At 35.0% G+C, this 57671-nt stretch carries 49 protein-coding genes, 2 pseudogenes and 4 other annotated features (1 of these 55 running past the window's edge); of the genes and pseudogenes, 12 read left to right on the forward strand and 39 right to left on the reverse strand.

What is annotated here, in order from left to right; translation table 11 throughout:
- Window positions 1-169: 169 nt before the first annotated feature.
- From AC1DKZ_RS25490 to aspS, 3 genes are all read right to left on the reverse strand, one after another.
- The gene (locus AC1DKZ_RS25490) at window positions 170-1084 is read right to left on the reverse strand and encodes an alpha/beta fold hydrolase (RefSeq protein ID WP_476997305.1); all 915 of its coding nucleotides are present in this window, start codon (window positions 1082-1084) and stop codon (window positions 170-172) included.
- A 37-nt stretch (window positions 1085-1121) separates the two neighbouring features.
- Window positions 1122-2462: a sodium-dependent transporter gene (locus AC1DKZ_RS25495; protein ID WP_113937764.1), complete on the reverse strand. Its 1341-nt coding sequence runs from the start codon at window positions 2460-2462 to the stop codon at window positions 1122-1124.
- 120 nt (window positions 2463-2582) lie between these two features.
- Window positions 2583-2831, reverse strand: a binding site (T-box leader).
- A gap of 168 nt (window positions 2832-2999) precedes the next feature.
- Window positions 3000-4298, reverse strand: a complete 1299-nt coding sequence (gene aspS / locus AC1DKZ_RS25500) for an aspartate--tRNA(Asn) ligase (RefSeq protein WP_476997306.1) — start codon at window positions 4296-4298, stop codon at window positions 3000-3002.
- A gap of 105 nt (window positions 4299-4403) precedes the next feature.
- Window positions 4404-4615: a binding site (T-box leader), on the reverse strand.
- A gap of 252 nt (window positions 4616-4867) precedes the next feature.
- Between aspS and AC1DKZ_RS25505 the strand changes: the two genes are divergently transcribed.
- Window positions 4868-5347, forward strand: coding sequence for a hypothetical protein (locus AC1DKZ_RS25505; RefSeq protein ID WP_113937762.1), 480 nt, complete (start codon window positions 4868-4870; stop codon window positions 5345-5347).
- A gap of 105 nt (window positions 5348-5452) precedes the next feature.
- Here the strand turns inward: AC1DKZ_RS25505 and AC1DKZ_RS25510 are convergent, their stop codons facing one another.
- On the reverse strand, window positions 5453-6964 hold the full coding sequence (locus AC1DKZ_RS25510; RefSeq protein ID WP_113937761.1) for a M36 family metallopeptidase: 1512 nt from the start codon (window positions 6962-6964) through the stop codon (window positions 5453-5455).
- Between the two features lie 328 nt (window positions 6965-7292).
- Between AC1DKZ_RS25510 and AC1DKZ_RS25515 the strand changes: the two genes are divergently transcribed.
- Together AC1DKZ_RS25515 and AC1DKZ_RS25520 are read left to right on the forward strand one after the other, a co-directional pair.
- A complete protein-coding gene (locus AC1DKZ_RS25515) occupies window positions 7293-7877 on the forward strand; it encodes a TetR/AcrR family transcriptional regulator (protein ID WP_002136053.1) in 585 nt (194 codons plus the stop codon).
- Window position 7878: 1 nt separating this feature from the next.
- Entirely contained in the window at window positions 7879-8964 is a 1086-nt protein-coding gene (locus tag AC1DKZ_RS25520) for a DUF418 domain-containing protein (protein ID WP_476997307.1), read from the forward strand.
- Between the two features lie 52 nt (window positions 8965-9016).
- On the opposite strand, the gene ileS is transcribed toward AC1DKZ_RS25520, so the two are convergent.
- The 10 genes from ileS to AC1DKZ_RS25570 all read right to left on the reverse strand — a co-directional run bounded on the left by ileS (window position 9017) and on the right by AC1DKZ_RS25570 (window position 23756).
- Window positions 9017-12118 carry an isoleucine--tRNA ligase gene (gene ileS / locus AC1DKZ_RS25525; protein ID WP_476997308.1) on the reverse strand — a complete coding sequence of 1034 codons (3102 nt, stop codon included), beginning with the start codon at window positions 12116-12118 and terminating at the stop codon, window positions 9017-9019.
- A gap of 55 nt (window positions 12119-12173) precedes the next feature.
- Window positions 12174-12412 (reverse strand) — a binding site (T-box leader).
- A 98-nt stretch (window positions 12413-12510) separates the two neighbouring features.
- Entirely contained in the window at window positions 12511-16713 is a 4203-nt protein-coding gene (locus tag AC1DKZ_RS25530; RefSeq protein ID WP_476997309.1) for a C39 family peptidase, read from the reverse strand.
- Window positions 16714-17092: 379 nt separating this feature from the next.
- A complete protein-coding gene (locus AC1DKZ_RS25535; protein ID WP_431182195.1) occupies window positions 17093-17971 on the reverse strand; it encodes a methyltransferase domain-containing protein in 879 nt (292 codons plus the stop codon).
- 121 nt (window positions 17972-18092) lie between these two features.
- The gene (locus tag AC1DKZ_RS25540; RefSeq protein ID WP_033709025.1) at window positions 18093-18305 is read right to left on the reverse strand and encodes a hypothetical protein; all 213 of its coding nucleotides are present in this window, start codon (window positions 18303-18305) and stop codon (window positions 18093-18095) included.
- Window positions 18306-18322: 17 nt separating this feature from the next.
- Window positions 18323-18664: a DUF2085 domain-containing protein gene (locus AC1DKZ_RS25545; protein WP_431182143.1), complete on the reverse strand. Its 342-nt coding sequence runs from the start codon at window positions 18662-18664 to the stop codon at window positions 18323-18325.
- A gap of 245 nt (window positions 18665-18909) precedes the next feature.
- On the reverse strand, window positions 18910-20598 hold the full coding sequence (argS, locus tag AC1DKZ_RS25550; protein ID WP_476997310.1) for an arginine--tRNA ligase: 1689 nt from the start codon (window positions 20596-20598) through the stop codon (window positions 18910-18912).
- Window positions 20599-20643: 45 nt separating this feature from the next.
- Window positions 20644-20858, reverse strand: a binding site (T-box leader).
- Between the two features lie 40 nt (window positions 20859-20898).
- Window positions 20899-21675: a class I SAM-dependent methyltransferase gene (locus tag AC1DKZ_RS25555; RefSeq protein ID WP_476997311.1), complete on the reverse strand. Its 777-nt coding sequence runs from the start codon at window positions 21673-21675 to the stop codon at window positions 20899-20901.
- 49 nt (window positions 21676-21724) lie between these two features.
- On the reverse strand, window positions 21725-22159 hold the full coding sequence (locus tag AC1DKZ_RS25560) for a BrxA/BrxB family bacilliredoxin (protein ID WP_002012568.1): 435 nt from the start codon (window positions 22157-22159) through the stop codon (window positions 21725-21727).
- Between the two features lie 82 nt (window positions 22160-22241).
- A complete protein-coding gene (locus AC1DKZ_RS25565) occupies window positions 22242-22625 on the reverse strand; it encodes a thiol-disulfide oxidoreductase DCC family protein (protein WP_219302141.1) in 384 nt (127 codons plus the stop codon).
- Window positions 22626-22628: 3 nt separating this feature from the next.
- Window positions 22629-23756 (reverse strand): conserved virulence factor C family protein, encoded by a 1128-nt coding sequence (locus AC1DKZ_RS25570; protein ID WP_476997312.1) that lies wholly within the window; start codon window positions 23754-23756, stop codon window positions 22629-22631.
- 257 nt (window positions 23757-24013) lie between these two features.
- Between AC1DKZ_RS25570 and AC1DKZ_RS25575 the strand changes: the two genes are divergently transcribed.
- Complete coding sequence (locus AC1DKZ_RS25575) at window positions 24014-25147, forward strand: FAD-dependent oxidoreductase (protein WP_476997313.1); 1134 nt, start codon at window positions 24014-24016, stop codon at window positions 25145-25147.
- Window positions 25148-25291: 144 nt separating this feature from the next.
- A complete protein-coding gene (locus tag AC1DKZ_RS25580; protein ID WP_219302138.1) occupies window positions 25292-25882 on the forward strand; it encodes a TetR/AcrR family transcriptional regulator in 591 nt (196 codons plus the stop codon).
- A 49-nt stretch (window positions 25883-25931) separates the two neighbouring features.
- Here AC1DKZ_RS25580 and AC1DKZ_RS25585 read toward each other — a convergent pair whose 3' ends face one another.
- The 5 genes from AC1DKZ_RS25585 to AC1DKZ_RS25605 all read right to left on the reverse strand — a co-directional run bounded on the left by AC1DKZ_RS25585 (window position 25932) and on the right by AC1DKZ_RS25605 (window position 30128).
- Entirely contained in the window at window positions 25932-26270 is a 339-nt protein-coding gene (locus AC1DKZ_RS25585; protein ID WP_476997314.1) for a single-stranded DNA-binding protein, read from the reverse strand.
- A 161-nt stretch (window positions 26271-26431) separates the two neighbouring features.
- The gene (locus tag AC1DKZ_RS25590) at window positions 26432-26686 is read right to left on the reverse strand and encodes a DUF4318 domain-containing protein (protein ID WP_061688393.1); all 255 of its coding nucleotides are present in this window, start codon (window positions 26684-26686) and stop codon (window positions 26432-26434) included.
- 95 nt (window positions 26687-26781) lie between these two features.
- Complete coding sequence (locus tag AC1DKZ_RS25595; RefSeq protein ID WP_002085937.1) at window positions 26782-27513, reverse strand: Bax inhibitor-1/YccA family protein; 732 nt, start codon at window positions 27511-27513, stop codon at window positions 26782-26784.
- Window positions 27514-27588: 75 nt separating this feature from the next.
- A complete protein-coding gene (locus AC1DKZ_RS25600) occupies window positions 27589-29484 on the reverse strand; it encodes an ABC-F family ATP-binding cassette domain-containing protein (protein WP_002127139.1) in 1896 nt (631 codons plus the stop codon).
- The gene (locus AC1DKZ_RS25605; protein WP_002012557.1) at window positions 29481-30128 is read right to left on the reverse strand and encodes an HD domain-containing protein; all 648 of its coding nucleotides are present in this window, start codon (window positions 30126-30128) and stop codon (window positions 29481-29483) included. The genes AC1DKZ_RS25600 and AC1DKZ_RS25605 overlap by 4 nt, the downstream gene beginning before the upstream one ends.
- A 109-nt stretch (window positions 30129-30237) precedes the next feature.
- Between AC1DKZ_RS25605 and AC1DKZ_RS25610 the strand changes: the two genes are divergently transcribed.
- From AC1DKZ_RS25610 to AC1DKZ_RS25620, 3 genes and pseudogenes are all read left to right on the forward strand, one after another.
- On the forward strand, window positions 30238-30915 hold the full coding sequence (locus AC1DKZ_RS25610) for a hypothetical protein (protein WP_431182138.1): 678 nt from the start codon (window positions 30238-30240) through the stop codon (window positions 30913-30915).
- Between the two features lie 641 nt (window positions 30916-31556).
- Window positions 31557-32390 (forward strand): helix-turn-helix domain-containing protein, encoded by an 834-nt coding sequence (locus tag AC1DKZ_RS25615; RefSeq protein WP_476997355.1) that lies wholly within the window; start codon window positions 31557-31559, stop codon window positions 32388-32390.
- 102 nt (window positions 32391-32492) lie between these two features.
- A pseudogene (locus AC1DKZ_RS25620) lies at window positions 32493-32690 on the forward strand (LexA family protein); the annotation flags it as partial.
- 236 nt (window positions 32691-32926) lie between these two features.
- Here AC1DKZ_RS25620 and AC1DKZ_RS25625 read toward each other — a convergent pair.
- Window positions 32927-33571 carry a hypothetical protein gene (locus tag AC1DKZ_RS25625; protein ID WP_476997315.1) on the reverse strand — a complete coding sequence of 215 codons (645 nt, stop codon included), beginning with the start codon at window positions 33569-33571 and terminating at the stop codon, window positions 32927-32929.
- A gap of 373 nt (window positions 33572-33944) precedes the next feature.
- The gene (locus AC1DKZ_RS25630; protein ID WP_476997316.1) at window positions 33945-36020 is read right to left on the reverse strand and encodes a hypothetical protein; all 2076 of its coding nucleotides are present in this window, start codon (window positions 36018-36020) and stop codon (window positions 33945-33947) included.
- A gap of 114 nt (window positions 36021-36134) precedes the next feature.
- Between AC1DKZ_RS25630 and AC1DKZ_RS25635 the strand changes: the two genes are divergently transcribed.
- The 4 genes from AC1DKZ_RS25635 to AC1DKZ_RS25650 all read left to right on the forward strand — a co-directional run bounded on the left by AC1DKZ_RS25635 (window position 36135) and on the right by AC1DKZ_RS25650 (window position 39170).
- Window positions 36135-37400, forward strand: a complete 1266-nt coding sequence (locus AC1DKZ_RS25635; protein WP_476997317.1) for a Y-family DNA polymerase — start codon at window positions 36135-36137, stop codon at window positions 37398-37400.
- Window positions 37397-37738, forward strand: coding sequence for a YolD-like family protein (locus AC1DKZ_RS25640; RefSeq protein ID WP_476997318.1), 342 nt, complete (start codon window positions 37397-37399; stop codon window positions 37736-37738). Before AC1DKZ_RS25635 ends, AC1DKZ_RS25640 begins: the two co-directional genes overlap by 4 nt.
- 164 nt (window positions 37739-37902) lie before the next feature.
- On the forward strand, window positions 37903-38436 hold the full coding sequence (locus AC1DKZ_RS25645; RefSeq protein WP_476997319.1) for a hypothetical protein: 534 nt from the start codon (window positions 37903-37905) through the stop codon (window positions 38434-38436).
- Between the two features lie 164 nt (window positions 38437-38600).
- Window positions 38601-39170 (forward strand): imm11 family protein, encoded by a 570-nt coding sequence (locus AC1DKZ_RS25650; protein ID WP_476997320.1) that lies wholly within the window; start codon window positions 38601-38603, stop codon window positions 39168-39170.
- Between the two features lie 83 nt (window positions 39171-39253).
- Here the strand turns inward: AC1DKZ_RS25650 and AC1DKZ_RS25655 are convergent.
- From AC1DKZ_RS25655 to AC1DKZ_RS25740, 18 genes and pseudogenes are all read right to left on the reverse strand, one after another.
- A pseudogene (locus AC1DKZ_RS25655) lies at window positions 39254-39322 on the reverse strand (N-acetylmuramoyl-L-alanine amidase); the annotation flags it as partial.
- A gap of 12 nt (window positions 39323-39334) precedes the next feature.
- Window positions 39335-40363, reverse strand: a complete 1029-nt coding sequence (locus AC1DKZ_RS25660) for a GH25 family lysozyme (RefSeq protein ID WP_476997321.1) — start codon at window positions 40361-40363, stop codon at window positions 39335-39337.
- 26 nt (window positions 40364-40389) lie between these two features.
- On the reverse strand, window positions 40390-40788 hold the full coding sequence (locus AC1DKZ_RS25665) for a phage holin family protein (RefSeq protein WP_476997322.1): 399 nt from the start codon (window positions 40786-40788) through the stop codon (window positions 40390-40392).
- A 57-nt stretch (window positions 40789-40845) separates the two neighbouring features.
- The gene (locus AC1DKZ_RS25670; protein ID WP_476997323.1) at window positions 40846-41304 is read right to left on the reverse strand and encodes a hypothetical protein; all 459 of its coding nucleotides are present in this window, start codon (window positions 41302-41304) and stop codon (window positions 40846-40848) included.
- Between the two features lie 85 nt (window positions 41305-41389).
- Window positions 41390-41731, reverse strand: a complete 342-nt coding sequence (locus AC1DKZ_RS25675) for a hypothetical protein (protein WP_476997356.1) — start codon at window positions 41729-41731, stop codon at window positions 41390-41392.
- A 37-nt stretch (window positions 41732-41768) separates the two neighbouring features.
- A complete protein-coding gene (locus AC1DKZ_RS25680; RefSeq protein WP_476997324.1) occupies window positions 41769-45191 on the reverse strand; it encodes a phage tail spike protein in 3423 nt (1140 codons plus the stop codon).
- A complete protein-coding gene (locus AC1DKZ_RS25685) occupies window positions 45188-46645 on the reverse strand; it encodes a distal tail protein Dit (protein ID WP_476997325.1) in 1458 nt (485 codons plus the stop codon). The genes AC1DKZ_RS25680 and AC1DKZ_RS25685 overlap by 4 nt, the downstream gene beginning before the upstream one ends.
- Before the next feature lie 41 nt (window positions 46646-46686).
- Window positions 46687-50508 (reverse strand): hypothetical protein, encoded by a 3822-nt coding sequence (locus tag AC1DKZ_RS25690; RefSeq protein ID WP_476997326.1) that lies wholly within the window; start codon window positions 50506-50508, stop codon window positions 46687-46689.
- A gap of 235 nt (window positions 50509-50743) precedes the next feature.
- On the reverse strand, window positions 50744-51088 hold the full coding sequence (locus tag AC1DKZ_RS25695) for a hypothetical protein (RefSeq protein WP_476997327.1): 345 nt from the start codon (window positions 51086-51088) through the stop codon (window positions 50744-50746).
- A 4-nt stretch (window positions 51089-51092) separates the two neighbouring features.
- Window positions 51093-51686: a major tail protein gene (locus tag AC1DKZ_RS25700; RefSeq protein WP_476997328.1), complete on the reverse strand. Its 594-nt coding sequence runs from the start codon at window positions 51684-51686 to the stop codon at window positions 51093-51095.
- On the reverse strand, window positions 51687-52016 hold the full coding sequence (locus AC1DKZ_RS25705; RefSeq protein ID WP_476997329.1) for a hypothetical protein: 330 nt from the start codon (window positions 52014-52016) through the stop codon (window positions 51687-51689).
- Complete coding sequence (locus AC1DKZ_RS25710; RefSeq protein WP_476997330.1) at window positions 52013-52360, reverse strand: HK97 gp10 family phage protein; 348 nt, start codon at window positions 52358-52360, stop codon at window positions 52013-52015. The genes AC1DKZ_RS25705 and AC1DKZ_RS25710 overlap by 4 nt, the downstream gene beginning before the upstream one ends.
- A complete protein-coding gene (locus tag AC1DKZ_RS25715) occupies window positions 52353-52718 on the reverse strand; it encodes a phage head closure protein (RefSeq protein WP_476997331.1) in 366 nt (121 codons plus the stop codon). The genes AC1DKZ_RS25710 and AC1DKZ_RS25715 overlap by 8 nt, the downstream gene beginning before the upstream one ends.
- Before the next feature lies 1 nt (window position 52719).
- Window positions 52720-53013, reverse strand: coding sequence for a hypothetical protein (locus tag AC1DKZ_RS25720; RefSeq protein WP_476997332.1), 294 nt, complete (start codon window positions 53011-53013; stop codon window positions 52720-52722).
- 11 nt (window positions 53014-53024) lie between these two features.
- Window positions 53025-54182, reverse strand: coding sequence for a phage major capsid protein (locus tag AC1DKZ_RS25725; RefSeq protein ID WP_476997333.1), 1158 nt, complete (start codon window positions 54180-54182; stop codon window positions 53025-53027).
- Between the two features lie 19 nt (window positions 54183-54201).
- Entirely contained in the window at window positions 54202-54984 is a 783-nt protein-coding gene (locus AC1DKZ_RS25730) for a head maturation protease, ClpP-related (RefSeq protein ID WP_476997334.1), read from the reverse strand.
- Window positions 54968-56131: a phage portal protein gene (locus AC1DKZ_RS25735; RefSeq protein WP_476997335.1), complete on the reverse strand. Its 1164-nt coding sequence runs from the start codon at window positions 56129-56131 to the stop codon at window positions 54968-54970. Before AC1DKZ_RS25735 ends, AC1DKZ_RS25730 begins: the two co-directional genes overlap by 17 nt.
- 8 nt (window positions 56132-56139) lie before the next feature.
- Window positions 56140-57671 carry the 3' portion of a terminase TerL endonuclease subunit gene (locus AC1DKZ_RS25740; RefSeq protein ID WP_476997336.1) on the reverse strand. 127 nt of this gene lie beyond the right edge of the window, so the window shows 1532 of its 1659 coding nt (coding positions 128-1659); its start codon lies beyond the right edge, outside the window; its stop codon occupies window positions 56140-56142.

Consider the following 57671-nt stretch of genomic DNA (forward strand, 5'->3'; position numbering starts at 1 on the left):
ATTTGAATTTCGTTAAAAATAATTTTACCCATTCTCCGTACCTCATTTCTATCGTTGGTTCCATTATAACGAGGTTTTTTGATAAAAATACACAAAAACCCCGAATCATGGGGCTTTTTTTAAGTGTCCATGATTCGGGGTACAGTTCATTATTAGAAGCACCTTTTTTTTATTTCAAAAAATGAATGATTGTTTCTGCGAATCTCTCTGCTTCTTCATAATGCGGTGAATGACCACTTTCTCCGAATACAATATACTTCCCATTTGAAGCATCATTATTAAATATTTCAATTTGTTTTTCACACGTTACTACATCGTATTTTCCTACAATTAATAACATTGGATTTTGTATATCTTTTATTTTAGATAATAATGACGTATGACATGCTCCCTCTAATTTTAATCTATCAAAATGAATTTTGGAGCGATTTGAAAATACTTCCCACTCTTCATCACTATATAAACTATCGTCTGTCTCATCTTTTTTATAATTGTAAATCTCCATTCTTTTTTCTTCTAATTCAGCACTTAATCTTATATAAGCTTCTAACAACTCTTCTGAACTAGCATTATTAGATGAATAAGCAAAGCAGTCTTCTGCTCCCGCTTCTTTTCCATACTTTTTTAATAACGTTCCTGTCTTTTGTAATAGAGCCCTACTTGTTAATGCAAAATCGAAAGTCGGACCTTCAAATATTATTTTCTCTATTGAATTTGGATACATCGACGCATATAACAACGCTAAATATCCACCGAAAGAGTGCCCGATTACAGACCATTTCTCAATTTGTAATAGTTTTCTTATTTCCTCACAGTCTTCAACTAAATCATTTAATCCAAAAGGTTCTTCCTCAGTAATTCCTTCTGATCGACAAACTCCTCTTTGATCTATCATAATGACATATAAGGAATCTTTTAATCGTACTGCTTGATAAAATGAAAAATCATAACAGCTTTCACCTGGGCCACCGTGTAAAAATAATACTGGTTTATTTTTAGGACTTCCATGTGTTTCAACGTATAGCTTTTTCCCTCTAATGTTCATATATTTCCCAACTTCAATCAAATTTGTTTTTATTATCATCACCTTCTTTTTTTACTGAATATTATAACATTTAAACTTAAATAATCCCTATTACATTTAAAAATACGATAACTATCGCAAGTGGTGCTACAAATCGAAGTAAAAATGCCCAGATAGTAAATACTATCTTTCCATAATTTCCACCTACAAAAAATTCAGCTTCTAACACTTTCTTTTCCATCTTGAATGATACGAAAATACTAATAAATAATGCTCCCAGCGGCATTAATATATTACTAGATAAGAAGTCTACTGCATCAAAAATATTCTTCCCAAAAATCGTAATATCACTCCATACTCCAAATGATAAGGCAGATGGTATACCTGCTAGGAAAATGCAGAACCCGATGATCCATGATAGTTTAGCTCTTCTTTCTTGTTCACCATTTGCTAATGCTGAAACAACCGTCTCTAGTAGAGAAAATGCCGAGGTTAATGTGGCAAATGTAAATAGCGCAAGAAATACAGTTAAGAACAATCCTCCGAATGGAATTTGGCTAAATACAGATGGCAATACGATAAATAGTAAGCCTGGCCCTTCTGTCGGCTCCATGCCTAACGAAAATACTGCTGGAAAAATGGCAAGACCTGCAAATAAAGAGACGAATAAATTCAATCCAACAATTGTTATTGCTGATTTTGGTAAACTTTCTTTTTTATTTAAATACGAGCTATACGTAACCATAATCGAAATCCCTATACTAATCGCAAAGAATGATTGGCCCATTGCGAATAAAATACTTTCTGAAGTAATCTTCGAGAAATCTGGTTGTAAGAAAAACTTCACGCCTTGCATCGCATTATCCAGTGTTAATGAACGAATAATAAGAGCGACAAATAAAACGAACAATGCTGGTAGCATATATTTACTTGCTTTTTCAATTCCATTTTGTACACCTTTTGATACAACCCATATCGTAATGAACATAAATGCAAAATGACCGATAATGGCCCAAGTCGGATTTCCAATTGTCTCTGTGAATAATGCACTATAATTTTGTCCCGGAGTAATAAGCTGTCCTGTTACTCCCCTGAAAAAATATATTAAAACCCAGCCACCTACAACACTATAAAATGATAGCAATATAAAACAAGTTCCAACGCCAAGACGGCCAATCCAGTGCCATCCTGTATTTGGTGCGATACTTTTAAATGCTCCAACTGCTTGTTTCTGTGTACTGCGTCCAATCATAAATTCAGCTATAAGTAGCGGTAGTCCAATTAATACAGTAAATAATATAAAGATTAAAAAGAATGCCCCTCCCCCGCTCTTTCCAGCGATATAAGGAAACTTCCATATTGCGCCAAGTCCAATTGCTGATCCTGCTGCTGCCATTATAAAACCTAATTTCGAAGTCCATTGCTCCGTCTGTTTCATCCTATTTTCCTCCTGTTAAAATCATTTTATATTAATAAACAAATAAATATTATTGATCAATCTGAATAAAACCTCCATTTCTTTTTCTATAAAATAAAAAAATGGCTTAGCGTCTCTATATAAAGAGACGCTAAGCCATTTACTTAACGCGGTACCACCCTTATTGATTCCATTATGAATCCACCTTAGTAGTAATCGTTTGATTACAAACCTAATATCGAAGGTTAACCGTTAAGATTTACTAAGAATGTGATTCCGTTCCACCTTACTGCTCCTAGGCGAGTTCAGGATGTCATTTGACTATGTCGCACCAACCCATAGCTCTCTGTACAAATACATGACCTTACTACTCCTATTCAATGCATTTTAATATTTAGAATATATTTTCTTTTGAAATTAATATGAAGTATATCGGTTATATTTATAACTGTCAAGGGCTATGTTAATTTTTTGTCGAAAATGATTTTTATAAACTTTCAATGTAAAAATGAAAGAACAGTAAAAAAGCATCTTCGCGATAATCGCGAAGATGCTTTTTTATGGTATAAGACGTGTACAATCTCTCGGAAAAGCACTCGCTTCTCTAACATTTGATAATTCTAAAAGCTTATACACAACTCGTTCTAATCCAATTCCAAAGCCACCATGCGGTGGACATCCGTAGCGGAATGTATCTACATACGATTGAAATTTCTCTGGATGTAATCCTTTTTCTTTAAAAGATGCGAGTAACATTTCATGATTGTGAATACGCTGTGCACCTGACGTTATTTCTAATCCTTTATATAATAGGTCAAATGAATCCGTTACGGCTTCATTCTCCTTATTCGGTATTGTATACATCGGTCGCGATTCTTTCGGATAATGTGTAATAAAGACAAATTCACTTTTATATGTTTCCTTCACATATTTCCCTAGTAACTTTTCACCTTCTGTATCTAAATCCCCTTCAGGAGATTCTTTCCGATACTTCATTTTCAAAATTTCTTGCGCTTCTGCCAATGTGATTTTAGGAATTTCTGTAATGACAGGTACTGTTATTTGTAATAGTTGTAGTTCTTTTTCACATTTTTCTCCTACTTGTTGAAACATGTATCGTAAAATATCTGTTTCTAATTGCATTACTTCATGAAAATCATGAATAAATCCAAGTTCTACATCTAACGATATATATTCATTTAAATGTCTTGAAGAGTTATGATGTTCAGCCCGGTACACAGGAGCAATTTCAAAAACACGTTCGAGTCCTCCCGCTACCATCATTTGTTTATAAAACTGTGGTGATTGAGCTAAATACGCTTCTTTTTGGAAATATGGAAGCTTAAAAACATTCGCTCCTCCTTCTGCCCCTTGCGAGACAATTTTCGGAGTAAATATACGTGTGAAATCGTTCTCTATTAGGAATTCACTAAAGCTCTGAACGAGTATAGATTTCACTTTAAATACCGCCGCGATTCGCTCATGCCTTAACGATAATACTCGCTCATTCAATAATTGATCTAGGCCAACTTGTAACTTTTTTTTATTTATTTCAAATGGGAGTGATTCTGCTCCATTTAGTACTTCCACTTCATGTGCAAGTACTTCAACACCTAATTCTGTTTTCGGTGTCTCTACTATTTCTCCAATTATTTGGACCACACTTTCAACATCAACTTTGTATCCGGCTAACTCGTTTTCTAATACACATTGAATAACTCCCGTTCGGTCCCTTAATAATAAAAAACTAACATTCCCTAGATGACGAATCTTTTTTACCCATCCTTGTAGTAATACAACCTTCCCGCCATGTTCCGTACATTCTCGTGTGAGTGAACGCTTCATTATTTGATCCATTATATTTCCCTCCATTAATTTTATTTTTATTTACGTTATTGTTGTCATCGTCATCATCCACGGTCACTCACCTCCTTTCAAAGAATACAAAAATCCGCCCCTATAAATAGGGACGGATTTTTCCGCGGTACCACCCAAATTGTCATAATGACCATCTTAGCCCTGATAACGGTAGGTACCGTTTGCTTTTACTAATTATCACGTTCAAAGCAACACTCACAGGTGTCTTTCCATCATGCGGTATCGCAATCTTCCCAGCAACCGATTGCTCTCTGTAGACCCTTGCATCATGTACTTTTCCTAATCATCACTTTTTATATTTACAGAGTATTCTATCTCTTTATTTTATAAAACGCAAGCCCTTTTAGAAAAATATTGCGATTTTTCACTAAACAGAGCCCTTCTAAAGATATGTAACATGAACATTGAACTCTATACAATTATCATTTGACAGCTTAGAAATATTTTATCCTTATCAAATTCTTTCAATCGAACTTTTTTCCATTTTATTACATAAAACACGAGTTTCCCACGCATATTATTATTAAAGTTTTATCGGAGGTGTACATATGAAAAAAACAATTAGTTTCTTTCTCCTACTATTATGCTTAGTTGTAGTTAATGAAGCATATGCCTATTCACCAAAATCTTTACCAATCTCTCAAAATTCTGATCAATGGCAAGTAAATATTGATGAAGTAAAAAGAACGAGTGAAAAATTGTTACAACCCAAAAAAGGTGTATTTCAAACATATCATTTCTCTGTAAAAAATCTTGGAAAAAGTGAAGTGTATAATGTACAAGTTGAAGTTTTTCGGAATGAACCAAATACGAAAACAAAATATGAACTCTTTTCCCTAAAAGAAAGTCGTCTAGCGGGCGGAAAAACTGGATTTGAACACGCTAATTTTCCAGTTTCTACAAAATCGGATAAAGTTGACGTGATCATTACGTGGCAAGAACATCCTTTCCGCTCTATGAGAAACGGTCAAAAAGTTGAATCTAGAAAATTTAAAGAGCATTTTGTTTTTAAAGAAGCAGTAAAGTGAACTTATCGGTATATGTACATTATTACCGCTACCAATAAATTTTCTAGTACCAGTTCTTAAGCAAATTAAAAACGTCGTGGCTTATAAATGCCACGACGTTTTTAATTAATTCGTACTAATTCCTCTCGCTGCCCAAATACGATCGATTTCAGCAGCATGTTGCCCGCCGTATAAAAGAGCATCTGCTTGCTTAATCGCTTTCGCTCCATCACGGAATTTCGCATTTGGCGTTAATGACCAATGTGATTGTAAAATAATTTTTGTTGCTACATCACGTCCAAAAGATTGCGCCATTTCGTATTGACCTTGAGCCCAAATTTCGCCATCATTATGCACTTCATTCGTTATATCTTTCGGGTATACTTTATTCGTATCTAATCGGCGTAAGCACGTCGGATCTGAACTAGAATAAGCAGTCGCATCCCATTCTCCAATACATGCTTTCCCGTATCCTGTTGTCGATACTGCATCTTCATAAGTAGCACCTAAGAAGTCTCCAAATCCTTCTCCCATCGCTCCACCTTCTGGTGAACTTCCGAATCCTGGCACTTGATTATCTTGAATAGAATGACCATATTCATGCGCAATAATGCCAGCATCTTCTGCATCATCTACTCCGCCAGTACCGAAAGTTAAAGCTTTCGTTGATGGAGAATAGAATGAATTATCGTCAGTTGTACCATTTACATTCACTTTAATCGAACGTTTATTAATATTTTGAAAACCTAATCCTTGAATGTAACGCTGTAATGTATCAATATGATAATATGACATAACATCTTCAAAACTATCATTTGCACGTGTATAGTTAAATTGTAAGTTTGTAGATTTCGTCTTCGCTTTTGAAGAAATCGTAACATACTCACCAATTAAAAATCCTGTACCATCTAAACCTTTTAACGTAACAGTTTTCAATTGATTCGTTAATGCTGTTGAATCTGCATCATTATTATCTTTTAACCCTGCTAAACTTCCACTAGATACGACAGGGTTAGGTAAAAATACTTTTCCTGTTCCTTCTGCTTTTCGGTTTATATCAACTTTTTTAATTAACTTTCCATTTTCCGCATCAATGAATGTTTCCCATGCACCGAATGGATTATTAGAATGGACTACCACTTTATATACAGGAATAGCGACTCCCTCTTCAACAATATATCCGAATTCTTTTTCTGTAGGAGCCCATAAGTTTTGCTCACTTTCTCCTCCAACATACGCCATCGATTTTTGTTCTGCATCTTTTTCACTAATTTTTTTCGTAACTTCCTTCACACCTGTAACAGGCTGATAATCTGAAATCGCAAGTAATCCTTTTCCCTCTCCGTTAAGAGTAACTGTAATTTGTTTTGAAAATACAGGCGCACCATTGACCACTTGTTGGAATCTAACATATGAAGCTACTGACGTTTCTGTTGTAGAAATATATTGCAAGTCTGAAAGGTCTGCCTTCAATCCATATTCCGTAGCATGTCCCTTTAAATATTCAATTGCTTTTTTCTGTGGTGAATAAGCTTCTAACTTTACTTGCTGTTGTTTTTCCAGTGCTGAAACAGTAGAAATTGTCCCCATTACTAATGGCACAGTCATTGCCATTGCCACCATTTTTTTGTTTAACATAGAACCACTCCCCCTAATAAATTGAAAACTTTACCCCATTCCTATAAGGCTATTCCTGTCCACAAGTAACGAAATAAAGTGAATCTACGAGTAATTCTATACAAACAATTCTATTACCTTTACATTTTGGGTAAGTGAAATTTTCTCAATATTTATGTGTGAAACGAGAAAAATACTGTAGAAATATATTTCTTTTGTAAATTTCTTTACCTTATGCTTTTTAAAGTAATGTGTAAAAAAATAAGTTATTTTTTACCTAACGATAGGTTGAAAATAATATTAATGAATGATACGATTTATGTAACCTTTTTTATTAGGAGGACTTATCATGAGCAAAAGTGAAGAAACACTCTCTTCCATAGTCGAAGCAAGTTATCGACTATTTGCCGGACACGGCATTGCCAAAACGACCTATACAATGATTGCTGAAGAAGTTGGTATTGCCAAGCCATCTATTTATTATTACTTTAAATCTAAAGATGCATTAATTGAAAGTATTTTTAATGAATTATGTGCAGCGATGCAGTTCTCCTCATTCTTTCATACTGAAGAATTTACGAAAGAGAATTTCATTGAGAAATGTGTTGAAATTGGCTTTAAAATGATAGACGAACAACAGAAAGATCCTTATTTTAATCGTGTATTACAAGAATATGTATTACTATCTTCAAGAAACGATATGTACAAAGATCGATTACTAACTGTACAAACAGAATATTTAAACGGATTTGAATCACTCCTAACAAAAGCAAATGAACTTCAACTCATTCAAAATAAAAATCTAGTTTCAAAAGCTCATATGTTAGCATTAGTTCTTGATAATATTGGGAATTTTATGATGTTACATTTAGATATGGATTATAAACAAATATGGATTGAAGCTGTAAATAGCATTTTTGAAAGCAGGGATTGAAGTGAATACAAAAAAGCGCATTATCGGCTTAGATTTTGCTAAAGCGTGGGCAATGTTTGGAATGTTACTAGTTAATTTCATGGTGATAACAGGGGCGGAAGGAAATGGACCTCCTCTGTTAAAAATCTCTATGACACTTTTTGAAGGTAGAGCTTCTGCCTTGTTTGTTATACTTGCTGGGATTGGCATAACTTTAATGACTAAATCATCTGTTGCTAGCCAAGAGAAAATAAAAATCAATACCAGCCGAATATTGATTTGGAAACGATCACTATTCTTATTTATTTTAGGATTATTATTGTATGTAATGGAATGGACGGGTGATATTTTACACTACTACGGCGTTTACCTTTTCATCGCTGCATTACTAATTACTGTACGAAGAACTATACTAATATGGCTTTCTATCATTATTTTACTTGCTGCACAATATCTCCAACTTACTTTCAACGCCTTCGAAGGATGGAGAGGCACAATCCCATTTATAAACTATATAGACTTTTGGACCTTAACAGGTTTTCTTCGCAACTTATTTTTTAATGGCTATCACCCTATTTTCCCATGGTTTTCTTTCTTCTTAATCGGTATGATAATTGGCAGGTTAGATCTTCATAATAGGAAAATTAGACATTGGTTGTTCTTACTGGGTTTAACAGTAACCGTAATTGTAGAGCTATTATCAAAAGGGTTAACACACCTTTTTATCCCATACATTGGTGAAGCAGCCTCTACATTTTTGTTTAACACAGGACCCATTTTACCCAATATATTATACGTCGCATCCGCTACAGGATCTGCTATTGCTATATTAATAATCTGCCTCTACATTGCTGAAAAATATGAAAATAATTGGTTTATTACTTCCATTATACAAACAGGACAATTAACATTAACGCATTATGTAAGTCATGTATTTATCGGTATTGGCGCATTGATTGTATTAAATCGTATGGAACATCAAACACTACTTTTCGTTTTATTATTTGCTACTGCATTTTTCATTTTCAGTATTTTATTTAGCGTATTATGGCGAAGGAACTTTTCTAGAGGACCTATCGAATGGATTATGCGGAAAATAACTGATTAATTTATCTTCATACAAAAAAGGAAGTTGGAATGATTCCAACTTCCTTTTTTCTTTAATTAGCCGCGTTTAATTTAATTCGGATCTTTGTCTCACCTAAAGAAAGTTCATCGTCCTCATTCGTTAAGTGACCAAATGTAAATTGCTTGACGAGTAAGTTTTCTTCTAATAAATCTTTATGATTCGTTAACGTTTGCTGTAGTTCTTCTTCTGTATCAAGAATTACATCCACTCGTAAATTAACTGGTAAATTCAACTGCTTACGATATTCTTGAACTGCACGAATAAATTCACGTGCTACTCCTTCTTGTAACAATTCTTCCGTTACATTCGTATCTAACATTACCGTATATTGACCGTTAGTCGTATTTGAAAATCCTGATTTCGCAACTTTCTCTACTAATACATCTTCAGCTGTTACAACTACTTCTTCTCCTGGTGCTACTTCGTAAACTGCTCTTTCTGTAGATACAAAGTGTTGTACTTCTTCTTTTGATAATTGTTTTAGCCAACCATTTACTGCATTCACACTTTTACCAAAATTCGGCCCAGCTGTTTTAAAATTCAGCTTTAATTGATAGGACGTGTATTTCGTTTCATCGAGTTCAACATGGAACGCTTTTACATTTAGCTCATCCATGATGATATCACGATAAGATTCCCAATCCATATCATTTTCATTATGCGCTAGTAATACAAGTTCTGCTAACGGCTGTTTTACTTTTAATGAATGTTGATTACGATTACTTCTTCCAAGTTCAACAACTTGTAAAACAGCACCCATTTCTGCTTCTAACTCAGGCTGGATAAGTGATTCGTTTACAACCGGATAATCTGCTAAATGAACGCTTCTTCCTTCTAAATTCAGATGAATATCCTCAGCTACAAACGGTGTAAATGGTGCAATTAATTTACTAATTGTCACAAGTACTTCATGAAGTGTCTCATACGCAGCTGCTTTTTCAGCATTCATACCAGACTCCCAGAAACGATTACGTGATCGTCTTACGTACCAGTTACTCACTTCATCTACAAGCGCCGCGATTTCACGAGCTGCATTCGTAAATTGATAATCATCAAGTGCTGTTCTCACTTTTTTCGTTGTGCTATGCAATCTTGATAATACCCATTCATCCAATTTCGTTCGCTTTACATCATAGGTTTCATTCGGATTATACTCATCTAAATTTGCATATAAAACGTAGAAGCTATATACGTTGACTAACGTATCTACAAATTTAGATTTTGCTTCCAGTACTGTTCTTTCAGAAAAACGCTTCGCATTCCACGGAGCACTGTCAACAAGTAGAGCCCATCTTAAAGCATCTGCACCAAACTGATTTACTAAATCAACTGGATCTAGTGCATTTCCTTTACTTTTAGACATTTTCTGTCCTTCCTCGTCTAGAACATGCCCTAGTGATAACACTCGTTTATAAGGTACTTTTCCTGTATATAGTGCTGATACTGCTAATAAACTATAAAACCATCCGCGTGTTTGATCAATGCCTTCTGCAATAACATCTGCTGGAAACTGTTCTTCAAATAACTCTTTATTTTCAAATGGATAATGATATTGTGCAAACGGCATGGAACCACTATCAAACCAAACATCGATTACTTCTGGTGTACGATTCATTGTACTTCCGCATTTTTCGCAGCAAACTTGCACTTCATCTACATACGGCTTATGCAATTCTAAATCTTCAGGTGTTTCTTTCGTACTATGCTTTCTTAATTCGGCAATGCTTTTCGGTGCGAATTGATGATCGCAGCTTTCACATTCCCATACGTTTAACGGTGTTCCCCAATATCTATTCCGGCTAATATTCCAGTCCACCATATTTTCTAAAAACTTACCAAACCGTCCATGCTTCATATGGTCTGGATACCACTTAACAGAATCATTATTTCGTAAAAATGTTTCTTTAATCTCAGTTGTTCGGATTAACCAGCTTTCTCCTGCATAATAAAGTAATGGTGAATCACAGCGCCAGCAATGCGGATAGCTATGTTCATATTTTTCTTTATGATATAGCAAACCTTCTTTAGCTAAATAACGAACGATATCAACGTCACATTCTTTTACAAACTTACCTTTAAGAAATGGTACTGCATCCGTATACTCACCTTTCTCATCTACAACATGTAAGAACGACAATCCTTCACTTTGAACGACTCTATAATCGTCCTCCCCATATGCTGGAGCGATATGAACGAGTCCTGTACCACTATCTGCAGTTACAAAATCTGCTGCAATTACGTGGTACCCATTTGTAACTTCCTTCATCGGAAACGGTGCTGTATAAGATGTGTTTACTAATTCTTCGCCTTTATGAACGGATAATACTTCATAGTTTTCTTTTAGTACTTCTTGTACACGCTCTTTCGCAACAATGTATACATACCCTTCTTGTTTCGCTTTAACGTATTCCATATTTGGATGTACAGCAAGTGCAACATTCGCTGGAAGTGTCCACGGCGTTGTCGTCCATCCAAGGAAATATTCATTTTCACTATTTTTCACTTTAAACTTAACTGTCGCGCTTAAATCTTTCACTGTTTTATATCCTTGTGCAACTTCATGTGAACTAAGAGATGTTTGACAGCTTGGGCAGTACGGTGAAACTCTATGCCCTTTATATAACAAGCCTTTTTCATGAATCGTCCCTAAAATATTCCATACACTTTCGATATATGGATTCTCTAGAGTAACATACGGATCATCCATATCTACCCAATATCCAATACTCTCCGTAAATTCACGCCACTGCTTCTCATATGTGAATACACTCTCTTTACACTTTTGAATAAATGGTTCAATGCCGTACTCTTCGATTTCATGTTTACCTGAAATACCAAGTTGCTTTTCAACACCTAATTCTACAGGTAATCCATGTGTATCCCATCCGGCTTTTCTTAACACTTTATATCCAGCCATCGTTTTATATCTCGCTACTAAATCTTTAATCGCCCGCCCAAGTGCATGGCCGACGTGTGGTAATCCGTTCGCTGTCGGTGGCCCTTCATAAAACACAAAAGATTGTGCACCTTCTCGATTCTGAATTGATTGCTCGAAAATACTTTGTTCATTCCACTGCTTACGAATACGTTTTTCTCTCTCTACAGCTGACTCTTTTACATCTACTTTTTTCATGTACAATCACTCCTTTGAATGTTTTAAAAAGCACACAAAAAACCCGTCCCTATGAAGTAGGGACGGGTTTACCCGCGTTACCACCCTAATTCTATTAGCTTTTCACTAATAGCACTTAGCAACGTACTAACATACGCGTTCTTTGTAACGGTAGACATCCGTCCGAGCTTACTTTATTCAGCCACGGCTCCTCGGAGATGATTTTCAAATAACGTCTGCACACCGGCTTTCAGCAATACACCGGCTCTCTGGAGAACAGCTCACTATTTTACTCTTTCTCGTCTTCAGATTTGTATACTTTATTAAAAGTTATTTTATGCCATTAAACAATTAATTGTCAACTAATTCGAAATATATTTTTATTTATACCCTTTTTCTCTATTCTTATACAATTACTTTTCAAATTCTCGCAATCCTGCTAAATCTTCATCTTCCTCTGCAAGTTCAGCGAAAAATCCTGTTTCATCTTCACGAAGCACAATTTCAAGTTCATCTCTTGCCTCTTCATTTCTGTTTAATAATGTTAAATAACAAGCATGATCGTATCTTGCTAGCAAGTCAGTAGCATCAATTGCTAATATTTCACTTGTTATTTTTTCTGCCTTTGTCGTTTGCCCAGCTCTATGATACGAAGATGCTAAAGCAAGAAGAATTGCTGTTTCATTTGGATGATGTACAGAAGCGTCTTCTAATAACTGAATCGAGTCCTCAATTCTCTCTTGACTTTGATATATTTCTGCTAAAGAAAGGAATCCTCTACTTACAAATGGTGTTTTCTCAATTAATTGCAAGTAAATTTTTTCGGCTTTTCTTTCTTCGCCTAGCTTACATAATACATTCGCTTGTAGAAGAAGTGTATCATAATCATCCGGTAGCTCGCGAACCATTTGTTTCGTTAATTCAAAAGCATCTCGTAACATATCTTCTTCTTCACACTCAATGAAAAGATTTACAAGTTGCTTCGCTACATCATAATCCCACTTATTTTCTAACGATGTTTGTAAAACCTCTATAGCTTCTTTATTCATCGCCGCATTCTCATAAAATATTGCGAAACGCTGCGCTGTCATACTATTTTTCGGATTTAACTTTAAGGAGATTTCAAATAAATCGATAACAACTGTAATCATTGAAATTTCCTTCGCACGATTTTTCATGCGATAAAATGCTCTTGTAAATATAGATTTTTTCGGTTGCTCATTTTGCTGTCTTTCTACTAATCTTTCGGCAACCGCAGTAGCTGCATACATAAACGCTGTACTTCTTTCTGCTTTTTTCACCTTTAACGTATGAAGTACGTCTCGTATTTGGGATAATTTTTTATGTTGCTCCATTGCTTTTACGTACACACCAAAAATACGTTCACTTTCCAAATCTTTATGCATTACTTTCAGCGCAACTTCGATTGCTTCTGCACTCTGCTTTTTAACTAGCAATTTCGCATAATGATATAGTACTTCCACATGCGCTTCATCTATTTTCATTGCGCATTCGATATATTCTTTTTCTTTATTTACCTCATTCATCGCACCATATACATATGCAATTGCATCTAAACGCCATATTTCTGGTACCTCTTCTGCTAATTGTTCTAGTTCAACTAGCAATTCTTCATGAAGATTCAAATCTACTGAAAGCTGTGCCAAATATTCCATATTAATATGCAAGGGCTCTTCTTTCATTGCCTGGACCATATGACTTTGTTCTTTAGAACTATTTTCTTCTTTTTCATATATTTCTGCTAGTTGCACATGTACACCTGTGAAATTCTTATCCATTTCTAAACATGTTTCATACGCATGCTTCGCTTCTTGAAATTGCCCTAACGCCATGAATGTTTCACCGATTCGAAAATACGGCAATGAATCCTGTTTTTTCTTAAGTGCATCATTATACCGTTTTATCGCCTGATCATACTGTCCAATAGATTCATATAAAATACCAGCGTAACAACCGTATTCAATTACTTCCGTTTTCTCTTTTTCTAACGTTCTTAAAAACGCTATGCCTCGTTGCACAAAAGCTGTGTCTTTTATTCGATTTACATACTCATCCAACACGCTCGCTATATTAGCGTATACGCTTCGTATACCGTTCTCTAATTTAGAAAGTGCAAGTTTTAACTCTTTTTCATCCTCGCCTAATGCTATTTCAGCATCCCATAGCACCATACCAGCATTCATAAGGAAATCTTGATTGTCTTCAAATTGCTTATTAATACTGACAATATAGTTTTTTGCATCCTTATATTGTTCCTTTGCCATATAAACTTGAATTAAACCGAAATGAGAATATACATCTTCATTATTTTCTTCTAAAGAACGCTTATATATAGTTTCCGCTTCTTCAAGTTCATCATTTTGAAAATGAAAATCTCCTAAACGAACATATAAAGACGCCTGATCTTCACAATTTTGAATTCCTTGTAATAGAATTTCCTTCGTATTTTTCTCATCATCCAAATCCGATTCATAGATTTCCGAAAGCTTCGTATATAAATAGGCTGCTGTTTTATCTAATTGAATCGCCACTTTAAGTCCTTTTACCGCCAAATAGACTTTCCCTAAATACTGAGCACATCTTGCACGTTCATACCATATGTGCGCTTCATATTTATATTCTTTTAATAAATCATTAAAGAATCCATATGCTTCTTCATATCGTTCTAAATCTATTAAAATTAAACCGTGATTTACAAGTGTAAACCTTTCTGGACTACGTTCTATAGCTGTTAGAGAATACTCTAGCCCCTTTTCGGATTGATCCATATACATGTATGATAATGCTAAGAAACTCCACGCAACTGGTTGATCTGCATCCAATTGTAATGATGAACGAAAACTAGCAATCGATTCTGCATAATTATCTTGCTCAAAAGAGAAACGTCCATTTATAAAATGATACAACGCTTGATTGCTTTTCTTCTCCACACTTTGAAGCATCTGTCCTGCTTTTTCCATATCCTRCAGACGAATAAAACACTGTGCACTATGCAATTTCACAAAGTCAGAGCTCGGAAACTTTTTCATTAATTTTTCTATACAAAACTGAATAAAATCTTTATCTACTTCAGCATCTAAATGTTTAATCGTATATAACCAAGTGTTTGGATTTTCACTTGTTTCTTTTAAAAATAGTACTAACTTTTCAATCCCCTCTTTATCTTGCTCACCTAAATGATCTGTAAGAGAAAAGATTGTTTTATAATAAGTGTGTTCTTCCACATTTAAAAATGAAAGTTGTTCTATTCTATCTTTCGGTATAAACGTAATAGCTAAACAATCTGTATAACGATATTTTTCTTGCAACTTATCATATTCCACAAGAATCGGTTCCAAGAAATTCGGATCTTGAATATAAAAAGCTTGCAGTACATCGTCATAACCAGAAAGCACTTGTACATGGGAAGCGTGCTCAATATCTATACTTAATAAAAYGGGAATACCTTGATTGAGTAATCTCTTATAATTTTCCTCATTCCCTTGAAAATAACGATATTCGTAACCTTGCTCTTCTATATATGTAACTGTATCTGAAAACTTAGAACCTGTTACATCAAAAATATGTTGTGCAATTTCATCTTGCGTACGTTTTTCTCCCCATACCCCTAACATCATTTCCAAACTTGTCGGAACGCAATAGTTATCCTTTTGTACAACCGGAACTATCGGTAAACGAACCTTTTTTCCATCAGGATTTTTTTCTATATGATGATATAGAGAATTTTTCAAACTCTTTTCACTTTTCAATAGTGCTTGCAAATCGTGAATATTATTCATTTTATAAAATGCTTCTGCACGTAAATGTATAAAATAAGTTGTATATGCATGATGCGGAAGCATATGATTAATTTTATCTATTACCGCTAACATTTCTTCATAGCGCTCTAAATCTAATAAATATTTTACTTTTTCAAAATAGAAATATGGTACTTGAGGAAACTTTGCAATCGCATCATTAATGAGTTGTAACGCTCGCTGCTGTTCACCTTTATATGCATATAATTGCGCCAATAAGTACGTAGCTAACTCTTCACAATCTTTATGCTGCTGACCGGATAAAAGTTGTTCCTCTGCCTTCTCCCACTCACCAGTCTGTATAAATAAGTAACCCCATTTATCAAAAACTGCACGTGTACTATACTTTTCCGCCTTTTGCATATAGGCATAGGCCTCTTCATTTCGCTTCATATCTAACAAACATCTAACTAACGTAAAATATGCTTTCGTTAAAACATCCGCATCAGTTTCTTCTTCATTTACCTTTTCCAAAGAATCTTTTAATAATTGTTCAGCATCAAGAATTTTACGTTCATCAATTAATTCATCACAATATAAAGAGAGCGTTCTCATATTTGGGAATTTTTTATAAGTATAACGAATTAAAAAGGAGCTATATTGATGCATCAAACCTTCATCAGCAAGACGAATTAATGTATCAAACTCCTTGGGTGACGAGACGTTAGAAAGCCAATTCTTCACGTATGATAACTTATTCGTTTCTTTTATATGCGCAATTTCATTATTTATCTCATGTAATCCATCTACGAATCTCTTTTCTTTCAAACAAATCTCTAATTTCTTAAAATCTAGCATGCATTCACCTCAAATTATTATTTATACTGCCATTTGCAAGCAGTATTCTAACCTACTTGCTTAGATTTTACACATCATATAGTATGCATTCAACTAAAACCTCATATAATGAACGATATTATTTAATATTATTCAAGTTTATAACTAAATATCTTAAAAACGATACTTTTTCTCGTTATTTTGTTTAATTTGATGAAATAACATGTATTATTCGAAGATGGGTTTTATCTTCTTTTTTGAGCCTTCATTCAGTGGATGAATTTATATTAACGATTTGATAAGATATATCGATTTACCGAAAAATCTTGATAATAATGATAACCTATCCATATTAGAAATATAGCAATTCTCCTTCTCTCTTACTTTTCTAATATGATATTTACTTCTTTATTTCACCAAATGTAATTTTCATATTCGGAGCATATACTAAAGATGAATGCATATGAAATGCTTTAAAAAACCGTAGTTCCGCTTCATATTGAGCTAACGCTTCTTCATATGTTAATCCTCTGGCCATTAAAAGTTCTATAAATTGCTGTTTATCACCTGGATTGCCCGCAATTCCCTCTTCTTTTAATGAATGATACAAACTATATTTATCATTATGATGCATATTAGAGTCTAAAAAGTTCACCTTATCACTTACTCTACATTCGATATTTCCCACACCCAATTCACTTAAATACATAGGTATTTTGATACCGATATTTCCATCTTTATCGTTTCTCTGTGTGTCCCTTTCAAATAATTTCTGCAAAATACCTATCTGGATAATTTCCGATTGATTCTCTCCATCTAATACGTATGAAGACATATTTGACATCCAATGTGGTTCAAAACAGATTATTTTACCACCTTGTTTAATTGAATGTATCATCTTCTCTAGCATCGTTTTTGGGGAACTCATATGTAATAAGAAAGCCTGACAGATTGCTATATCATATTTATTTTCCAATTCAATTTCTGTAGCATCTCCTTCAATAAATTCTGATTCATATGGAAGCGAATGAAACAACTCTCTCGCTTCAGCTATTAATGCTTCCCCGCTATCAATGCCTGTATACTTTGATCCCTTGGGAAGCAATGGCAACAAAACTAAGCCTAAATAACCATACCCACAACCATAATCAACAATATGTACCGGTTCAGAAATCTTCCAAACTGTATTTACTAAAAAACTTAAATAATCGTCATTGTAATATAAATCTCTCGTATTTCTTAAATACGCTAGCTTACTATTCCAATCATACTCTTTCAGGTCCAGCACCTCCTTTTATATACAAAACTAAAGTTCTCCATTTAATAGTCACATTCCTACACTTCTAATAAAAAAAGCTAGTATACCTTAAATGATACACTAACTTTTCCACTCACATAATTTAACAATTACAATCAGTATAATCGGTACAAGCTAATGTACTGCAATCACAGTTTCTATGTTCGTCATTTCTTTTTAGGTGAAAATAGAGTAACACAATAAATATTGTACAAATAACAAAAGCAATTATTGCTTCTATATTTCTTTCATAAATGAGAAAACTAATCCCGCTTCCTCCTGAAATAAGAATTAAAACTAAGTAGATCCAAAACATGTAAAGTTCTCCTTCCGTTAATATATGCTTTTAGATGTTATCCATATAATGCTAGAGGCAATAAATAGCCCCATACCATTACCGCTTAATAAACCAGTCGTTACTCTTAGTAAATTTGTGCTGCTTCTCCATTTCCATTTTTGGGTGAATCCATCAATAAATAACGGAATTTGAGCGGAAAATGATAGTATTATTGCAGGCAGAAACGAAGGTGTCATATAAAAATAAATTGGAAACATTAAAATACCGATAAACATGCCTGTACAACGCGCACATAAAGGTATGTATTTTTGTAGTTTAAGAAAACTTCTTTCCGGTAGTCTATGACAAGGAATATGTAAAATGAAAGCTCGAATCAATACGGACCATCCTCTCTACAAATATTTTAATTGATTTCGCAACATAATTATAGAGTTCTTACACTTCGCAGCGTTTAACTCTTTATAGATAAGAGTTTATTTAAGAAAATACAAAAAGACAAGACAGGCTAATAATCGCCTGTTTTGTCTTTTTGTTACTCTATATTACGCTTTAATTTGATCTGTAGTTTATTAGTAAAGTAATGTGAATATTTCTCTCGGCGCATAAGCACAAAATTTTTATTTTACATCTCCTCAGGTGCCCCTACCCCAAGTAAACGTAATCCCTCTTTTAATACAACCGTCACAGCGTAAGCTAATGCGAGTCTACTCTCTTTCTCTTCGTTCTCTTCTAATATACGAACATTTCCATAATATTTATTGAACGCTTGTGCTACATCTAATACGTATTTTGAAATAGTAGATGGCTCATTTTTGTTGAAGGCCGCTTCAATTACTTGCGGGAATTTATTAAGTAATTTTACGACACTCCAGCTATAATCATCTTTTAATGCAAACGTACAAGTTTCAAATTCTACACTTTCTTTTCTTAAAATTGAACAAGCACGCGCATGTGTGTACTGCACATATGGCCCTGTTTCTCCTTCAAATTTCAACATATTTTCTAATGAGAATTCGATATTATGCATACGCTCATTTTTTAAATCGTGGAAGATAACTGCTCCAATACCGACTTGTTTTGCCACTTCTTCTTTTTGTTTTAAATTCGGATTTTTCTCTTCAATATTTTGTTCCGCAAGCGCAACAGCTTCTTCTAACACTTCTTCTAATAAAATAATTCTGCCCTTACGTGTCGACATTTTCTTACCATCTTTTAATATGAACCCGAACGGTACATGTTCCATACCATCGACCCAGTCATAACCAAGCTTTTTTAATACAGTGAAAAATTGATTAAAATGTAAGCTTTGTTCTGGGCCAACTACATATAGCGCTTTATCAAATTCGTATGTGTTTTGACGATACAATGCCGCTGTTAAATCACGCGTTGCGTAAATAGTTGCACCATCTGATTTTCTAATTAAGCAAGGCGGCATACCTTCTTTTTCTAAATTAACGACTAATGCGCCTTCTGATTCTTCAAGTAAATCGTGCTCTTCTAAAATCCCAATAAAGTCTTCCATTTTATCGTTATAAAAAGCTTCTCCTTGAAAGTTTGTAAATTCCACACCGAGAAGTTCATAAATACGTGAAAATTCTTTTAAAGATTCGTGACGGAACCAGTTCCAAAGCTCGACTGCTTCCTCATCGCCTTCTTCTAATTTTTTAAACCAAGCGCGTCCCTCTTCTTCTAGTTCTTCGTCTTCTTTTACTTCTTCATGGAATTGAACATATAACTTAAATAACTCACGTATCGGATCCTCTTTAACTACCTCTTCATTTCCCCATTTTTTATATGCGGTAATTAATTTTCCAAACTGTGTTCCCCAATCGCCAATATAATTAATTCCTACAACTTCATACCCACATTTTCCGGCGATATGTTTCAGCGAATTACCAATCATTGTAGAACGTAAATGCCCCATTGAAAAAGGTTTCGCGATATTAGGAGAGGAATAATCGATAACTACCGTTTTTTCACATCCAAAGTGATTTTGACCGTACTCTTCTTTCTCCGCTAAAATTATTTTTAATACTTCATCACTTACTGTTTCACGATTAAAAAATACATTTACATAAGGACCAACAGCCTCTACTTTCGTAAAGAACGGATCATTTAATTTCTCCGCCAATTCCTTCGCTATAATAGCTGGTGATTTTTTATATTGCTTCGCTAGTGAAAAGCATGGGAACGCTGCATCTCCGAATTCATCTTGTTTTGGTGTTTCGATTAAATCTAAAATTTGATTTTGTGTCAATTCATTCGTAAAAACATTCGATAAACTTTTCGCAAACTGCGTTTTATAATTCATACTATAACCTCCTTATTTTTTAAAACACAAAAAACTCGTCTCTAAAAAAGAGACGAGTTTTAACCCGTGGTACCACCCTTGTTGTTCATTACGAACCACTTTCCCGTTTATAACGAGGACAGGGGGCCTCGGCTTACTCTACTATTCGTTCAAGAAGCATCTCCGAAGTGCGTTTCATCTTTTTCTTCCGCGCTAGGCTCACACCATCCCCAGCTCGCTTTCCTTCTAAAAAAGACTACTCTCTTCATCACAGACAGTATATTTAATTAATTATTGCTTATTATACATCTTTTCAAACAATTAGCAAGGGTCAATTACACCAAAGTGAAACTTAGCACTTTTTCTTTTGTATACGTGAAAATTATGTTTTTCAAATCTAGCACTACGGAAATGATCCTTCAGAACGACACGCTTTCTCGCCACACGCTTTGCTTCCGCAATTGTTTCGTCAGTAATATCATGATACAAAGCGAAGTGTTTTAATCCTTTAATTCCATCTGATTCTATGACAGTTTCTTCAAACATCGGATCAAGGTAAACGACATCATAACTATTATCTTCACATTGTGTTAAAAATGCGTAATGCTCCGTTTGCTTCACATCGATTTGTTGCATTGCTTCATCAATTTCAGAAACGAATGAAGACCATGTTTGCAAGCCTTTTTTCATGATATAAGCCATATATTCGTTTCCTTCAAGCCCTGTTACTTTTCCACTTTCACCAACAACATAACTAGCTACAATACTATCTGACGCCATACCGAGCGTACAATCTAATACTGTCATTTCGCTCTCTAATTTAGCAGCTTGTACAAACGGATCGTGCTCTCCGCGCATTAACCTTTTCACACGAAACATCGCTGAGTTTGGATGAAAGAAAAACGACTCTTCCGTACCTTTTGGATAAATGGCTAATCGATTTTTCCCTACGACAAGTACATCTTGTTCATACTGCTCATGCAGTTTATGTACTGGTATGTCATTACGTTTAATGAAAGAAAGATTTAATTCTTCCGCTACCTTTTTTGCATAAGCTGTCATTTCTTTGTTTGTTCTTCCTGCTGTTGTTACTATCATTTTTTCACCTCTATATAAAGAAAAGAGGGAGATTCACTCTCCCCCTACTTTAGCAATTCTTTTCGAAAGCTTGTTCTAAGTTTGTAATAATTTCGTCCATTGTTGCGCCTTCAATTTCATGACGGTGAATGAAGTGCACTACTTCTTTTCCTTTTAGTAATGCCATAGATGGTGAAGATGGAGGAATTTCTCCGAAGTATTCACGCATTTTTACAGTAGCATCTTTATCTTGACCTGCAAATACAGTTACAAGATGATCAGGTTGTTTTTCAGCACGTACAACCGCTTGACCTGCTGATGGGCGTGCTAAACCAGCTGCACAACCACAAACAGAGTTTACAACTACTAAAGTTGTACCTGATGCATTCTCCATAAATTCTGTTACAGCTTCTTCTGTAGTTAACTCTTCAAATCCAGAACGCACTAACTCTTGGCGCATTGGAATTACCATTTGACGCATGTATTCTTCATATGCATTTGACATCTTGTATCTCTCCTTCAACTTTCATTCCAAATTTATCATATCACGCTCTATTAATAGGTGCAAAAGAAAGATAACGATGATCTCATTTTTTTGTAGGGATTTCACAAACCCCTTCACGACAGTGTCCAACTGGGACAAGTTTTCTATTGTTGGCAATATAATCGTATACTTTACTTCCAAATCCAAGTACGATAGATAGTTTTATAAAAGGTACTGCAAACCAATAAGATGGAACGGCCTTTGCTAATACGTTAATGCTATGAATTCCGTCATACCACTTATTATTTTTTAAAATATACAATCTTTGCTCCATCTTACTTTGTAATTCTTGAGAAAGTTCATACTTCTCAACTACATCTTCCTCTCGAAATGAAACAAATTTCATCTTACCCTTTTTATCTAATCTTTTCGTACGTTCTGCAACCGCCGTACACATCGGGCACCAACTATCATAGAAAACAATCATAAACTATTCCCCTTTACGAGACTCCGTCATTTGCTTCCATACTGATCCTTTTGCTTCTTCGCCGCCTTCAATACGTTCTAAAGCTAAACGTGCTTGCATCGCCACTTCAAACTCCGGATCATCTTCTGCTGCTTTTAGTGCCGGAATTGCACTTTCATCACCAAGTTCAAATAAGAACATTGCTGCACGCCAGCGTACTAATTTACTTGAATCTTTCAGAGATTTAATCATAACGAACATCGCTGCTGGATCACCTACGTCCGATAAGCAATCTCCTGCTGTACGACGAACACTTACTGAACGATCTAATAACGCTTTATATAATAACGGCAATACTCCATCACCTTTTACCATACCTAAATAAGCTGTTGCTAAACGGCGGATAGATACTTTCTCATCATCTAATGCCATTTTCAATACCATCATATCTTCTTCCGTTGGATCCATTTGTTCTAAAGCTGCAAAACGGTTTTTCCAGTCAGAATCTTTCAGCATCTCTTCTGTTACTTTATATGGCTCACGCTTTTGAATCGTTACTTCAACAGCACCTGCTTGATCTAATAATTCTTTAACCGTTTCATTTACACGTTCTTCTGAATAAGCAGCAACAAGTTCTTCTACTACTTCTTTCCCGATTTCTTCAAAATTACCGTAACGTGTACTTTGCTCTACCCACTTACGCTCTTTCACAACGTTAGGTGCAGACATTTGCACTTTCATAATTGATTCTTTAAAACGATCTGGTAAGCCAACACGCTCTTCTGAGGTTCCATCTGTTAACTTCACTTGCATCGGAATTGTAAAGAACATTTGAACAAACACTTYCACTTCTCCAAAATGAGAAAGTTGTTGTTCTTCACTTTCTTCTACTACCTCTTCGCCGAAAACAGCACGAACTTGTTGTAATAAAACTTTCCAGTCATACTTCGCATTTCGCTCCACTGCTAAAAAGTCGGCTACATGATATACACCTTTAATGCCTTCAATTTTCAAAATTTCTTGCACTTGCATTGGTGCTTGTTCTTTATTTTCATTTGTATAATTATTACGCGCTCCTGATGGTAATACTTCATTCAAAATAACTTTCATTGTATTTGGACTTGGCGTCGGTTCAATTGCTTTAATCTTCACGTAAAAAACTCTCCTTTATTGCGTGTTCTTAGCTGTATTGTAACATGTTACCCCTCTATACTCCTACTCGGATGCTTAATTTTACTAATTCCTCTTCTACATTTTTAGAATTTCAATTATTTCTATTTTCACCTAATCGTTCCGGAACTATAGTTAAAAGTCTAATTGACAATAACAAAAAAAGGTATTAATCTTAACTCATAAAATGACCATGGTCATTTTATGAGTTAAGTCACTTAATTGTGGAGGGATAACAAATGAATAATGTCATGATTATAGGTGGTGGTATTGCTGGTCTTTGCGCAGCAATTTCCTTACAAAAAATAGGCTTAGATGTAAAAGTATATGACAAAAATATTGAAACTACTGTTGCTGGTGCAGGTATTATCATTGCCCCAAATGCGATGCAAGCACTTGAACCATATGGAATTTCTGAGCAAATAAAAAAATTTGGCAACGAAAGTGACGGTTTTAACCTTGTATCCGAAAAAGGAACTATATTTAGTAAATTGACCATTCCAGCTTGTTATCCAAAAATGTACTCCATTCATAGAAAAGATTTACATCAATTGCTACTTTCCGAACTACAAGAAGGTACTGTCGAATGGGGAAAAGAGTGCGTAAAAATAGAACAAAATGAAGAAAACGCCTTAAAAATATTATTTCAAGATGGTAGTGAAGCACTCGGCAATATACTCATTGCTGCAGATCGTATTCATTCTGTCGTTCGAAAACAAGTAACACAAAGTGACGGTTATCGTTATGCCGGTTATACGTGTTGGCGCGGCGTAACTCCAGCTCATAGTCTATCTTTAACAAACGATTTTATTGAAACTTGGGGAACAAACGGTAGATTTGGTATCGTCCCTCTCCCAAACAACGAAGTATACTGGTATGCGCTCATAAACGCTAAAGCTAGAGATCCCAAATACAAGGATTACACAACAGCAGATTTGTATAATCATTTCAAAACTTACCATAACCCCATCCCATCTATTTTAAATAACGCCTCTGACATTGATATGATTCATCGTGATATTGTAGACATTATTCCAATGAAACAGTTTTTTGACAAACGCATCGTCTTTATTGGGGATGCTGCCCATGCACTTACACCTAATTTAGGCCAAGGAGCTTGTCAGGCAATTGAAGATGCTATTATTCTTGCTGAATGCATCAAAAATAATGCCCACTATCGCCAAGCATTTATAGAATACGAACAAAAAAGACGAGAAAGAATTGAAAAAATCTCAAACACTGCGTGGAAAGTTGGAAAAATGGCGCAAATAGAAAGTAAACCTTTAACTATACTAAGAAACCAAGCAATGAAACATATTCCGAAATGGATTTCTAATAGGCAAGCACATGAACTATACAGTTTTCATTTATGACAAACTCCAACGAAAAGTATGAACGGAATTCTCTCTATCCTTCTTTCAATTGTATTAAACAGTAAAATTAGGAGGCATGAAATAAGATTTCATTTGAGATACTCTAATAAACAGATATAATTGTTTGTATTAGGAGTCGATTATATGCTTAGAGAAACGAGAAAAAAAGAATTAAAAGAACTTATATTCCTAAAAGCAGTACAGCTCTTTCAAGAACGTGGGTACGAAAATGTAACGGTTCAAGATATTACTACTGCATGCGGGATTGCAAAAGGAACTTTCTTCAACTACTTTCCGAAAAAAGAAAACATATTATTATTTTTAGGTGATTCTCAAATTGAACTATGGAATGAAAGTTTAAAAACGTATGAAAATGTGGAACATCCAAAAGAACGAATCAAACTTGTTTTAGGAGACTTACTAGATCGCTTTACTGGACATGGAGAATTAATGAAGCATGCTGTTTTTGAAATTATTAAATCTAACTACTTAGTAGAAAATGAATTAAAAAGTATACAACAGCTACAAGAAAGTTTGTCTTCAATTATTACAGCAGCGAAAGAAACAGGAAAATTAAACAGTCAATGGGATATAAATATTATCACTTCTACTATTATGAGTACTTATTTTTATACACTCATGTCCCAATCCCTATTAAATTCTAATGAAACAAATCCGAAAAATATACTCAATCAACAGTTAGATGTTGTTTGGGAAGGTATCAATCAAAAATAATAGAGGGCTATGCTACAAAGCCCTCTTAACTTTTAATACTCTTTACATCTTATTGCGATGACCCCTCCCTCCTTCTCTCCAGAAATGTAATGCTCTCAATCAGAACTTCAGTTCTATATACTCTCTTTCCTTGTTCATCATCGTAATTACTCGTATGAATACGCCCTGTAATCCCAACAAGTGAGCCTTTCGTACAATATTCTGTTACATTTTCAGCCGACCTTCTCCATATCACACAATTAATAAAATCTACTTGTTGCTCACCTAAACTATTTCGAAACCCTCTATTCACCGCAACACATATTCGTGCATAAGCGACACCTTGTTTTGTGTAGTATAATTCTGGCTCCTTTGTCAATCTACCGATTAATACAACTCGATTCATCATAAGTTATACCACCTCACATATTTTTCTTCATTGTAAAGAAAAATGTTGGAAGGGTAAAAAGCGCAAAATGATATGTTTGTTAGCAAAAATTATTACTTTATATCTTACAAATCAAAAAAAGAAATCCTACATAGTTTAAACATGTAAAGTTTCCAAAAATATTATACTTCACTGCAAGATATGTAATATCCTCCGCGAGCCATCTTTATTTCAGCGCGGTACATTACATTTTCTAAGTAGAAAGTAATCGGTTTAACTTTACTCTCAAATTTCAATTGTTCATTACATTCTGTCGCATGTCCTTCAATAGCTGAACGAATGACTTCTGCTGACGGATATGTTAAAGCGTTATCTAGTTCTATGAAAAAACTTTTAGAAAATAGTTTTTTCATAATCCCTTTTTTCTCTTTCATCATATTCCATCCCCCTTCAATTTAAGTCGCCAACATCCATATTTTCAATTTATCTTTAAAAACAAAAAAACCTGCACATTTCATGCAGGATTTTTTTATTAGTCATTTTTCGTAAAGTAAGAAACGAAACGAAGAATTTCTAAGTATAACCATACTAGCGTCATCATTAGACCCATTGCACTGTACCACTCCATATATTTTGGAGCTTGACTACGTGCGCCACTTTCGATTAAATCGAAATCTAGTAATAGATTTAATGCAGCAACTACAATAATAACTGCACTAATGATAATACCGATTGTTCCACCTTGGTGAATATATGGAACTGTAACACCGAACATGTTTAGTAAGAATACGATTAAATACATAACCATAATTCCCATTGTCGCTGCGATTACACCTGTGCGGAATTTATCAGTTACCTTTACTACACGTGTTGCATACAACACTAGCATTGCAAATAGAATTGAAACTGTTAGTAAGACAGCGTTTAAAACGATAGTATCGCCAAATTTCATTGTATAAATCGCTGAAATACTCCCTAATACAACCCCTTCTACCGCTGCATAGATTGGCGCACCGATAGGTGAAATGCGCGGGAAGAATATAGACGCAAATGCGACGATTGCCGCAATAACTAAAGCGCCAATTAATACTGGCATCTTCATCGTACCTTGCGTCATCTGTATGTATGAATAGACAGACGTTGCAAGCAGCAAGATAAGCATGATAAACGTTTTGCCTACTGTTCCGCCAATAGTCATCGCAGAAGTATTTGCTCCCTCTTTACGGAATGCCTCTTTTTTCAACATTGGATTAGATGTTCTCATTTTTTCCCTCCTAAAATAGGTTCTACCAATAGTGTAAAGTTTTTCTCTTTACTTTTCAATATATGCAGCTTGTTTTTATTTTAATCCTTCAACGATGTCGGATAGTTCACTCCATCGTTCCATCGTTTTTTCTAGCTCTTCTTCTATCTTCTGCCCTGCTTCAGATAATTCTTGGGCCTTTGTGAAGTCAGATCCAACATTCGTAAGTTCTTCTCCAATTGATTCAAGTTTCTCTTCTAGTTGTGCAATTGTATCTTCAATTGTTTCCCATTCACGCTGCTCATTGTAAGAAAGTTTACGTTTACGTTGTTGTTTCGGAGCCTCTTCTACTACTTTTTTCTCCTTTTGAACTTCTGCTTTCTCAATGAGTTCTCTCGTTTTTTCCATTTCTAAATACTCTGTATAACTACCTAGGAATTCACGCACTTCGCCTTCGCCAGTAAAGATGAACAATTCATCTACTACTTTATCTAAGAAGTAACGGTCATGCGATACAGTTAAAACGACACCTGGGAAATCTTCTAAATAATCTTCTAGCACTGTTAATGTTTGTGTGTCTAAATCATTCGTAGGCTCATCAAGTAATAGTACGTTTGGTTCTCCCATTAAAATACGCAATAAATATAACCGTCTTCTTTCGCCACCAGATAGTTTACCAAGCGTTGTTCCATGTGAATGCGGTAGGAATAAGAAACGTTCTAGCATTTGAGATGCGCCAATTACTTTTCCGTCTGTCGTATGAATAACTTCCGCAATTTCTTTAATGTATTCAATCATACGCTGGTTTAAATTCATCTCTTCATTTTCTTGCGTATAATAGGCAACTTTTACAGTTTGTCCTACTTCAATTTCACCACTATCAGGAGAGAATTTTCCTGCAAGCATATTTAATAGTGATGATTTTCCGCTTCCATTTGCTCCGATGATTCCGATACGATCACCAGGCTTCACAATATGATTAAAGTTATGTAATACTGTTTTATCACCAAATTTTTTCGTTACATCTTTTAATTCAAGTACTTTCTTTCCTAAACGACTTCCACTTAGTGCAATATCAACTGATTGCTTCGCTGCTGGTCCTTCTTGTCCCTTCAGCTCATCAAAACGCTGAATACGCGCCTTTTGTTTCGTAGAACGGGCTTTTGCACCACGGCGAATCCAAGCAAGTTCACGACGATATAAATTTTGGCGTTTTGATTCTTGTGCCGATTCTTGCTCTTCACGAAGTGCTTTCGCTTCTAAAAATGTACTGTAGTTTCCTTCGTAGCTATACAGTTTACCGTTATCTAATTCAAAAATACGGTTTGTCACACGATCTAAGAAATAACGATCATGGGTTACAAGTAATACCGCACCTGTATATCTTGCTAAATATTCTTCTAACCATTCAACTGTCTCATGGTCAAGGTGGTTCGTAGGCTCATCCAAAATTAATAAATCAGGTGTTTCAATAAAACATTGCGCCATTGCAATACGCTTTTTTTGTCCACCAGATAGGTTTCCAACAGTTGCTGTAAAATCAGTAATTCCTAATTTCGTTAATAACGATTTTGCATTCGCATTTGCTTCCCATGCACTCATCGCATCCATACGTTGCTGCACTGCAAATAATTGTTCCTGTACTTTTTCATTACTTGGATCTTTTTCGATATTTAATAACGATTGTTCATAATCACGAAGAAGACGAATTAAAGGTGTATCACCATGGAACACTTGCTCTAATACTGTTAGTTTTTCATCAAACTCTGGTTGCTGTGATAAATAACTAATTGTATATCCGCGTGAATGCGTCATATCACCTGTATCAGGAGTTTCTAATCCTGCAATAATTTTTAATAACGTTGATTTACCAGTACCGTTTACACCGATAATTCCGACACGTTGTCCTTCTGTAATACTACATGATAATCCATCAAATAACGGTTTTTCTCCGTATGATTTCGATAAGTTCTCCACAGTTAACATTTTCATATTTGTGCATTCCACTCTTTCATAAATTGTTCAATAAACTGTTCCATATAACGATGACGAACTTCAGCCTCTTGTTTTGCTGCGTTCGTGTTCATTAAATCTTTTAGTTTTAAAAGCTTTTCATAAAAATGATTTAAAGATGGATCATTATTTTTTCTATATTCATCTTTCGTCATCACTTCTCGAGGAGGGATAGTTGGATCATACATTAATCTCCCTTTCGCTCCTCCGTATGCAAACGTTCGAGCTATTCCAATTGCACCAAGAGCATCTAAACGATCCGCATCTTGAACAATTCTACCTTCAAGTGACTCAACTGTGCCACCATGACCGCCCTTATAAGACATATTGGCGATGATATGAAGAACATGCTTACTTTCATCTTCTTCAACACGTAACTCTTCTAACCAATCAGAAACTTTTTTCATTCCTGCTTCTTCACTCTCATTTAACTTCTCATCTGCTACATCGTGAAGTAATGCTGCCATTTCAATTATAAAACGATTTCCCCCTTCTTGCTCGGATAAAGAAATCGCCAATTTATGTACGCGTTCAATATGATACCAATCATGCCCACTCGCATCTTTTTCTAAAATATGCTTTACGAAAGTTATTGTTTTTTGTATTTTTTCTTGTTTTATCATTTTATCTTCACCCAGTTACTTATTGTAACACGCCCGCATTTTTTCATCACATATTTTCTTGTCCGCCCATACACTAGGTGGTAGGCATCATTATGAAGGAGGAATAAAAATGTTCTATAATAACCAACCGCCTTACCCACAACAGCCTCTTTATCCTCAACATCAGGAACAAAGATATGCTGAACAATATGAGGAGCAAGAGACACAACATCAAGAGCCACAATACGAACAAAATCCATACGCAACACCGCAAAATCAAGAAACTGAATATCCTCAAAACCCTTATGACACACGTCCAAATTATGAATATCCTCAAAATCCATACGTAGCACAACCTAGCCAAGAACCTCAATTTCAAGGTACTCCATACGAGACGCAACCACAATATCAACAAAATCCATACCAACAACAAATGTATCACCCAAACTATGACGCACGTGTCTCACCACCTAAACCACCAACAATTGATCCGACGCAACCACAAATATTACCACCTGGGCCGACTTTAGATATTACACAACCACAAATTTTACCACCTGGACCTATTACAGAACCAACGCAACAACAAATCCAACAAGTTGTCGGTACACAGTTTTTACCTTTAAAGAAACCTGTACTTGATTTCGTAAAACCTTGGGTAGATTACGGCTTGAATGAAGCGAAACATACATCACACAAACATGCTTTAACAGAAGTTGCTGCGATTATGTTCTTAGTTGGTAAAGGATTCAACCCAACGATTGCTCATTATATTGTAGAATCTTGGGAGAAGAATGAGCAGTTTTAATCTTATTCATTTTGTGTTAAATAAACCTATAAAAGTGTCACAAATGCCTGTTATACAAGCATTTGTGACACTTTTTCATTTGTTATATTATATTCTATTTCAATAGGGAATTTCATATTTTTTCACGTGTTTTTATATTATTTGTGAGCAAAATGTGAGCAAATAATATCCTTTTAATTAAACTGTATTAGATCGATTTTTATTTTAAAAACAATTCATTTAACATACATTTCTGCAATAAATCTTATATTACAATCACCTTGATAAATAGTTATTACCGTTCCCATTGTTGAACTTGTGTGCGGAACAAATTTCAGGATATTAATTCAAATCAAATTCATTGTGAAACATTACTTTGTCAGCCTTTTGTATATTCGATAAATCAAAATAACCCAAAATGCACTGTATAAAATCGGGCATTTTCCGGGTAATTATCGGGCATTTTTAAATCTAAAACAAAAGAGCACAGCGTGTATATAAGGTGCTACCAACACTCTATATACCGTCCGCCTACTCTAGATAGGCAAACACTTGCTGTACTCTTACGGACTATTTTACAGTACGTAAGGGCTCCTTAGCAACAGTTTGCTTACACATGGCATTCTGTTGCTTTTTTGTTTATACAAAGGGGCTAATTAATGATGGAAAAGAAACGTATCGATGTTATCGCAACTAAAGAATCCTTCCACAATCTTTCTACATTTAAGGAAGTAGAAGAACTAAATAAAACTGTACGTACATACAGAGACACTATCCGTATGTCTATTAAACGTACTGACGTACAATCTAAACTAATTGCATTACTTGAAATTTTAAAGCGCCACAGCTGTAAATATGTAGGTGTTAGTTTCCTTTGCAAAAATAGAATTGCTGCAAAGATGGAAGTTTCATATAAAACTGTACAACGTTTAATGAAGAAACTTGTGGATCTAGAGATGATTAAACAAGTAGCAATGAAGCGTACAAAAGATATGCTTCAAACTTCTAATGCTATTATTATTCAACCAATTTTGGAAGAAGTGTCCAACAAGGTAGATACAAAAAGTCCTACAAAGTGTCCTACCATTAAAACAACCCCTGTTTCCTTAAAACAAAATATAAAAGATATAAACAAACGTAATAGTAATGAGAATAGCAATACTCCAGAAGAGAATATTGAACAAGCTGATTTTGTTGCTCACTGGGTACCAGAACGTTTTATTTCTTTAGTTAGCTCTTTTTACAGTGAGTCAAAAACGATTCAAGAGCTGTGGAAGGTTGTAAGACAGTGCAATAAAGTTACAGACTTCTCTACAGGTAATAAAGCATTCACTAACGAACAAGAGCTTACTATTGGCTTAAATGCTATTAAAGAATTTGTTATGAAAATTAAAGCCGGCACAAAAATGAACAAGGGTAAATTCGCTTATTTCAATGGGATTGTAAACAACTTAATGGACAAGTTCTACTTTGATAAAGAGTTTATGGGAGCATAATACCTTCGATAAATACGAACGAGTGTTTGATTTATTCTCAACACCCTGGTATTATATGGTTAGATATTCCATACATAAAGCGAGGTATACACCACGAAGCCATTAACAAGTAGACAAGCTCAAATATTAACTTTCATCCAAGAAAAAGTCATAGAAAACAGATATCCACCCACTGTTAGGGAAATCTGTAAAGCGACTGGACTTGCTTCCTGTTCCACAGCACACGGGCATTTAATGCACTTAGAAGAAAAAGGATATATTCACCGCGATCCATCCAAACCACGTACAATAAAAGTTTTAGTAGGAAACAACATTTGAACAAGTAGAAAAGAGGAAACAACATGGAAAATTGGGGAATTCCAAGAATAAAAAGGGGTCCATGTTTGTTTTGAGACTAAGGAGAAATCCTTGGTCTTTTTTAATACAAGACTTAGCTCAAGAAAATGATGATGTTTATTCAGAGAGATTTTTAAAGAATTAAAAACAGGAAACATTAACGATTTCCTGCTTCAGCTTTAAATATTTGTGATACGAACTCAGCGACACCCTACATCGACTTGAGGACTAAAGATAGCTGCTTCAGCTTGAATGTTAGTTACATTTTCAGAGGTGGTCACTCTATTCATTAAATTAGGATTTGGTCCTAAATAATGAGAAGGATCACTTGGATCTGGAGAATCAGGATCGTCATCATCATGATTAGGATCAGTTGCCTCGGGATTAAAAAAGAAAAAATGGCCCAATTCGTGACCTAACATCCGTCTATAAGAACCATTAAAGAGAGCTTTATTGGCTAATACAATTGAATGACCTAGACTTGGCTTACCATCATTGTCTAGAGTCCCTTTTGCTTCGAAACGAGAGTCGGCGTAAGCTACAGGGAAATTTATATTGCCTAAATAATATACAGTAAGGAGTCCATCTTTTGAGTTTTGTACTAAGGAATTTGGAAAAGGAACTGGAATAGTATTATTAGGAAAAGATATTGCAATTGGTTGTATATCAACAACTGGGTAAGCTAATGGCCAAATTTTATTACTTACTTCGTTAAAATCTTCAGCAACCCTGTCCTGAATCGTGCGTTTATCTCCAAAGTCTACGTCTTGCGTATAAAACACTTGAACTTTGACACAACGCATGGCACCTCCTGTTATATCTTCTGGTAATTTAGTTTCAGTCATTTTTTAATACCTCCTGATATAATTTATGTGAGAAAAGCCAAATAATAAATGTACACCTTTTATAATGTACAACTTTAGTCATAATATTACCTTCTTCAACTATCCTGCCCCGTTAGTTTAAGTAGGAAACTTCACAATCTCAATAGAGTAAAGCCTATTGGTACATAATCAAATCACCTATAAATTAGACTTCATAATGTCTCATAAGATTTGTATCAAAATGCTTATCGTTGTAAATGCGCATTTTCCTGACTCTACCCCTTTCCAAGAAGGAAATAAAAAATCCCCCTTGAAAATAGCACTACTTTTATACCGTAAACAGTTGTTTTTTATCTTTTAAAACACTTACCTTTCATCTAAAGCATTTTTATAGTTAGTCTGGTGAATTAGTAGAAGCTACTTGTGATAGAGTTGTATTTTGAATGTTTATAGATTCTAATATGCTAGTTGCCTCTATTTGCATATCACCATCTAGACCAGGAAGTTTACCTAACCCAATGCATTTTTTTAGTATGGAGATTATTTCTTCTCTTGGCTGTTCATGTTGTAATAGGAATTTAGCATGCTCCAGTAGGAATTTTTGTTTAATTGTAATGTACAAGTTATCATTCGAATCACCATTAGGATTTTTATTTATTAAAGTTATTCCTTTTTTAAAATATTGTACCCCTTTTTTTAAAGCTGTATCGAAATCGCAATCTATATTTCTAAAATACCATAATCCCCATGTAGCCATTATATTCGCCTGAGAATCTGTATCTAAGGTATTTATATCTTGTAAACTTTCTAATATAAATTGTGCGTATTCAAAATCTTGTTTTTCTACATATATTTTTGCACTCATGTATAAGCCTGTAGAAATCAATTTATCACTATTATCTGATGCGAAAGATTTTAAATGTTTAATAAAAACATTTGCTGATTCACGTAAAAATGCACATAATTCTTCATCATGAGTAGATGTAAACGAAAAAGCATGCATGACCCCCACGCGTGTCTCCCAACGTTTAATACTATCTAATGAGGGTGATACATTGTATGCTCTCATTGAGATATCCATAGATGATTTTAGACTTTCTAAATCAATTTTCTTAGAATCTGTAGTTTTTTTTGTATATCCGTTTATAAAGTAAGCGGATGCTAATCTATCTTTAATTTCGTAAGTATTAGGAAGTATACTATCTAACTGATTCAAACGCTCAATTGCGGCTGGATACTCATCTTTTTGACGCAAGGCATTAATTACTTGGTATTCAAATTCCAAATCATCCTTATCCGGAGTTTGATCTGCCAATTTTATTACCTCATCAAAAAGTCCAGCCATAGTATAATGTTGAGTCATAAGTTCTCTATTATTTTCAATACTACTAATGGCTTTTTGAATTACGTTTTTTGTTAAGCTATGAATAGCGTGATTATCATCAGCATTTCCATATCTAACCGATTTATGATTAACTGATGGGATCCTGTATCTAGCTAGTGTATCAAGTGTTTCAGACAAATGTGTAAACGGTTTTCCAATAAAAGTTGGTGGGAAACACCCTAATTGTTGAGAAACAAGTACAAAAAAATCATCAGAATTATATCCTTCTACAAAGAATGCATATTTGTCATCAGAGAGAAGATCTGATTTTAACATTGTAGAAGGAGGATTATTTTCATAGCCAATCCAGAAGAGACGATGCTCAAAAATTTTCTTTTTTGCTAACAACCTAAAAATGGGATCGTTATTACCACTATATCCAATAACAATCCATAAACTCTTCTGATCAAGTTGATCAAAAATAGGCTGTAAGACTTTAGATTGTGCCTCTACTTCTTCTCCTGTATTACATAAAATAAACCCTGTATGCTGTCCGTGTAAATGGATTACAGATTTATCAAATAGTAAATCTGTTCTAAATTCGGAAGAAGTAGTCATATCATAGATAGCTGGAAACTCATTGACTAAGGAACAAGCACGTTGAACCAAATTATCAAAATTAAGTGTTAAAATACGATTTATATATCCATGTTTCAATAGTTGCGCAATAGCTATATGTGTCCAGTTAATTTTTGCATCTTTTACAATTCGGGAGATTAAATTTCTACGTTCGGAAGGTGTAAGTTTAGACATACAATTAGGATAGTTTTTTTCTTCTGCACGTTTGAATTCCCCAGGGAATTCTTTTTTTATAGCATCAACCATACCTTGTGCTGCAGGAATATTTGCTGTTACAGAACATCCAGCTCCAATTAATAAGTTTACATTTATATTATCTTCTTTAGCCTTTTTCAAAGCCGAAACAACATCTTCTAATTCACGATATATATTAGTATTTTCCTCCGTTAAATTGTCATCCGTCAAAGTGTTCACTCCTTTAATTCTATATACAAATAATAGCAAATGTTTGATAGTAAGTCTTTCATATTTAATAATTAGGTGAATTTCTTTATAGGTTCTTTTCATAAAAAAACCTCCACTTTATCCTCTTTTTATTTTTTTTACAAAAACCTCTTCATAAAAGAACATAAATTCGTATATAATAAGAACAAGCGTTCCGTTATTTAAGGGAGAATAACGGTGTATGACTATTCAATATTGCCAAATCGAATTGTTTTATGTGTAGATCTTCGTAGCTTTTATGCTTCAGTCAGCTGTATCAAAATGGGCTTAGATCCACTTCACACGAAATTAGCTGTAGTTGGTGATGTGAACAGGAGTGGTTCAATTGTTTCGGCTGCAACTCCACCATTAAAAGCGTTAGGTGTAAAGAAGATGGCAAGGCTATACGAGATTCCTCGTAGAAAAGACATTCTTGTGGTAAATCCAATTATGAGCACCTATATAAAATGCTCCAATTTCATCACAAAATTAGCTCTACAATACGTGCCTGTTGAAGACTTCCACCAATATTCCATCGATGAGTTCTTCATGGATATTACGGATAGTATTCATTTGTTTGCTAACGATCCGTATGAGTTCGCATTGAAATTCAAACGTGAAATATATGCGAAGACACGAATCGAATGCACGATAGGAATTGGTCCTAATCCTTTAATGAGCAAAGTAGCTTTAGATGTGGAGGCAAAGAAAACAGAAGATTGCATAGCATACTGGAAGTACGAAGATGTACCCATAAAATTATGGCCAATACGACCACTCAGTAAATTTTGGGGAATTTCGGGTAAAACAGAAGCGAAGTTAAACCGAAAAGGAATTCATTCAATCGGAGACTTGGCGCAATACCCCCTCAAATATTTAAAACAAAATTTCGGTGTAATTGGAGAAGAATTACACTTACATAGCAACGGCATTGATTTTAGCCGCATATCAGAAAAATACGTTCCAGCAACTACTTCTATTGGTAAAAGCCAAATACTTATGCGCGATTACACCATAGAAGAATTCCCAATTATTCTCCTGGAACATATTGAGGAAGTTTGTTATCGGATGCGAAAGCAAAACAAACTAGCTCAAACAATTCATTTTTCCATTGGTTACAGTAAAAATTACGCTGGTGGTATCAGGAAAACTCACACTATGAACCGACCAACAAATTTAACAATGGATATATATAATGTTTGTACATATTTTTTACATGAGTTTTATACTGGAGAACCCATTAGATCCATCAATGTTTCTTTAACTAACTTAATTAATGAAGGCGAAGAACAAATCTCACTATTCGATAATGTAATACAACGAGAAAAGGAAATGAAATTAACTAAAGTAATGGATGAAATACGCACCAAATTTGGTAAGAACAGCATATTAAGAGGAATTTCGTATACAAATAGTGCGACAGCAAGATACAGAAATACATTGTTAGGAGGACATAAGGCATGAACAACGCTAATATGCCCAAAGGAAGAGGAATGGTCAAATGGACTCCATTCGCTGCGATGCCGGAGCAATTCGCTGGTATTAGTGAAATCGTTAAAGATAAGATGAAAGTGGAACGACCAACATTAACACGGGAAGAACAAGAAATTATTGAGAACATGTTATTGTGCTCATTGTTATCTGAAGAGGAAATACTAATTACATATTATGAAGATGGACATCTGCTTACTAGCTACATGACTGTAACTGATATAGATCCACTAAATAAATCTATAATCTGTAGGGATGCATTTTACAATAAACTAACATTGAAATTTATTAATATTATTAATACTAAATAAAAAACAACCTTACAATTTTCTCCTTTAATTGGTATGATTTACTTAATTTAAGGGGGACGATACTGTGAAATTTGTTAGATCTATTTTTAACGCGTTTCGTTTACTTAGCAAAATCATAAATCCAATATAAAAGGTATCACTATAAAGAAAGGGTGTTTATTTTATTGGATTACATACTAAATAATTGGACTTGGACTGGCGTTATTAGTGTGATTAGCTTGATTTTTTCTTGCCTTGCTTTATATTTTAATTGGCAGAATACTAACATTAACAAAGAAAAATTTAAACATGAGCAAGATGATAAAAAGAAAGCAAAGATAGTTTGGCAAGAAATAAAAGGAGATAGTAATTTAAATGGTGCTAAATTAATAAAAATAAGTAATAAAGGAGAATCTGATGCAAAAAACCTTAAAATCACTATCAATGATAATGAATTAGAAAAAATACAAAAGAATGATATAAAACCAGGGGATTCATATCCGACTATTTATTTATATGATGGAATAAAATTAACGAATTTGGATGATAATTTTATTCCAAATGAAATTAGTGCGGGTTTATCAGTTACATTTGAAGTTAGATCTAACCTTATCAGTAGTCAATTCGTTTCGGTAAAATTTATTTGGAATGATGAATTTGAAGAAGGAAGAGAAAAATCATTTAAGTATGTACCTGGAAATACTAAATTAGCGAATTAAAAAAAGCCGTCATTTGACGGCTCTTATTTTTCACTTCACATACACACACGCTTCATTTGCTGTTACATAGTATGTTTTGCCATTGTAAATGGTAAATTAAAATTAAATAAACCGAAGAAGGAATAATTTTATTTATGCTAGAAAAATAGTAAAGGGGAAAAAAGATGAAAATTTGGCAATTAAAAAGTTCAACTAATGATTATCAAACTTTCCAATTATCAAACTATGAAGAGGACAAGAAGTATTTTAAAAACGCTTTTAATTCCACGATAAGTTTATCAGATTCGTGGGCCGCTAAATTTATCGAAATAATAGATGAAGGGGATCAAAGTGATTGTCCTATTTTTTGGGGGAAATCGGGTGTACAAATAATTAGTGAGAAAGCTAAGCAAATATTAGAACCTTTGGTAGGAAATAATGTTGAGTTTCTCCCCCTAATCCATAAAACAGCAAACGAAAAATACTATGTTATTCACGTATTACGTGTATTAGATGCACTTAATGTTGATAATACAATATTCGAAAAATTAAGTTCAGGTTTAATAATAGGGTGTGAAAAATTTTCATTTATCCCTAGTGTGGTTCAAAATGAAATGGTTTTTAAAGTGTATATAAATAAAAAAATTCACCCAAATTATCTTTTGGTATCTGATGAGTTTAGAAATATGGTCTTAGAAAGTGACTTAAAAGGCTTTGAATTTGTAGAGGTATGGGATTCGGAATCAAATATGTAGTTAAAATGACTTTCAAAAGCTGACAGACATTATAAAAAAGCAGAACCTTAACTCCCATCAGGTTCTGCTTTTTTTGCTACCTGCTATCTCACATACACATAGGCTTCATTTGCTGTTACATAGTATGTTTTACCTTTGTTGTTGTGTACTTTTGAAACCACCTATTACTTAATAATTACATGTTCCTCACGAATCCAACGATTACCACCAATATCAATATGCCCATCTTGTCTATTAAACAATTGATACGGCTCGCTTCCATCCACAAAACCAGTGTCATTGCCGTTCGGTCCATCGTAAGTTCGGATTTGATACCCTGGCCAATATTTAGTGTATGCATAGAACCATTGAACATCAAAATGTTTTAGGTAAGCCCACTGTTTTTCATTTCCGAGGCAGATCATATTCTTTTCTCCACCACCCCAGTATCCTTTATGGATTAAGTAAGGGATTTTTTGTGTGATACGTCCAGCAAAAATAGGATCAGCAGGATTTTCATATAGATTCACACCATAACCATCATCGTATTTCGATGTTGCATGTCCAATTCCCTCTTTTTGAATAGGCTGAATTGGATCAATTGGGTTAATTGGATTTAGTTCATTACCACCAATAAACCAAGATAATGGCTTGTCTCCATTTAGAACATTTAAGTCAACTTTTCCTACACCATCAAGCCAACCGCCTGTTTCTCCGTCTGCATATTGCCATAGATCACACGCATAGGCAGGTTTATTACTTCCATAACGAGGAACCCATAAAAAGTCTGCTTTCACCTTATTTAAACCATATTGATTGTACATATGATGTGATACATAAAATCCGACTTTCCAACCTGCCGCTTTACATGTATCAATAAAAGCTTGAGAAGCAGCTGCTAGATTGTCGGGGCCACAACTTTTTAATGTATCATCCTCACAATCCAGCACTAAGAATTTAGCATTTGAATTTGTTCTTTTCATAAAATCTTTCGCTTCTACAATTGCATCATTAACAGAAACATAGCATCCATACGCATAGGCAGCATGTGGAATGCCACGTTTCTCTAATTGCGCTACATGTTGTTTATATAATCCATCTACTGTATCTGATCCATATTGAACACGGCAAATCGCTAAACTAACTTGAGGAGCTAATACATCCCAATTAATACTGTCATTCCATTTTGAAATATCGATAATATGTTTTTTCATTATTGAACATCTCCCTTTTTATCTTTTTATTTTTGTTTACCACCTAAAATTTCAACCGCGTTTGTCAAAGCTTGTGGAAGTGGGATTCCCATACGTCCAGCGTTTTCTAAAAGTGATAACAATTCATTCCCCATGAAAAAAAAGATTGTTGCTTCACGGATAGCACTGTTGCTTCCAAACGCTGTATCTAATTGCGATGCCACTCCAACCAAAAGAAAAAGCACCACCTTTTTGGCGATGCCTTTGAAACCTACTTTACTTTTTAATTCCCCGTTAAATCCTGCTGCTATCATGCCAGTTAAATAATCTATAACTGCCATCGTCACTAAAATTTTCAATGTTGCATCCCATCCGCCTAAGAAATACCCACAGAAGCCACCAAACGTAGCTATAAATGATTTCATTAATACATCAATACGTTCCATCTCTTCATCTCCTCAAAATAAAAAGAGAAGCGAAATCGCTCCTCTTCATATCTGATATTAAGTTTGTCTGATTTGTGCATTACCTGTAATTCTAATCGAACAACCTTGTCCTACTGAAATACTTGTTCCCTGAGTTTTTAATAAAGAACCTTCTTGTATCATAGTGGTTCCCGTAGAATTAACACTTCCGCCTGTAACTATTATATTCGACGAAACTGTTGTACCATTGATATGTACAAGACCATTCATATGATCAAATCGAATACCTTTAATGGCTTGCACCAATCCACCAAACATTTCGATTTCCCCTTGATTGGCTTTCAAATCAATGACATCAATAGCTTCTTGAAAAACTGCTTCAATATCACGAGAAGATTTTAATTCTATTAACCTAGCTTCTAATTCTGGTTTATATTGAAATGTCGTTGCGAAAAACTTACGCACCAATGGCTCCGTAAAACCAGTGAAGTAATTAACAGCTAATGAAGTAACTACACTTGTAGTAATTGGTCCCATCTTATATCACCTCCGTTCAATATTTATAATACTATACTATTTTATTCAAATCCTTATTTTGTTCGAAATAAAAAAGACCATCCTCTTACTCTGTTTGTATAGTATTTTCGGTTATTCGCGATTCTTGTGGTGGATAATTACCTGTTATTGTTTTGTAATCATCTGCACAAATATTCCTTTTCGCAAATCCCATATCCAATTCATATAGACGTGCTCCACGTTTACATATTTCACACAACGTAGCAATTCGAAACTTTATTGTTCCATCCATCTCCCTCCATACTTCAACCTTACTAATACCTTTTTGAATTCCTGCATTATTTAACATATCCATAGGTATTTGAACAAAAATTCCTGTTTCTGTTCGTTCTGCATCTACCAATCTTCCCATAAAGGGAAATGCGTCACCTTCTTGTAAAGGCATCATAGGAATATTAGATTGATTCACTTTTTCTTTCCCCTTTCTATCCAAGTGCATTAAATTGCCAACCATTCGCGGTATTGACGTAAAAACCGACGCCGCGACTTCCGTCTGTAAAACGGATATGCCCCCAACCTTGAAATGCATTTCCACCAAGGCTAACGCCTTGAACCGCTCGTATATTCCTAAAGAACTTAACCTCATTTTCTGTAGATATATCAAACGTTTGACCATCAGGTGCCGGACCTATGTTGTTATTTACACCGCCTACTGAAATACTATTAAATGGCTGAATACCAGCGGCTCTTTCTGCTGCTGCTCGATCCCAGTTATACATAGATGCATATTTCCCACTGTATAGTGTCACACCTGATACACAAATCGCTGTACCTGCACTTATTTGCCCATTTGCAGAACACACTTTAATAATCAACGCATGCTCTTGTGGTTTATAGTTTGTAGGTACTTTGAAAGTAAATGAATACCTCCTAATTTCACCATAAAATATACTTGGCTCAGGGAAGTCCATTTTTTGCTCATTCCATATGTCATAGGACACATTATCCTTAAACTTCACACAACATACGTGTAATCGTGGTTTTGCTGTTTTACGTACACCATTTATCATAGATGCTCTAAAATGAGCAGATACCGTATATTCATTTCCAGGATGTATTCCATTGTTCACGACTACTTCTGGATAATTGTACAAATCTACCCTTGCTGCATTAATCATTTGTTCGTAATCAAATACAGATGTATTTTTTTCTATCACTACATTGCCCTGCAACTTCCAACTTAGACCATATCCACCTTCAAACCCATAGTAATCTGCATTTCCTATATTTTTCTTTCCAACACTAGAAAAATCGGAATCTGCTATTAAGTTTCGTCTCGATACTGCTGTTGTTTTTGTTCCCCATTCGTCTTGGAATAGGAAATCTAGCATTTTAACAGTTACACCATTTTTATCAATGGTAATTTTATCGCCATTAACGTTTATGATATTGGTATCAATGCCTTTTGCTGTTAACCACTTCACCATTGTATCGGCATTAATATTTACCTTTGAAACATCAATTACTAATTTTTCCGATGAAAAGTTAATAGCTGCGATGATATTCCCTTTTTTAACTTCTGCAAGGATTCCTTCATCTAACACTTGTAGTTTAGATCCTGTTTGTTTGACATAGGCATCAAAAGTATCATTCACAAAAGTTTCGTGTTTTTTAGAGATAATTGAAACGCCGTCTGCATTTGCGGTAATACTTCTTTCTAACTCTGTAACTTTCTTATCGTATTTTTCAGTTGCTACTTTATCAGCCAGATCTTCCATGATTTTATCTTTATCGACCATATCATTTGGATTTTCGATAAATGAACTTGCTTTAGTTCCTTTTTGCAACATCGGGCGAGCTACCCAGACCGTTCCATTTTGAATAACATACGCTCTGATCCCTACAAGAGCAGCTTCTGGTGGAGCTACTTTTGTAAATTCTTGTCTCGTCCAAGTATCATTTTTTATAGTAAAATCATAGGTGCCAGCAGAAAACTGGGTACCATCACTTTTCCAAAACACAGCAACCATTCTAATTTTCTTATTGTAATGCTCATCTATATTTTTAGTCATAAAATATGCTGAAACAACAACATCTTCGCCGGGCGTTACTGGAACTCTATTAGATGTAAAACTATTATAAACAGGCGCAGTTTCTCCAGTAACGGATAACTTTAAACTAAAATCACCCAAATGTGTTGTGTCCTGATCAACAACTGCAGGAAACTTAGAACTGAGTCCCCAATACTTTGTACCTTTTGTAAATCTAGTGTTTCTAATTTCATTAGTTGGTCCGATTCCACCGATATAGTCCTCAACTTGTTTAATATCGATTTTAGCTTCAAGCTTTTGTGCAGTCTGTTCAATTTTATTGTTAGCTTCAATTATTTGTTTCCCTTGATCTGTTGTAGTGATAGATAATTGTTTAACGTCGCTTGTTAATCCCTTCATAGATGTCTGTATCTCAGCAGTTCGTTCATCAAGATCTTTTACATCTTTTCCATAGTCAGGTATGAGTACTTCCCAATCAGTACCTTTCCAGATTTTTAAGATACCCGGTTTACCATTTGAGATATCACGCCAAAGTGTTTTACCAGGCTCTAATCCTGTCGTCGTCGGGTTTTTGCTTTCAATAATAGTAGTTTGATAGTTCTTAAGATTTTCTTGGACTTTTTCAGCTAACAGTTTCGCTGCTTCTGATTCTTTCTGAGCAATTTCGGTTTTTTGATCATTCTCTTTTACTAGTTCTTCTAACTTATCTAATAATTCTTTGTTAGCTTTGCTTCCTAACGTAGCAAGGATTTTGTTGTACATTTTTCTTAATTCTTCATAAGCATTCACAATCTCACGATAGTCTCCAAACACATATTTATCTTGTGTAGGATCAGTAAATGATTCATCACCGGCAATAACACGAGCTTCTAGATACAATTTAGGTGTAAACCCTGTATCTTTAATTCGAATTGTATCTCCTTCATTAATCAGCTCATGAACTAGCCCAAATACACGCCCTATATTTTGTGCTTGAACATCATATGAATAAGATGTATTTACACGTTTTGCAAGTTCTGTTTTCATGAGTGTCAAAAGGCGTTGTGGTGTTATTTCTTCTTCTGTTTCTGGAGTATAAAAACCAAATTTATGTTGACCACGCTCATTCCATCGCTGAAATGCATCATTGTCTACGAGATAAGGAACGCCATTATTAATACTAGAGATGGTTATAAAGTCCCCACCTTCTTTTTTTACGAACCCCAATAAGGCTGTACAGATGTTTTGGGAATTCTCAATTCTTTTGATACCAATCAAATCTTTACCAAGAGTTACTTCTTTACCAGTATCACGCCCTCGCTTCTTCACCATATCCACATAACGGCCAACAATTTGAGAGCCTACAACTTCCGCACGGTATTGAATTTCTAATTCGAACAAGGAAGCAATATCTTTTAAAAATTTCAATGGATCTATAAATTCATCGATCGTCATCGTGTGGAAGCCAGCATATTCTGTTTTTCCTCTTTTCCACTTCGTACCTACAAGAGCCATATCAATAAACTCATTGACTGTTTTACCTTCAATCTTCTGCGGATTTATAATGCCAGTTTTCGCAAGTTGAATCCATTCACCAGATGCATAAGCAATAATGGATCTATCATCTGAATTTTTTTCAGTTTCAGTAATGACATACGGAACAATCCGTCCATCCCTTACCTCTTTTAAAACTGAATTTTGCTGCATAAGTGTAGCTGCATGATCTGTATTATCAAATACTTTAAACTCTAATGTATCAATGTTATTTTTTATCTCCCAATGTCGTTTATCATCCCAATAATCTTTTGGTTGTATATTGGAAACGATTTGACTTGTTTTAAAATCAACAACATGTAAAATTCCGCTAGGTGTTCTCATCTAAATCGCTCCCTATACGTTACCTTTGCTGCTCCGACAGTTGAAGGCATTATTTCTAGTTTATTCGACCTTTTTTGAACAACAGGATAATCACTAAAAATATCCTTTAAATTAATAGCGCTCTTACCATTTATCGTTACAATACTTCGTTCGGTATCAATGGTTACTTTGTCACCAACATCAAAGATATAAGGAGGATTTCTTTGCGTATTCATGTTGACTTTCCAAATTTTCAAGTCATCAATGGACATTTGCGAACAAAACATGTTGTTTGAAAACTGAGAAATACTGATTTGAACTTGAGCGACTTTGTTCATATTCACGTTATTTTCATCAAACCAGACAACGAACCTTTCAGCGTCATCGATTTCAGTACCGAATATAAACTTAGAAATATACGCTTCCCATCTGTTCCCTGTTCTGGCAAGCCATAAGCGACCTCTAAAGTTTGTCCAAGTATCTGGATGATCGCCGTGTTCATTAATGAATATCTGTCCACCTGGTTTTTTACTATTCCCAACAGAAGCGAATCCACTATTCTGTTCCGCTTCCCATTGCACATCGGACATAGATATACGGGCTACATAATCGCTATTTTCATCCAACAATCCTATTTCAACCCGTCCCATTTGGTCCCAGTGAAAACTATTAATACCTACATAGGCTTGCATGATAAAGTCCTGCAAAGGGCCTTGTGGTATGTTCTTCTTTGCTATACAACCATGCCATCCTTTTACTGTAGGTTCGCCCAGATATTCAGCCATAAAACGATATCCGTCTGTTTTAAACTTCCCTCCACCCGTCATATCTTCTGTTTTAGGAACATTTGTCCATCCCACAGTATTTGCCATTTCATCCCACAACACGCGTTGATTTCTTTCAACGGGAACCTGATCTGCTTTCAATGGATATCCAATGCGAAAATATTTGTCTCCATTCCATACATCAAGAAATGTGGAAGGCTTCTCTACTTCAACTTCTATAATTGGATTAGATTCAACGCTCCCTTTATTTTGTACGTTTGCTATTAGACCCCGGCCATCATTCAGAAAATCAACTGTTTGTATCTGACCTAGTTTATAAGGCATTGGGCAAATGAATTTAATTTCACCTTTTCCAAGAGTAACGAATTCATCTGGATCAAACCCTTCGTCCACAATAGCTAGATATGTTCTGTTTGGCTCTACATCAAAAATAAGCTCTACTGGTTGTTCTGTAATTAGCCAATCTGCGATTTCTTCTTTCAATGTTTCTAAATTAGATCCATCAGGAACAATAATTCCGACTGGAATAGAAAGTACACGTATATCAGTTTGGGTATTTAATAATCTCGCCCCTGGATAATTAGGAACTTGCAATAAATTTCTCTTCAATGGTGCCCATGTCGGTCTTTTCCATCCATTTTCAATTTGAATAAAATCTTTACGTTGATTGTTAAATGTAAAAGAACTCATGTTAACACCTCATTTCTTTATAAAATAAAAGAAACCCGAACCTAAAAGGCTGAGTTTCTTTTCGCTTCTCTATCTTGATACTCGGTTGTATATCGGTACGTACCGCGTGCCACTTCTCTACCTTCTAAAATGACAGGTACCTCAATTGCTAATCCACTTCCCTGCATCGGGAATGTACCGTCTACTCCTTGAGCTTGGTATAGTCCGTTAGCTTGTACACCTATATTACCCACATTTACTGTTGGTATTGCCGCTTCACTCATTGCATTAGATGCTTGATTTATTAGTCCAATGGAATTTTCCATACCAATCGCAAGACCTGCACCGATATGCTTACCAACTTTATCTCTCATTAATCGTGATGGACTGTGGATGTCAAAGAATCCAGTAAAACCATCTAAAATGCTGCTACCGATGGATTTAACCTTGTCTGCCACTTTTCCAACCATACTACCTAGACCGTCAATCAATCCACTTATTATATCTTTACCTACTTTGAATAGATCGATTTTTTTTAATGTATCAACAATCTTCGGTATTATATCAGTCACAATTGTAGAACCTAATTTTCCCACCATACTTACAATACCTTCTATTAAAGCCAAAATTAATTTCACACCAGCCTCAAGAATTTTAGGTAAATTTCTAATTAATTCTCCAGCTAAAGTAACAATTAACTTTAATGCTGCCGCAATTAATTCTGGTATAACTTTTACGATACCTGCAATCAGCATAAGTAAGATTTTTGCACCTGCTTCAAGTATCTTAGGCAAGTTCGCAATTAATGTGGATGCTATTTTAAAGATTAAATCTAATGCCGCATTAATAAGCTGCGGTAACACCTTTACAATACCATCGATAATAGCCATTAAAATCTTTATACCAGCTTCAATGATCTTTGGTAAATTTGCTAGTAATGTATCTGCTACTTTTATTATAAGATTTATCGCTAAATCAATTAACAGCGGTAGCATTTTAATGATTCCATCTATTAAGCTAGTTAACACTTTAACACCAGCTTCAATAATCATAGGAAGATTTTGAGTAATAGCATTTATCAAAGTAGTTATAACAGTGATAATTGCCAATGCAATCATAGGTAGCGCTTGTGTGATTCCAGTAATCAATGAAACTAGTAAATTGATACCCATTTCAATTAATTGAGGTAAAAATGACATGATTCCGTTAATAATGGTTTGAATAATTGTTACAGCTATTGGAATTAATTGCGGAATCATCTGCATAATTCCGTTAATCAAATTCATAATCAATTGAAGCCCTGTCTCTATAAGCGTAGGTAAGAACTGTACAATTCCAGAAATTAAGGTTTGAATAATTTGAATCCCCGTTTGAACAATCATAGGAAGATAAGTTGCAATCATTTGTGAAATTGTATTGATAATCCCCACTATCGCTTCAAGTATGATTGGAGCTGCTACCACTAATCCATTCACAAGACTTGAAATCATTTGCGATCCAGCCTCTAGAAATTGCGGTAAAGCTGTTGTCACGAAATTAGCTATGTTATTAAAAATATTAGTGATCGTTTCAATAATAATTTCTGAGTTTGCATTCAAATACTCTGCAATTGCTGGTAAATAACGAGATACAGAGACGAGAACACCAGGAAGCCCACCGACAATTGCCCCTGCTATAGAAGGACCAATTGTTTTAAAAATTTCACCTAATTGGCTAAAGTCTCCCGAAAAAACAGCTTTTACTGCATCAAAAAGATGAAGACATGCTTCACGTATTTTACTAACTGCTAATCCTATTATTTCAGCTGCATCTTGAAATCCTTTTGGTAAATGGGTAATCCAATCATTTAAGTGATCACCGTCTGCGGCCGTCCAGAATAGATATTTCCCTAATGAAACGAGTATATCAATAAAACTCTGTATACCACTTATCACGCCAGAAATACTATTTTTAAACCCCTCGTTATTTTCCCACAGTTTTTTTAATCCAATTACTAATCCAACTATTGCGGCGGTGGCGGCAATAAATCCTCCTACAACTAACGCAACCGGCCCAGCAATAGCCCCAATACTTACACCTACTATTCCAGCAATACTGGATAAGGTTACAAATACTGGAGCTAAAGCCATGCATGCCCCAATTAATATTCCCAGTGTGACAACAATAGTTGTTAATGCTGCGGCTACTGCTGGATGTGCTGAAATCCAACTTGCAAAGGCTCCAATAATGTTGGCTACTACGCCCAAAAGTGGTTCAAGGGCCATTTTTAAATCACCCATTGCCTTTTGAAACTTTATAGCTGGACTTGCATCCATTTTCTTTATCATTTCATTTAATTCTTCTTGGCTTACATTTAAATCAATAACTTTACCTTGAGCGTTCAACAGTGTATCTATAATGTTTTGCCCTTGATCTTCAAACATGGTACCGAACAGTTTTACACCTATCTCATTTCGCTTTGTTTCATTTTCAACTTCATTCAATGCTTTAGCAATATCTGTCATAGCGGCCGAACCTTCTTTACCGCCTTTTGCTACAGATTGCCCCCATTTTTCTAATTGTTCGGCTGAGATTTTCGTACCTTCAAGGGCTTCTTTCATGGACTTATCGACACCTTGACCGAACTCAGCCGCTTTGATACGACCCTCTTTTAGGCCATCTAATAAATTATCGATATTCCAAGTACCTGTTTCAACCCCAGCTGCCATAATTGCTTGTACTTCTTCAGCTGTATACCCAGCTCGTGCTAATTGCCCGCCGTATTCGGCAATAATGTCTAATTGTTCAGGTGGAAATCCCATCTTTAACAAGGCATTTGTTAAAGCTAAAGCACTTTCGTTAGTTACCCCTAATTCATTTCCAATTTCATTAGACTCCTGAATTAATTCAGTAAAATCAATACCAGCATAAGCCGTTGAAATAGCTGCTGCACCTTTTACAATTGAAGCATTAGCTGTATCACTAACATTCTTATTTAAAGCCCATTGTCTACGTGTTCCTTCAAGAGCTTCCTCCACATCTACACCATAGGCTTCTATACCTCTAACAGCTTGTTCAACTGATTTCTTAGATGATGCTGGGACTTCAAAAGTTACATCAATTTTCGTTTTTAATTTAGAAGTATCAAGAGCTTTTTCAATTACTCCTGATATACCGCCAGCGGCCATCGCTCCGCCTAACATATTCTCTAAACCGATGTCTAACTCTTTGAAGCTTTTACTTGCTCTCTCAGCTTCACGTGAAAGGTCTCTCAAGTCATTCCGAACTTGTTGTATTGAATTACCGTCGTCTACAGATCTAAGAGCACATTGTAACTTCTCAATATCAGCTTCTGCCCCTAAAGCTTCACGACCGATAAGCCCAATCGCTTGATCTAATTGTCTGCTTGTAGCCGTGCCACTTTTAATTGCATTCACAAGACGATTTCCTAACGCCCCTGCAAAATCATCAACACTTTTCCCTGTAGCTCTAAATAATGTTTCTAATTGTCTTGTTGAACTTGCTACATTGTCTTGTTCAGCCTTCATGTTTCCGAGTTTATTTTTCAGACCATTAAGCGATCCTTCTGTAAATTCAATTTCACGTCTAAAAGCGCGGTATTGTTCTTCGGAAATTTTCCCGTTTTGGAATTGAGCTTGAACTTGTTGTTCTGCTGCCTTCAATTTATCTAGCTTTTGGGTTGTATTTTCAATCGCTTGTGTAAGTAATTGTTGTTTTTGAGCCAACGCTTCGACATTACCAGGGTCAAATTTTAAAAGACGCTCAACATCTTTTAATTCTTTGGTTAAATCATTACTTCGTTTATTTACATCTTTTAAAGCATTTTGCAACGGTTCAGTATTACCACCGATTTCAATCGTAATTCCTTTAATTTTCCCTGCCATTTTCTCACCTCTATTCCTTAGAAGGAATTAAAGTCTTTTTGAGTTGCTTTTCTTACTTTTTCTTTTTGCGGTTTTTGCATTTCTAAATATTCATCGATGTAATCTAAGCACATGCCGATTGTCATATCTTCTAAATCAGCTCTAGTAAGCTTGCATTTATAACACAAAACAAGGAACGTTTCAGTTGTGAAAACATCACCCTGATTCGCTCCTTGTGAACTACTATTATTGCTATCTACAACTTTTTTTTAGATTGAATTGTGGAAGCGATCATATCTTGAATATCTTCTAAGATTTCAATGATTGGGAACTCATCGAATGAATCCAACCACACCATAGGCTCCGGAATTTCTTTATCTGCTGTTTTTGCCATCGTCCAAACGAGATTATAAAACACTTCAAAATCCACACTATCTAACTTACTTGGATCTAAATGCTCCATATCAATTTTCCCAAGTGGCGCTAATTTAAGTAGCTGTGCAAAGTAATCTTTACCAAATTGTGCTTTAAATCGGATTGGTGTTCCTCCTGTACTTTTTAAACGAATATCTTTTCCATCTATAGTAATCGTCTTTTCCATTTACTTACGCTCCTTTTGGTGCTGCTGTTTTTTTAACGTACACTTCGTTGTACCAACCGTCATAAATAGCTTGAGTTGTTTTAGATGTTGTTTTTGTTTTAACCATTGGACTTCCACCTGGTGCTAAAACAATTGGACTAGAAACAAATTTCAATTCATTTGTATTAGGTTCCGCAGAGTTTGTTTTTGTTTTAGATGCAAGTGTTGGACGACTTGCTGCACAGTTATACATAACATGACGAGTTGCTTTTTTATCRCCATCAAATTCAAATAGCAATGCGAATGGTTTCCCTTTTGCATCCGCTAACTCATTTAATACACCATCAACTTCATCAAGCTGCTCACCTAATGCATCGATAGCGAATTGCTCTGGAATATTCGCAATAGATAACGTTCCATCATAACCTTGGTTATTACTTGCAGCGTAATAGAGCATATCGTCAGCGTAAAATTCAATTAAATCACCACGTGGTTCAAACGTTAATTCAACCCCACCTGGCATTGGGATTGGCGTATCAAAAGTGACTATATTATTTAGTACACTGTATGGAGCAAAATGAACTTTTTTCAAACCGAATGTTACTTTATTGTTTTCCATTTATATCAACCTCACTTCATATGTTTTTTGATGCATTTTTTCAGATTCAATAAAAGCCTCAAATGATTCATAAGGTATCTCATGATCATCTAAGGCTTTTTCTAATTTGGCTTCTACAGCCAAGTCTTTTTTTATTGTATAAAGCTCAATACTTACATCACTTATCTTGTGATACACCTTGTTATCAGCTGGCATATTAGGAGATCCATCCACAAGATAACAAATATAAGGTGGCTTCGGAACTGGTTTGCCTGGTGTTGCTGTGAACTGCGAATAGGCCACAGGATAGCCTGTAGCATCAAGAATTCCCTTTAATTCACTTAATGTCATTGCTGAATCGCCCTTTCCACACGTTCGGTGAAGTCAGTTATCGCTTTTTCTTCAGCTGGACGTATATGAACTTGAGCGGCTACACGACCACCTCCAGCTTTCGCATGACCCTTCTCCAATAAGTGTGTAACTTGTGGTTTCAATGCATTGTGGACGATAATTGCATTACCATCCTTTTTCTTACGCCATCCCTTACGATAATTACCTGTTTTTTTAGGGCTTTTTTGTTTTAATTCACTTACTAGGTTATCTGCAACCTCTTCTTTTGCAACTTCCATTTCTTCTTCTACTAAGTTTGAATACCGTTGTAGTTCTCTAGCAAGCTCACTAGCAAAATCATTCATCTCCCACACTCTCCTTTGCAATGATGGTCAATGTTCGATACATTTCATCATCATTCATAGGCGGTTCGATAATATCAAAGATACGACCTTTCATATTAATCCTCATCTCTTCTGTAATTCCAGAAGTATATGGGATAACAAAACGATATGTTTTTGTCGCTTGTGAAGCTGAAGCTGCAATATATTCAGAGCCTTTTAACGTTTTTATCATAGCCCACGCTTTTTTTAACTCTTTCCACGTTATTTCATCTTCACTTGTTTGGCCTAATTCATCCTCTATTGCTATTGGTTGCTCAATAACAATTCGATTCCTAAAATCACCTGTATTCAGTGGTTTCTTGTACTGAAAAGGACGCATATTAATCACCGTCCAATACAATTTCTTCTAATGCTTTTTCGATACTGAAACTATTAATCATCGTTAAAAAATTACTATTAAAATACTCAAGTGCATCATTATAGACATAACGAGAGCGCTCAAAAACTAATTCCTTGAACGCTTCATCATTATTTATGTCATATGATCCACATACTCTTGTTAATTCTTGATTAGATGCAGAAAGGATACGTTTTAGGTTGTCATCTTCATCGTCACCTAATCGCATCCTATCTTTAAATTGCTGTAATATTTCATTCGAAATTACTATATTCATTTACATCACCCTTAGCTTGCAGGAATTTTAGGGACGAAAGAAATCTTTAAATCATATACAAGAGCTGCTTTATTATCTTTTGGTTTACCGTTAGCAAACTGTTTGATTGTATAAAGCGTAGCATCTTCAATTGCTAACGTTTGATCGAACTTTTTAAGTTTATATCCACCAGCAATTGCAGCAAGGTATTGACCTTTTACAAAGAACAACGCTTTACCTACTGGCACTTCTTCAGATTCTACAGTTTGGATGTTATAAGGTAATGCCATTACCCATTGACCATTAGCAGTTTGAATTGTGTTACGTGCTTGTACACCGATTGCATCCACAGGATTGACAGCCATTACAATGCTGTTTAGGACTTTTCTTGATTTTCCTTTCGCATCAGTTGATAAAGCTTTTACTACTTCATATAATTCTCCAGCGACAACTTCACCAAATTGAGAAGGGGCAAATGTTAATGTACCAGATGATTTCTTATCAGTAACCGCACCTGTAGTTGCATTTACATCTTTCATTAAACCTACAGGTTGATGTGCTACTGATCCGCCACCATTTACAAAACCAAACTCTAAACCTACTGAATAAGATTCTACTAATAAAGTTCGAACGTAACGTTCAACCCATTCTGGTCCAAGTTCTAACATATCATTTGGAATAGCCGCAAATGCAGTTAATTTAAGTTGACCGATTTTTTCTTCTCGGAACGCTGCATTTACTTGTCCTCGGATTTCACCGAATAATTCACCCCATGCATATGCTTTTGTTGCATCAGAGTAAATGAACTTAGTTACAGCACCTAAATCTTGTAGCCCTAAAGCATCAAGCAATGGATGTTCTTTAACTAAGTTTTCAAATACACGTTCTTGTGTAGTTACCGGAAGGATTGAACCGTCTTTAAATCCACCATCTTGTACAACTGCATTGAAGAATTTTGTTTCTGCAGCTGTTAATACGTTTTGACCACGTTGTTGAAGAATAGAACGATCTAACATTTCATCATTTACTTGATTACGAACTGTATTAATTACATCCGTTTGCATTGCATCAAAGAAATTTTCAAAAGCAGTTGATTGTTCCTGTTCTGTACTTTCTGCATTAGTTAAAGCATCCGTTAATTTTGCTTTTGCCTTACTAAACGCTTCAGATTTATTAAATTTAATCGTCATTATGTGTTTCCCCCAATTTTTATAATTTTAAAAAGAGCCCTTTAATCCCACTGTTTTTTACAGGTTTCGGATTCGGCTCTTTTGGTTTTATTTCCGTATTCATTTGTAATTCATTCATAATTCCACTTTTGAATTCAGCTAGAGATGCTTCTAAATCTTCTTTTGTAATTCCTTCAGATTTAATTTTATTAAGTGTTCCATTCCTAAAACCATCGATTACTTTCTGTGGAAGCATCGCAGAAGTGGCAGCTGAAGCTGTCATTTTAACTGGATTCTCCATAAATATGATTTCATCCACAAAATTATTTTCTAACGCTTGTTGTGGACCCATCCAAGTTTCTTCAGCCATCATATTAAGTAGTTCTTCTTCAGATTTACCACTTTTAATGACATAGGCATTTACAATTGCGCGATCTGTTATTTTTAACATCTCAGACGCCTTTTCCATGTCACGATGATCCCCACCATGCCACTTAGCAGCGTTGTGAATCATGATTTTTGCTGTTGGAGAAATTCGAACTTTATCACCAGCCATAGCAATTACAGAAGCTGCACTTGCTGCTAAACCAACAATTTGAACTTCCACATGACCAGGGTAATTTTTTAATGCTGTGTAAATTTCCGAACCCTCATCTACATAACCACCCGGGCTATTAATTGAGACAATTAAATCCTCACTATTTGCGTTATCAAGTTGTTTTGTAATCTTACCTGGGCTTGCAGCATCCATTTCAAACCAATCATAAATCCAAGCTTCATCATTTGAAATAATTGGCCCTTTAACATCAATTTTCACCGTCATTTGTATTCTCACCTCCTTCAGATTGAGTTAGTTTCGTATAGTTTTTCGTAATATGATGTGTATTTAAGTTAGGATCATCAGAAACTTCATATCCTACTTCTAATCGAATCTCATTCCCTGTAAATGCACTTGAAGAAATGAGTTTATCAATACTTGTTGCAAGGTCGAATATGTTTTGATAAGAAATGGCTTTAATTTCAATTTTTTGACCTGAAAGATACTCTTCTTTTTCAAAGAATTTAACGTTTGCTTCATCTGAAATCTTTTTTAACAAAGGATTCACCGTGAAAAGCATGTAATTCTTCGTTTGCTTCTCTACATCCGCCATTTCCCCATACAATAAAGCTGTTGGAATACCAAAAGCCATTGCTACTTGATTTAAGAAGCCATTGGTTACTTTATTGATTTCCTCCACACTTTGACCGGAGTTCCCACCGCCCGATGTTTCAGCGTATTTAAATCCAGGTTGTTGTGGAATGATAGCAACGTCTTTTTCTCCAATTGCTTTATACATGTTATCAATGAATTCTTGAAGCTTTGATTGGTGCTCCTTACTTTTCGCGGCAAGCATGTCCATATCAACTGTTCCGCGAATTTGATTTTTACGTTTTTGAGAGCTTAATATTCTACCGAATAAATCACCATAATCAGTAAAAAGACCATCAATGAGTGGTGATAATTTGTCATTTCGATATTTTAAATGAATGACTTCGCTTTGTTTAAAACTTCTCTTAAACTGATAATCTTTTACGGTAACATTTGTAAAAGTATCTTCAAACACAGCGTATTCATTATGTTCAAAGTCATCAGCAATGAGTAGATCACCATCATCAGCTTGTATAATTAAGGCTTCATTATCATAAATAAGTTTGTAAATGAACCTTTCCCAAAAGGTGCTTGCTGTCATATTCTTGTTTGGTCTAACATTTAACCGGTAGTAAAGTTCATTCTTTTCAAATTCTTCACCGTTTTTTACTCTAAACTCTGATTGACTAATTGTCCTTCCTAGAAAAGAAATACATGTATCAATCGCTAGTCGCTTCATGTGGACTCTGTTCGTTTTTTCAATAAACATTTCCACATCAAACATAAATCCTAATTCACTATTTCTTTTAAATACTGCATCCAGCCATCCAATGATTATCACCCCCTTTATTAGAATTTAATACCATCTAGCATAAAGTCGAATTCATCCACAAGAATGTTATCCGCTTGCCATAGTGCATGAATGAAAGCTTGGAATCCGTCTGTTTTACGCTTAAATTCATCTTTTTTCAGATACTCTTTGTTGCCGTCTTTTTTGATGTGGACATAGACGTTGTTGGTGTACCAACGCATTAATGGATTATCACCAAAGATAATACGATTGTTTGCAAATAACGTTTCGACCCTTGGCGCTAATAAAGAATGAATCGCTTTCGGATTACGAATATATAACAATATGAACCCTTCAGCTTCAAGTGCTGTTTTAACAAGATCAAGACGGAATGTATCAGCTACAATCGTATTAACCCCATATAACTCACGCATTTTTACAAACCAATCTACAATGTGGGAAATATTAATAACTGGTTCATCTAGAATAGTCAGCAATCCTTGTTCTTCCCATTCTTTAATAGGTGCTTTTAATTTCACTTTATCCAAAAAGCCTTTTCGTACAAAGGAATGGGATTTCCAAATATAATCCTCACCATTCTTAAACAGTAGCCCGACTGATGCGAAGTCTTTGATGCTGGCGAAGTCGAGGCCACCCACAGCTGTTTTATGTCTTAGATCTGGAACTTCTCTAAGTGTTTCCCCATCTTCTTCATAACCAGTACGAATTATTTCTTCCCACGGAGCAACAGCCTTTGTTAAATCTGTTTCTGGATAATTCATACGTTTCGTTATAAATTCTTCACGGTTTGATGGATTGTTTGCTAACTGTTTATATTGAGTTAATACCTTTTTAAATAACCCTTTAGCATAAGAGCTTCTCGGCTCACTGAACATTGGATTTGCTTTCTCCCACACATCAGGATTATCAATTTCTTCTGGGTCATCAATTTTGCAGATGAAGGGGAACAATGGATCTTCTAAATCTTTTCCTTTTAGAATGTTCATTGCTCTTTCTTTTGTCTTGTCCAAGAATCCATCACGAACAAAACCATCTGTACCAATAAAAAATTCTCTAGCATTTGGCACTTTTCCAAGTCCACTAGAGAATACATTTACTACATCAAAGTTTTCATATTGATGTATTTCATCGTAAATAACACAACCGTCACGAAGTCCATCTTTAGAACTTGCATTAGATGTATGATATTGCATAATGCTTTGAGTATCGTTACTCAGTATCTCTACCTTAGTTCGATAAAACATATCCTCTAGTATTTCTTTTCCTTTAATAGCCTCATACACTTCACGAAAAGAAACTTTAGCTTGCTTCTCGTTGTTAGCCACAATTGAAACATTGTAGCGATCTATTCCGTGTAGTGGACTAATAAAGAAATGGCATAACGATGAAACCAAACCATTTTTACCACCACCACGAGCCATCATAATTAAAAATTGCTCGTAAAATACAGAATCATCTTCTTTATAAAACAAAAAAACGAATGCTGTAAGAAACTTTTGAAACAGCTGCAATTCAAAATACCATTTCTCAGTGAATTTTATATAGTCCTCATGCATTTCATTATGGAAAT

It is taken from the genome of Bacillus sp. 05T21, assembly GCF_056396785.1.

Bases quoted from the DNA above. Each gene is read 5' to 3' on its own strand.
- AC1DKZ_RS25490 (WP_476997305.1), bottom strand. From the start codon at position 1,084: ATGATAATAAAAACAAATTTGATTGAAGTTGGGAAATATATGAACATT.
- AC1DKZ_RS25495 (WP_113937764.1), bottom strand. From the start codon at position 2,462: ATGAAACAGACGGAGCAATGGACTTCGAAATTAGGTTTTATAATGGCA.
- aspS (WP_476997306.1), bottom strand. From the start codon at position 4,298: ATGGATCAAATAATGAAGCGTTCACTCACACGAGAATGTACGGAACAT.
- AC1DKZ_RS25505 (WP_113937762.1), top strand. From the start codon at position 4,868: ATGAAAAAAACAATTAGTTTCTTTCTCCTACTATTATGCTTAGTTGTA.
- AC1DKZ_RS25510 (WP_113937761.1), bottom strand. From the start codon at position 6,964: ATGTTAAACAAAAAAATGGTGGCAATGGCAATGACTGTGCCATTAGTA.
- AC1DKZ_RS25515 (WP_002136053.1), top strand. From the start codon at position 7,293: ATGAGCAAAAGTGAAGAAACACTCTCTTCCATAGTCGAAGCAAGTTAT.
- ileS (WP_476997308.1), bottom strand. From the start codon at position 12,118: ATGAAAAAAGTAGATGTAAAAGAGTCAGCTGTAGAGAGAGAAAAACGT.
- AC1DKZ_RS25540 (WP_033709025.1), bottom strand. From the start codon at position 18,305: ATGTTTTGGATCTACTTAGTTTTAATTCTTATTTCAGGAGGAAGCGGG.
- argS (WP_476997310.1), bottom strand. From the start codon at position 20,598: ATGAATTATAAAACGCAGTTTGCGAAAAGTTTATCGAATGTTTTTACG.
- AC1DKZ_RS25555 (WP_476997311.1), bottom strand. From the start codon at position 21,675: ATGATAGTAACAACAGCAGGAAGAACAAACAAAGAAATGACAGCTTAT.
- AC1DKZ_RS25560 (WP_002012568.1), bottom strand. From the start codon at position 22,159: ATGTCAAATGCATATGAAGAATACATGCGTCAAATGGTAATTCCAATG.
- AC1DKZ_RS25565 (WP_219302141.1), bottom strand. From the start codon at position 22,625: ATGATTGTTTTCTATGATAGTTGGTGCCCGATGTGTACGGCGGTTGCA.
- AC1DKZ_RS25575 (WP_476997313.1), top strand. From the start codon at position 24,014: ATGAATAATGTCATGATTATAGGTGGTGGTATTGCTGGTCTTTGCGCA.
- AC1DKZ_RS25580 (WP_219302138.1), top strand. From the start codon at position 25,292: ATGCTTAGAGAAACGAGAAAAAAAGAATTAAAAGAACTTATATTCCTA.
- AC1DKZ_RS25585 (WP_476997314.1), bottom strand. From the start codon at position 26,270: ATGATGAATCGAGTTGTATTAATCGGTAGATTGACAAAGGAGCCAGAA.
- AC1DKZ_RS25590 (WP_061688393.1), bottom strand. From the start codon at position 26,686: ATGATGAAAGAGAAAAAAGGGATTATGAAAAAACTATTTTCTAAAAGT.
- AC1DKZ_RS25595 (WP_002085937.1), bottom strand. From the start codon at position 27,513: ATGAGAACATCTAATCCAATGTTGAAAAAAGAGGCATTCCGTAAAGAG.
- AC1DKZ_RS25600 (WP_002127139.1), bottom strand. From the start codon at position 29,484: ATGAAAATGTTAACTGTGGAGAACTTATCGAAATCATACGGAGAAAAA.
- AC1DKZ_RS25605 (WP_002012557.1), bottom strand. From the start codon at position 30,128: ATGATAAAACAAGAAAAAATACAAAAAACAATAACTTTCGTAAAGCAT.
- AC1DKZ_RS25610 (WP_431182138.1), top strand. From the start codon at position 30,238: ATGTTCTATAATAACCAACCGCCTTACCCACAACAGCCTCTTTATCCT.
- AC1DKZ_RS25615 (WP_476997355.1), top strand. From the start codon at position 31,557: ATGGAAAAGAAACGTATCGATGTTATCGCAACTAAAGAATCCTTCCAC.
- AC1DKZ_RS25625 (WP_476997315.1), bottom strand. From the start codon at position 33,571: ATGACTGAAACTAAATTACCAGAAGATATAACAGGAGGTGCCATGCGT.
- AC1DKZ_RS25630 (WP_476997316.1), bottom strand. From the start codon at position 36,020: ATGAAAAGAACCTATAAAGAAATTCACCTAATTATTAAATATGAAAGA.
- AC1DKZ_RS25640 (WP_476997318.1), top strand. From the start codon at position 37,397: ATGAACAACGCTAATATGCCCAAAGGAAGAGGAATGGTCAAATGGACT.
- AC1DKZ_RS25650 (WP_476997320.1), top strand. From the start codon at position 38,601: ATGAAAATTTGGCAATTAAAAAGTTCAACTAATGATTATCAAACTTTC.
- AC1DKZ_RS25660 (WP_476997321.1), bottom strand. From the start codon at position 40,363: ATGAAAAAACATATTATCGATATTTCAAAATGGAATGACAGTATTAAT.
- AC1DKZ_RS25665 (WP_476997322.1), bottom strand. From the start codon at position 40,788: ATGGAACGTATTGATGTATTAATGAAATCATTTATAGCTACGTTTGGT.
- AC1DKZ_RS25670 (WP_476997323.1), bottom strand. From the start codon at position 41,304: ATGGGACCAATTACTACAAGTGTAGTTACTTCATTAGCTGTTAATTAC.
- AC1DKZ_RS25675 (WP_476997356.1), bottom strand. From the start codon at position 41,731: ATGATGCCTTTACAAGAAGGTGACGCATTTCCCTTTATGGGAAGATTG.
- AC1DKZ_RS25680 (WP_476997324.1), bottom strand. From the start codon at position 45,191: ATGAGAACACCTAGCGGAATTTTACATGTTGTTGATTTTAAAACAAGT.
- AC1DKZ_RS25685 (WP_476997325.1), bottom strand. From the start codon at position 46,645: ATGAGTTCTTTTACATTTAACAATCAACGTAAAGATTTTATTCAAATT.
- AC1DKZ_RS25690 (WP_476997326.1), bottom strand. From the start codon at position 50,508: ATGGCAGGGAAAATTAAAGGAATTACGATTGAAATCGGTGGTAATACT.
- AC1DKZ_RS25695 (WP_476997327.1), bottom strand. From the start codon at position 51,088: ATGGAAAAGACGATTACTATAGATGGAAAAGATATTCGTTTAAAAAGT.
- AC1DKZ_RS25705 (WP_476997329.1), bottom strand. From the start codon at position 52,016: ATGACATTAAGTGAATTAAAGGGAATTCTTGATGCTACAGGCTATCCT.
- AC1DKZ_RS25710 (WP_476997330.1), bottom strand. From the start codon at position 52,360: ATGAATGATTTTGCTAGTGAGCTTGCTAGAGAACTACAACGGTATTCA.
- AC1DKZ_RS25715 (WP_476997331.1), bottom strand. From the start codon at position 52,718: ATGCGTCCTTTTCAGTACAAGAAACCACTGAATACAGGTGATTTTAGG.
- AC1DKZ_RS25720 (WP_476997332.1), bottom strand. From the start codon at position 53,013: ATGAATATAGTAATTTCGAATGAAATATTACAGCAATTTAAAGATAGG.
- AC1DKZ_RS25725 (WP_476997333.1), bottom strand. From the start codon at position 54,182: ATGACGATTAAATTTAATAAATCTGAAGCGTTTAGTAAGGCAAAAGCA.
- AC1DKZ_RS25730 (WP_476997334.1), bottom strand. From the start codon at position 54,984: ATGACGGTGAAAATTGATGTTAAAGGGCCAATTATTTCAAATGATGAA.